55 protein-coding genes and 1 pseudogene (1 of these 56 running past the window's edge) are annotated in these 57,671 nt (G+C 35.9%); 1 reads left to right on the plus strand and 55 read right to left on the minus strand.

From position 1 onward, the window contains the following. From G9F74_RS20230 to nuoA, 49 genes and pseudogenes are all read right to left on the minus strand, one after another. Window positions 1–522: pseudogene (locus tag G9F74_RS20230) on the minus strand (efflux transporter periplasmic adaptor subunit); the annotation flags it as partial. A gap of 239 nt (window positions 523–761) precedes the next feature. Beyond that, a complete protein-coding gene (gene pgtP, locus G9F74_RS20235) occupies window positions 762–2,096 on the minus strand; it encodes an MFS transporter (protein ID WP_000477572.1) in 1,335 nt (444 codons plus the stop codon). 19 nt (window positions 2,097–2,115) lie between these two features. Continuing rightward, the gene (locus G9F74_RS20240; protein WP_001225622.1) at window positions 2,116–3,150 is read right to left on the minus strand and encodes an ABC transporter substrate-binding protein; all 1,035 of its coding nucleotides are present in this window, start codon (window positions 3,148–3,150) and stop codon (window positions 2,116–2,118) included. Further along, on the minus strand, window positions 3,147–3,929 hold the full coding sequence (locus G9F74_RS20245) for a DUF3919 family protein (protein ID WP_000826601.1): 783 nt from the start codon (window positions 3,927–3,929) through the stop codon (window positions 3,147–3,149). The genes G9F74_RS20240 and G9F74_RS20245 overlap by 4 nt, the downstream gene beginning before the upstream one ends. A 66-nt stretch (window positions 3,930–3,995) precedes the next feature. Beyond that, window positions 3,996–5,426, minus strand: a complete 1,431-nt coding sequence (locus G9F74_RS20250; protein WP_033668195.1) for a sensor histidine kinase — start codon at window positions 5,424–5,426, stop codon at window positions 3,996–3,998. Between the two features lie 11 nt (window positions 5,427–5,437). Next, window positions 5,438–6,109, minus strand: a complete 672-nt coding sequence (locus tag G9F74_RS20255; RefSeq protein WP_016107270.1) for a response regulator transcription factor — start codon at window positions 6,107–6,109, stop codon at window positions 5,438–5,440. A gap of 121 nt (window positions 6,110–6,230) precedes the next feature. Further along, window positions 6,231–7,223, minus strand: a complete 993-nt coding sequence (gene galE / locus G9F74_RS20260; protein ID WP_016107271.1) for a UDP-glucose 4-epimerase GalE — start codon at window positions 7,221–7,223, stop codon at window positions 6,231–6,233. Window positions 7,224–7,343: 120 nt separating this feature from the next. Next, window positions 7,344–8,042 carry a sugar phosphate nucleotidyltransferase gene (locus G9F74_RS20265; RefSeq protein WP_016107272.1) on the minus strand — a complete coding sequence of 233 codons (699 nt, stop codon included), beginning with the start codon at window positions 8,040–8,042 and terminating at the stop codon, window positions 7,344–7,346. Then, on the minus strand, window positions 8,039–9,013 hold the full coding sequence (locus G9F74_RS20270) for a DMT family transporter (RefSeq protein ID WP_001080586.1): 975 nt from the start codon (window positions 9,011–9,013) through the stop codon (window positions 8,039–8,041). The genes G9F74_RS20265 and G9F74_RS20270 overlap by 4 nt, the downstream gene beginning before the upstream one ends. Beyond that, on the minus strand, window positions 8,994–10,874 hold the full coding sequence (locus G9F74_RS20275) for a phosphocholine cytidylyltransferase/choline kinase family protein (RefSeq protein ID WP_016107273.1): 1,881 nt from the start codon (window positions 10,872–10,874) through the stop codon (window positions 8,994–8,996). The genes G9F74_RS20270 and G9F74_RS20275 overlap by 20 nt, the downstream gene beginning before the upstream one ends. Before the next feature lie 178 nt (window positions 10,875–11,052). Continuing rightward, entirely contained in the window at window positions 11,053–11,775 is a 723-nt protein-coding gene (locus tag G9F74_RS20280; RefSeq protein WP_016107274.1) for a LicD family protein, read from the minus strand. Between the two features lie 270 nt (window positions 11,776–12,045). Then, window positions 12,046–12,876, minus strand: a complete 831-nt coding sequence (locus tag G9F74_RS20285; protein WP_016107275.1) for an SGNH/GDSL hydrolase family protein — start codon at window positions 12,874–12,876, stop codon at window positions 12,046–12,048. 98 nt (window positions 12,877–12,974) lie between these two features. Continuing rightward, window positions 12,975–13,889 carry a polyisoprenyl-teichoic acid--peptidoglycan teichoic acid transferase TagU gene (gene tagU / locus G9F74_RS20290; protein ID WP_016107276.1) on the minus strand — a complete coding sequence of 305 codons (915 nt, stop codon included), beginning with the start codon at window positions 13,887–13,889 and terminating at the stop codon, window positions 12,975–12,977. A 139-nt stretch (window positions 13,890–14,028) separates the two neighbouring features. Continuing rightward, window positions 14,029–15,312: a nucleotide sugar dehydrogenase gene (locus tag G9F74_RS20295; RefSeq protein ID WP_016107277.1), complete on the minus strand. Its 1,284-nt coding sequence runs from the start codon at window positions 15,310–15,312 to the stop codon at window positions 14,029–14,031. 114 nt (window positions 15,313–15,426) lie between these two features. Beyond that, window positions 15,427–16,548: a glycosyltransferase family 4 protein gene (locus G9F74_RS20300; protein WP_016107278.1), complete on the minus strand. Its 1,122-nt coding sequence runs from the start codon at window positions 16,546–16,548 to the stop codon at window positions 15,427–15,429. 21 nt (window positions 16,549–16,569) lie between these two features. After that, window positions 16,570–17,370, minus strand: a complete 801-nt coding sequence (locus G9F74_RS20305) for a glycosyltransferase (RefSeq protein WP_016107279.1) — start codon at window positions 17,368–17,370, stop codon at window positions 16,570–16,572. 138 nt (window positions 17,371–17,508) lie between these two features. Further along, window positions 17,509–18,861: a glycosyltransferase family 39 protein gene (locus G9F74_RS20310; protein ID WP_016107280.1), complete on the minus strand. Its 1,353-nt coding sequence runs from the start codon at window positions 18,859–18,861 to the stop codon at window positions 17,509–17,511. Window positions 18,862–18,902: 41 nt separating this feature from the next. Continuing rightward, a complete protein-coding gene (locus G9F74_RS20315) occupies window positions 18,903–20,105 on the minus strand; it encodes a glycosyltransferase family protein (RefSeq protein WP_016107281.1) in 1,203 nt (400 codons plus the stop codon). Between the two features lie 101 nt (window positions 20,106–20,206). After that, window positions 20,207–21,400, minus strand: a complete 1,194-nt coding sequence (locus tag G9F74_RS20320) for a glycosyltransferase (protein ID WP_016107282.1) — start codon at window positions 21,398–21,400, stop codon at window positions 20,207–20,209. Between the two features lie 85 nt (window positions 21,401–21,485). Next, window positions 21,486–22,769, minus strand: a complete 1,284-nt coding sequence (locus G9F74_RS20325) for a flippase (protein WP_229181191.1) — start codon at window positions 22,767–22,769, stop codon at window positions 21,486–21,488. 101 nt (window positions 22,770–22,870) lie between these two features. Beyond that, a complete protein-coding gene (locus G9F74_RS20330; protein ID WP_016107284.1) occupies window positions 22,871–23,551 on the minus strand; it encodes a sugar transferase in 681 nt (226 codons plus the stop codon). 18 nt (window positions 23,552–23,569) lie between these two features. Further along, the gene (gene bpsC / locus G9F74_RS20335; RefSeq protein ID WP_016107285.1) at window positions 23,570–24,451 is read right to left on the minus strand and encodes a UTP--glucose-1-phosphate uridylyltransferase BpsC; all 882 of its coding nucleotides are present in this window, start codon (window positions 24,449–24,451) and stop codon (window positions 23,570–23,572) included. Between the two features lie 236 nt (window positions 24,452–24,687). After that, a complete protein-coding gene (locus G9F74_RS20340; protein ID WP_016107286.1) occupies window positions 24,688–25,455 on the minus strand; it encodes a tyrosine-protein phosphatase in 768 nt (255 codons plus the stop codon). Window positions 25,456–25,564: 109 nt separating this feature from the next. Further along, window positions 25,565–26,266 carry a CpsD/CapB family tyrosine-protein kinase gene (locus G9F74_RS20345; RefSeq protein ID WP_016107287.1) on the minus strand — a complete coding sequence of 234 codons (702 nt, stop codon included), beginning with the start codon at window positions 26,264–26,266 and terminating at the stop codon, window positions 25,565–25,567. Next, window positions 26,256–26,999: a YveK family protein gene (locus G9F74_RS20350; RefSeq protein ID WP_016107288.1), complete on the minus strand. Its 744-nt coding sequence runs from the start codon at window positions 26,997–26,999 to the stop codon at window positions 26,256–26,258. The genes G9F74_RS20345 and G9F74_RS20350 overlap by 11 nt, the downstream gene beginning before the upstream one ends. Before the next feature lie 262 nt (window positions 27,000–27,261). After that, the gene (locus G9F74_RS20355) at window positions 27,262–27,939 is read right to left on the minus strand and encodes a CpsD/CapB family tyrosine-protein kinase (RefSeq protein ID WP_016107289.1); all 678 of its coding nucleotides are present in this window, start codon (window positions 27,937–27,939) and stop codon (window positions 27,262–27,264) included. 350 nt (window positions 27,940–28,289) lie between these two features. Continuing rightward, window positions 28,290–28,724 carry a 3-hydroxyacyl-ACP dehydratase FabZ gene (gene fabZ / locus G9F74_RS20360; RefSeq protein WP_000931959.1) on the minus strand — a complete coding sequence of 145 codons (435 nt, stop codon included), beginning with the start codon at window positions 28,722–28,724 and terminating at the stop codon, window positions 28,290–28,292. Window positions 28,725–29,217: 493 nt separating this feature from the next. Next, the gene (mreB, locus tag G9F74_RS20365; RefSeq protein ID WP_000457991.1) at window positions 29,218–30,219 is read right to left on the minus strand and encodes a rod shape-determining protein; all 1,002 of its coding nucleotides are present in this window, start codon (window positions 30,217–30,219) and stop codon (window positions 29,218–29,220) included. Window positions 30,220–30,529: 310 nt separating this feature from the next. Then, on the minus strand, window positions 30,530–30,802 hold the full coding sequence (gene spoIIID, locus G9F74_RS20370; protein ID WP_000544012.1) for a sporulation transcriptional regulator SpoIIID: 273 nt from the start codon (window positions 30,800–30,802) through the stop codon (window positions 30,530–30,532). A 306-nt stretch (window positions 30,803–31,108) separates the two neighbouring features. Further along, entirely contained in the window at window positions 31,109–31,243 is a 135-nt protein-coding gene (locus tag G9F74_RS20375; RefSeq protein ID WP_000008898.1) for a hypothetical protein, read from the minus strand. A 244-nt stretch (window positions 31,244–31,487) separates the two neighbouring features. Further along, a complete protein-coding gene (spoIIQ, locus tag G9F74_RS20380; RefSeq protein WP_016107290.1) occupies window positions 31,488–32,408 on the minus strand; it encodes a stage II sporulation protein SpoIIQ in 921 nt (306 codons plus the stop codon). 161 nt (window positions 32,409–32,569) lie between these two features. Then, window positions 32,570–33,274, minus strand: coding sequence for an ABC transporter permease (locus G9F74_RS20385; protein WP_000144457.1), 705 nt, complete (start codon window positions 33,272–33,274; stop codon window positions 32,570–32,572). Beyond that, complete coding sequence (locus tag G9F74_RS20390; protein ID WP_000170852.1) at window positions 33,274–34,116, minus strand: ABC transporter ATP-binding protein; 843 nt, start codon at window positions 34,114–34,116, stop codon at window positions 33,274–33,276. Before G9F74_RS20390 ends, G9F74_RS20385 begins: the two co-directional genes overlap by 1 nt. A 178-nt stretch (window positions 34,117–34,294) precedes the next feature. Further along, the gene (locus G9F74_RS20395) at window positions 34,295–35,302 is read right to left on the minus strand and encodes a LytTR family transcriptional regulator DNA-binding domain-containing protein (RefSeq protein WP_016107291.1); all 1,008 of its coding nucleotides are present in this window, start codon (window positions 35,300–35,302) and stop codon (window positions 34,295–34,297) included. A gap of 228 nt (window positions 35,303–35,530) precedes the next feature. Beyond that, window positions 35,531–36,550 carry a stage II sporulation protein D gene (gene spoIID / locus G9F74_RS20400; RefSeq protein WP_016107292.1) on the minus strand — a complete coding sequence of 340 codons (1,020 nt, stop codon included), beginning with the start codon at window positions 36,548–36,550 and terminating at the stop codon, window positions 35,531–35,533. A 253-nt stretch (window positions 36,551–36,803) separates the two neighbouring features. Beyond that, complete coding sequence (gene murA, locus G9F74_RS20405) at window positions 36,804–38,108, minus strand: UDP-N-acetylglucosamine 1-carboxyvinyltransferase (RefSeq protein WP_000411271.1); 1,305 nt, start codon at window positions 38,106–38,108, stop codon at window positions 36,804–36,806. A 39-nt stretch (window positions 38,109–38,147) separates the two neighbouring features. After that, on the minus strand, window positions 38,148–38,852 hold the full coding sequence (locus G9F74_RS20410; RefSeq protein WP_016107293.1) for a YwmB family TATA-box binding protein: 705 nt from the start codon (window positions 38,850–38,852) through the stop codon (window positions 38,148–38,150). Window positions 38,853–38,903: 51 nt separating this feature from the next. Beyond that, window positions 38,904–39,140 carry a DUF1146 family protein gene (locus G9F74_RS20415; protein WP_016107294.1) on the minus strand — a complete coding sequence of 79 codons (237 nt, stop codon included), beginning with the start codon at window positions 39,138–39,140 and terminating at the stop codon, window positions 38,904–38,906. A 213-nt stretch (window positions 39,141–39,353) separates the two neighbouring features. Continuing rightward, the gene (gene nuoN / locus G9F74_RS20420) at window positions 39,354–40,868 is read right to left on the minus strand and encodes an NADH-quinone oxidoreductase subunit NuoN (protein WP_016107295.1); all 1,515 of its coding nucleotides are present in this window, start codon (window positions 40,866–40,868) and stop codon (window positions 39,354–39,356) included. A 7-nt stretch (window positions 40,869–40,875) separates the two neighbouring features. Next, window positions 40,876–42,378, minus strand: a complete 1,503-nt coding sequence (locus G9F74_RS20425; protein ID WP_016107296.1) for an NADH-quinone oxidoreductase subunit M — start codon at window positions 42,376–42,378, stop codon at window positions 40,876–40,878. Then, window positions 42,375–44,237 (minus strand): NADH-quinone oxidoreductase subunit L, encoded by a 1,863-nt coding sequence (gene nuoL, locus G9F74_RS20430; RefSeq protein WP_016107297.1) that lies wholly within the window; start codon window positions 44,235–44,237, stop codon window positions 42,375–42,377. Before nuoL ends, G9F74_RS20425 begins: the two co-directional genes overlap by 4 nt. A 29-nt stretch (window positions 44,238–44,266) precedes the next feature. After that, window positions 44,267–44,581, minus strand: coding sequence for an NADH-quinone oxidoreductase subunit NuoK (gene nuoK / locus G9F74_RS20435; protein WP_000100078.1), 315 nt, complete (start codon window positions 44,579–44,581; stop codon window positions 44,267–44,269). Beyond that, the gene (locus tag G9F74_RS20440; protein WP_001012818.1) at window positions 44,574–45,098 is read right to left on the minus strand and encodes an NADH-quinone oxidoreductase subunit J; all 525 of its coding nucleotides are present in this window, start codon (window positions 45,096–45,098) and stop codon (window positions 44,574–44,576) included. The genes nuoK and G9F74_RS20440 overlap by 8 nt, the downstream gene beginning before the upstream one ends. Then, window positions 45,095–45,514 (minus strand): NADH-quinone oxidoreductase subunit NuoI, encoded by a 420-nt coding sequence (gene nuoI, locus G9F74_RS20445; RefSeq protein WP_000677189.1) that lies wholly within the window; start codon window positions 45,512–45,514, stop codon window positions 45,095–45,097. The genes G9F74_RS20440 and nuoI overlap by 4 nt, the downstream gene beginning before the upstream one ends. Window positions 45,515–45,539: 25 nt before the next feature. Further along, window positions 45,540–46,541 carry an NADH-quinone oxidoreductase subunit NuoH gene (gene nuoH, locus G9F74_RS20450; RefSeq protein ID WP_000573426.1) on the minus strand — a complete coding sequence of 334 codons (1,002 nt, stop codon included), beginning with the start codon at window positions 46,539–46,541 and terminating at the stop codon, window positions 45,540–45,542. Further along, window positions 46,541–47,641 carry an NADH-quinone oxidoreductase subunit NuoD gene (gene nuoD / locus G9F74_RS20455; RefSeq protein ID WP_000621442.1) on the minus strand — a complete coding sequence of 367 codons (1,101 nt, stop codon included), beginning with the start codon at window positions 47,639–47,641 and terminating at the stop codon, window positions 46,541–46,543. The genes nuoH and nuoD overlap by 1 nt, the downstream gene beginning before the upstream one ends. Window positions 47,642–47,644: 3 nt before the next feature. Next, window positions 47,645–48,808, minus strand: a complete 1,164-nt coding sequence (locus G9F74_RS20460; RefSeq protein WP_016107298.1) for an NADH-quinone oxidoreductase subunit C — start codon at window positions 48,806–48,808, stop codon at window positions 47,645–47,647. Then, entirely contained in the window at window positions 48,805–49,323 is a 519-nt protein-coding gene (gene nuoB / locus G9F74_RS20465; RefSeq protein WP_000236327.1) for an NADH-quinone oxidoreductase subunit NuoB, read from the minus strand. The genes G9F74_RS20460 and nuoB overlap by 4 nt, the downstream gene beginning before the upstream one ends. Beyond that, the gene (nuoA, locus tag G9F74_RS20470; RefSeq protein WP_000179277.1) at window positions 49,314–49,682 is read right to left on the minus strand and encodes an NADH-quinone oxidoreductase subunit NuoA; all 369 of its coding nucleotides are present in this window, start codon (window positions 49,680–49,682) and stop codon (window positions 49,314–49,316) included. Before nuoA ends, nuoB begins: the two co-directional genes overlap by 10 nt. A 289-nt stretch (window positions 49,683–49,971) precedes the next feature. Between nuoA and G9F74_RS20475 the strand changes: the two genes are divergently transcribed. After that, window positions 49,972–52,701 carry an EAL domain-containing protein gene (locus tag G9F74_RS20475; RefSeq protein ID WP_016107299.1) on the plus strand — a complete coding sequence of 910 codons (2,730 nt, stop codon included), beginning with the start codon at window positions 49,972–49,974 and terminating at the stop codon, window positions 52,699–52,701. Between the two features lie 93 nt (window positions 52,702–52,794). Here the strand turns inward: G9F74_RS20475 and G9F74_RS20480 are convergent, their stop codons facing one another. The 6 genes from G9F74_RS20480 to atpA all read right to left on the minus strand — a co-directional run. Beyond that, window positions 52,795–53,448 (minus strand): DUF975 family protein, encoded by a 654-nt coding sequence (locus tag G9F74_RS20480; RefSeq protein ID WP_000622473.1) that lies wholly within the window; start codon window positions 53,446–53,448, stop codon window positions 52,795–52,797. Between the two features lie 44 nt (window positions 53,449–53,492). Beyond that, window positions 53,493–54,278, minus strand: a complete 786-nt coding sequence (locus tag G9F74_RS20485; protein ID WP_016107300.1) for a DUF975 family protein — start codon at window positions 54,276–54,278, stop codon at window positions 53,493–53,495. Between the two features lie 139 nt (window positions 54,279–54,417). After that, complete coding sequence (gene atpC, locus G9F74_RS20490) at window positions 54,418–54,819, minus strand: F0F1 ATP synthase subunit epsilon (protein WP_000847214.1); 402 nt, start codon at window positions 54,817–54,819, stop codon at window positions 54,418–54,420. A 20-nt stretch (window positions 54,820–54,839) separates the two neighbouring features. After that, the gene (gene atpD / locus G9F74_RS20495; protein WP_001032588.1) at window positions 54,840–56,249 is read right to left on the minus strand and encodes a F0F1 ATP synthase subunit beta; all 1,410 of its coding nucleotides are present in this window, start codon (window positions 56,247–56,249) and stop codon (window positions 54,840–54,842) included. A gap of 241 nt (window positions 56,250–56,490) precedes the next feature. Further along, window positions 56,491–57,351 (minus strand): F0F1 ATP synthase subunit gamma, encoded by an 861-nt coding sequence (gene atpG / locus G9F74_RS20500; protein WP_000157703.1) that lies wholly within the window; start codon window positions 57,349–57,351, stop codon window positions 56,491–56,493. 246 nt (window positions 57,352–57,597) lie between these two features. Beyond that, window positions 57,598–57,671, minus strand: the end of a protein-coding gene (gene atpA / locus G9F74_RS20505; RefSeq protein ID WP_000027515.1) for a F0F1 ATP synthase subunit alpha. Its footprint extends 1,435 nt past the window's final position; 74 of the gene's 1,509 nt are visible here — the last part of the coding sequence; its start codon lies off the right edge, out of view; the stop codon is at window positions 57,598–57,600.

Here is a 57,671-nt window from a genome sequence, read left to right on the forward strand (position 1 = left end):
GTCAGTTGTTTTTTGCGCTATTTCTAACTCACTTACTTGCTCTTCCATCGGATCTGTTACTTCTTTCCCAGCTCCGCTATCTTTCACCTTCTTAATTTCTTTCTTGAGCGAATCAATCTTCTTTTTCCCTTGATCATAACGCATATCTGCCATCTTCTGATCAAGCTCAGCTTGCTTCATTTGAAGATTAATCTCTTCATTATCATAAGAGAATAACTTCGTACCTTTCTCTACCTCTTGTCCCTCTTTTACCTCAATATCTTTCACTTTTCCTTTGGCCGGATCCGCATAGAAACTTTCAATATTCCCAGGCTTCACCTGACCAGAAACTAACTTCGTATTATTCAGCTTACGCTCTGTCACTTTCTCAAAGCTTACAGCATCAGCCGTTGTTGATGCGCCCTTCTTCTTACCTTGCATAATAAAAATATTAACTGCTGCCACAATAACAATTAGTGCAATAACTCCGATAATAATCCATTTTTTCTTCTTATTTGGAGTACGAACCGTATTTGGTAACATATTCTCTCTCCCTTTATAACTTAATAGTTTAATATAAAAAATTGTATAAAACTTTCTGAAAATACATTACATATTATTACATTATTTTTACAAAGTTTTACACATCCATTTATATTGTAACAAAAATTCCAATGATTAGAAATATGACATCTTGTCTTTTAAGATAGATTTAAGGAAATATTATATTATATAGAAAAAGCTATCCAATATAAAAATTGAATAGCTTTTCAAACAAAATATTACGCCGCTTTAGGATCTTTTCTCTCATGTCCACGTTGAACGATGAACAAGAAGACTGTTGATAAAATTGCACCTGTTAATAGTAAGATAAAGCAACCATCCCAGCCAGAACGATCAACAATAACACCAATTGCTGCGTTTGCTACAAGACTTCCGCCCACATAACCGAACAGACCACACATACCAACTGTCGTACCTACCGCAAATTTCGGTACTAATTCCATCGCACTTAAACCGATTAAGAACTGTGGTACGTAAATTAAACATCCGATAATAGAAACTGCAATACTTACAACAAGTACGCTAGTTGCTTGCCAATATACAAACGTACCAATAACAACTCCAACCATACTAATAATACACAATGGCATACGTTTCCCTTTAAATAATTTATCACTTAAAAGACCAACGATTAACGAACTTGGAATTGCCATACCTTCAAAGATTGCGTATGCTGCATGTGCTTCATTTTTTGAAAAACCTTTAACTGTCGTTAAATAAAGTGGAACCCAGTTAATAACACCGAAACGAATTAAATAAACAAATGCATTCGCAATACATAAGAACCATACAAATTTATTTTTTACTACATATTTCATTAAAATTTCTTTTGGTGACATCTTGTTAGCATTATCTGCTTTTTCAAGATTTTCATAGTCATTACGATACTCATCAATTGGAGGAAGACCTTCAGACTCTGGTGTATCCTTCGCATTGATCCAAACAAGAACTGAAATTACCATTGCGATAATCGCTGGGAAAATAAACACGCCGCCTTGCCAATGACTTTCACCGAAAATACCTACACCAATTCCAACAAGTGGTGGCACAAGCATTCCGCCAACGTTATGTGAAATATTCCAAATACCTGTTTTCGTACCACGTTCTTTCTTTGAGAACCATTTCGTCATAACGATACTACAAGGTGGTGCTCCCATACCTTGTACAATACCGTTCAGGACAAGTAATGTAACAATCATTCCAAATGAAGATGCAAACCCGAAACAAATATTTACAAGCCCTGATAAGAATAATCCGACTGCAATAAAGCGCTGGGCAAAAGCTTTATCTGATAAATTCCCCATAAAGAACTTACTAAATCCATAAACAATCGCCATTACTGAACCTAGTAGTCCAATTTCAGCCGTACTAAAACCATATTCTTGTACTAAATACGTACTTGATAACGTAAAATTACTGCGCACTAAATAATAAGCAGCATATCCAACAGAGATTCCGATTAGCACACGAATACGTAGTAACGTATATACTTTCGCGATCATATCCGCTGGTAATCTCTCAATTGCAGGTGCTGGCTTAAGCCATTTAAACATATACTCTCGTCTCCTTTTCTCACTTTTGAGAGAGACGCTGTCTATTCCATATCTCGATTATTCCACTATTTGATATATTTTGGTTCGTCCTTCTAACCGGCTGCCCTTCTATTTCTTTCTCATTCTTCGCAAACATCGTTGGTACGCCAAACGAAACTTTTTCTAAAATGTGACCCGCTTCTTCTGATAAACAATAATCAATAAATAAATCCGCAATAATACCACTCGGTGCACGTTTTAGTTTCGAAATCGCATTGACAGACAAACCTGTTTGCTCAGGTTCGTTACTTAAAATAGGAAAGCCTCGTTTTTGAAGCATTCTCTGATCTCCCATAAAATTGATGCCTATCATATATTCACCACTTGCCACAAGTTCTGCTGGTATGTAACCATTCACCGTTACTTCTCCAACCTGTCCTGCAAGATGCTTCACATACGCCTTCGCTTCCTCTTCACCTAAAGTATCAATAAGTGATTGAAAAAACGTATATGCAGTACCCGAAACATTTGGATCTGGCATAACAATCTTTCCTGTGTACGCAGAGTTTAATAAATCTTGCCACCTGGATGGATACGGTAGGCCAAGCGGTGCTATTTCTTCGTTCCACCGCTCTTTATTAATTGCGATTGCCAATTTCTCTACTTCGTAACCGTACCAATAACCATCTTTATCTTTAACAGTTTTTGAAATACGATTCGCATGCTGGCTCGTCACAGGAATAGACAGATCTTTTTGCTTCATCATTTGATGTGCATCTACTGTACCGCCAATAATAATATCCGCTTTCGGATTTCCAGATTCTTCTTCCACTCTTCGAAGAAGTTCTTCTGTCGAAAGACGAATAAATTCATACGTACATCCACGCGGTTTACAAAATGATGAAAGCAATGCCTCACCAACTTCCTCACGGGCCGCTACATATGCAACAAGATGACGATCATCCAAAATAGGAAGACCACTTTTATTATATTTAATAGAGGTTGTATCTCGAGAGCAACTAGACATCGCTCCTCCAATTACTAGCAAAAAGAAGAAAAAGGCTATCTTTCTCATGACGCATTCTCCTTTACGAATAACTCTGCTAGAGAGCCTTTCATATACATGACATTCCCGTTATTATCACCGAGGTATTGCACAACAAAGTACGATGGATACACAGAAATCGTAAGAATATCTTCACGCTCATTCTTTACATGCTTACCTGATTTATAAGCTGTAATATAAGCAATCGGTTCATTCTGTGATTGTAATAATTTCTGAATTTCTCCGTAATCTGTAATTTGTTTTGCGTACCGAATAGAATCAAGCATGTGCGTAAGATTGATAGTACGTACTACATTCCCTTGACGTACTATGACATCCTTTGCTGAAGCAAAGAAATCACTAATACGCTCTGGCGTGTAATACAGGCTTAACAAATACGTTTGAAATGCCGAGATCATCGGATCAGTGCCCTTCTTCCCGTATACGTTCGCCTCATACTGGAACAAGTCACCTACTGCAAAAGTACGCTTATGTCCATTCAAGTACGTTACTTCTCCAGTAAATACTTGTTCTTGGCTCTCTGCCTCTCTCGGTTCTATTCGAATTCGGTCAAAGAATGAAACAATTGTATGTAAACGAACTTCATCCGTTACAACAATTTCTCCCCACTTTTCATGTCTTACTTTCACTTCAATTGGAAGAGATTCGTTCACTCTTTGTAAAACGGCTTGTTTGTCATTCACAATTGTGATTCGATTATATGTTTGTTTCTCCACAACATAAAACAAAACAAGAGAAACAATGATACAAAAGACAAACATAAGAATTTGAAATGATAGCCTTTTCATTTCTGCCTACCTCCAAGATAAAAAAACGTTGTTTCGAAAATACCGCATAATTGTTTCATAAATGTATCATTTAACCGCTTTCAAGTTTTTTATGTCTTCCATTCGTCTTGGAAGCAAAAATGTAATAAATATCGTAGTACCAACCTCTTCACTGCTCTCAATTCGCATACTTCCGCCTTGCTTATTCATAATCTCCTGACAAATATACAAACCATAGCCGTTCCCATAACTAGAAGGAAGCATTTTCCCTCCTGGAGACCCATTCCACTCGGCAAGTACATCCTCATCTATACCGATACCATCATCATGAACAAAAACCTTCGCCTCACGCTCACTTACAATTACATTCATGCGAATGTGCGTAGCATCACTATACTTAATCGCATTATCAAGTACATTTAAAAAGATTTGCTTCGTCTTATCAAAATCCGCAACGACATGTACATCCGTTAACTCATTTATCACTTCAATCTCAAATTGCTGCAGACGAGGTTTCACAATTGAAACTGCTTCTTCTGCTAATTCTTTTATATTCACAACTGTAGGTGACACTTCAAACGTACTCGTCCCGTACTTTGAAGACTTAAGTAATTCCTCTACAAGTGATAATAGACGCTCACTTTCTACAGCTACATACCGGAGACTCTCTTGCACATCTTCCTTCGAGTGTAACTTCGGAATTAAATCAACATAACCGATAATTGCCGTAAGTGGTGTCTTCAACTCATGCGTAATACGGTCCAAGAAATCTTTCTGTTTCTCTTTTTCTTCCTTCAATTGCTTAATATGCAGTTCAATTCCATCAGCCATCGCATTAAAGGATGCTGAAAGCTGTGCAATTTCCACATACTCATTTAGCTCAATCTTACTTTCATAATCGCCATTCGCAAGCCGCTTTGCCATTTGTCTCAACTGATCAATTGGCCTATGAAGAGACCTAGCTAAACGAACCGCAAAGAAAATACCTGCAGCCACTAAACAAAGAGATGTCATTAAAAAAGTCCAGCTCACATTTGTTAAAACTTCCTTCTCACCCGTTAACTCATCTATAAAACGAATGCTCCCAATGACATCGTTTCCATAATAAACCGGGCTTGAAAACAAAAGAATGGGTGCTGGCTCTCCTTCCGCAAAAACATAAGCTTTCTTACCCTTCAAAGAACTCTCAATATCAATATTCCGATGAAGTAACGCTCCTTTTTGTGTATCTGCAACAACATCTCCATTCTTTCCTATCATCTGTACACGGACATCCATCCGCTTCGCTAAGTACGAAGCAATTAAAAGCGAATTCGGACCTAACGTCTCGATTTCTGCTTCTTTCTCTAAATAATTCATCGTATAAATTTGTGCCTCTACACTTAACTTCTCAAGAGAATCAGCTGCATTATGATACATATTCTTCTCTAGTGAAATATAAACAACCGTATACAAAAGAAAAAGAATTGGAATCAACAATCCAACTATTCCAAATACCATATTCCGTTTTAACGACATATTATCACCACTTAACAATCCAGCTTATAGCCAACGCCATAAATTGTTTTAATATATTCTCCGCTCGTACCAAGCTTCTTACGTAATCTTTGCACCATAATATCAACCGCTCTCGTATTTCCGATATACTCAAAGCCCCACACTTTCTCGAGTAACTCATCTCTCATAAATACACGCTGTGGATTTGAAACAAACAGCTGACATAAATTAAATTCTCGGTACGTTAACTGAATCTCTTGTCCACTAACATGTAATTTTCTTTCCTTAGGACAAATTATTAACTCTCCAGCTCGAATTACTTCGTGGCTTGTAGTGACCCCCTCCTTCTTCACACGCCGACTCATATTCTTCACACGAAGAATGAGCTCCGCATAATTGAAAGGCTTCGTTACATAATCATCCGCACCGAGCTGCAAGCCGAGCAATTTATCATTCATCTGACTCTTTGCAGTTAACATGAGTACTGGAATATCCCTATCCTTCTCACGGAACAAGCGAAGTAACTCATACCCATCTGTATCCGGAAGCATAACATCCAAAATCAATACATCCGGCCCTTCCTTCCACTTCTCTAGCGCTTCTCTACCATCAGCCGCTACTAATACTTCATATCCTTCCATCTCTAACTGCATTCGAATCAAATTACGAATACTCGATTCATCATCAACTACAAGTATTTTCATCCTTATCCTCCTTCCATCCTGTATTATAGTACAGTTTAGTATAGCAAAAATCATACAAAAAAAGAGAGGATATTGTCGAACATATGTTGAACGACAATACCCTCTCTTTCACTTATTATATTTACTTAGCATATCCATTCGGTTGTTTTTGATGCCAATTCCAAGCATGCTCAATGATTGTTTTCACATTTACATACTTAGGATCCCATCCTAACTTCTCTTTCGCCTTCTGAGAAGAAGCAACTAAACGTGCTGGATCTCCCGCACGACGCGGTGCTACCTCAGCAGGAATTTCATGATTTGTAACTTCACGAACTGCATCAACGATTTCTTTTACACTGAAACCATTACCGTTTCCTAAGTTATAGAAATCACTTTCTCCGCCGTTTTGTAGGTCTTTAAGTCCTAAGAAATGAGCTGCTACTAAATCTTCAACATGAATATAATCACGAATACAAGTACCATCTGGTGTATTATAATCTTCACCAAACATCATAATTTTCTCACGTTGACCTAACGCTACTTGCAATACAAGAGGAATTAAATGCGTCTCTGGACGATGATCTTCCCCAATAATACCATTTGGAGTTGCACCAGCCACGTTAAAGTATCTGAAGACCTTATATTTTAAGTTAGACGCTTGGCTATACCAATGAAGCATTTTTTCAATTGCTAATTTTGTCTCGCCATACGTATTCGTTGGATTTGTTACAGTTTCCTCAGTAATAAGATCCACATCTACTTCGCCGTAAGTTGCCGCAGTAGATGAGAAAATGAACTTATCTACTTTAAACTCGTCCATTACTTCTAATAAGCAAAGTGCGCCATACACGTTGTTGTTATAATATTGAAGAGGTTTCTCCATACTAACACCAACTAAAGAATCAGCCGCGAAATGCATAACCGCGTCAATATTTTCTTTTGTAAAGACGTCTCTTAAGAAACTTTTATCACGAAGGTCTCCGTTATAAAACTTTGCGCCTTCTGTAATGGCATCTTCATGACCTGTTTGTAAGTTATCCACTACTACTACAGATAAACCTTCATCTACTAATTTTTTCACAGCGTGTGAACCGATGTAGCCAGCTCCGCCACAAACCAAAATTGAACTCATGTTATTCCTCCTACTATACTCAATACAACAAATATATAGTTTCTCTCATACATTTTATGCTTACCTATATTTTACCATAAACATTCATTTAAAATAATATAATGTGAACCGTAACGACAACTAACTTCTTAAAGTGACAAGCTTCTCTTCAACCTTCTCTAAATCCTCGACAGAATCTATTTCAAAGCTGGCATTGCTATCAATTTCATATAAATGAACATTCAGATGACCAATATTATCTTTCACAATATTATCCCAATACAGCTCACTAAAGTCTTCTTGTTCCACTGCTTTTTCTAACTCTTTTACGATATAATCCGCATCGTCCTTACACCAATAGGAAAGGCCACATAAAATGTAATCATCATGACCGTCACCAATTTCAATATCGTACACTTTCTTGCTCCCATCGTGCTTAATAATCCATTCATTGCGGAAGTCTTCTTTCCTTGCACTAAAGTATAAAGATGACTCTGGTTTTTCAATAAATATATTACGATGTAAATACACATCAGCATCTACCACATACGCATCTGCCAAATATTCACGCACTACATACATCGTATAAATATTGTTGTACATATTATATTTATCGTTATATACAAGACGTATATTTTCATATTTATCAACAAGATAATTGAATTTTTCCGATAAATATCCAGTAACAACAATAATTTCATCTATACCAATCTCTTGTAAATATTCAATTTGTCGTTCTAGCATCGGTTTCCCGTTTACCTCTACTAATGACTTTGGTTTCGTTAATGTTAATGGGCGCAAGCGTGTCCCCATACCAGCTGCTAATAAAATCGCTCTCATGCTACCTCTCCTCTATATTTCTTTCTCTTAATAAATTCATTTGCATCCGCGACTGTTAAAACAGCCCCTACAATAATGAATAAACAACAAATAATTAATTTCCAAGAAAATGGTGTTCCCATTACTAATATAGAAATCCAAATCGCCCAAGCTGAATATGTAATATTCAGCCCCATAGCTTTCGTTGGGCCCAGTTCATGGATTGCTTTATAGTAAAAAATGTACGAAGCTGTCCCAATTAACGCCACAAATATAATTAAGATAAATTCACTACTTACCATAACTTCTTTCGTTAAAAAATGCCCGCCTAATGTCGGTAAAATGATTAGTCCATATGTTACAGACGAAACAAGTTGGCGAATTTGCAACGCCTCTTCTGGTGAAACTTCCCCATCCTTCATACCATAGGCACAAATAACACATTCTAATCCCCAACCTATAATACAAATCAAAACAAAAATAAAACCTAACATATAGTTTTGTGTTGCAAATCCATCACCGGTAAAGCCAAGAATAATAATACTACTAATGCTTATTACAAGTCCTAACCAATTCCAAGAGCGTAAACGTTCTTTTAAAAACATAAATGCAAAAAATGCTCCAACGGCTGGATATATGGCTGAAATTGCTGCCGTATACGAAGCCCCTATATACTTTACGGCTAATACATAAAAAGTCATCCCTAAAGGTCCGCCCATTAAAGCGCCTAACATTACGAAACGACCACTTCTTGTTTTTAATTTAGAAAGTGCTGTTCGTAATTGACCTTTAAGTCCCATATAGACCATCATCCACAATGTCGACATAAAATCATGTAAAAATGTGCTAACAAGCGGCGCAAGGAATATAACTTGCTCCGTTTCCAACATAACTGTCGAGGATAATATAATCCCAATTAAAACCGTATCTATAGCCCAAGCAAATCCGGAGAACACACCATAAAAAATCCCTCTACTTTGCTTTCGATTCATACTGGTATCCTCCATAGTACTCTAAAAATAACTGTAAATTTTCTTTTGCCCGCGTATAACGATCCATTCCATATGTTCCGAAATCACTACCCGCTGCTTCTTTAATCTTTGTCCAAATACTCCATAAAAAGTCTTGGAAAATTTTATTTAATAAGATTCTTTGTCGATGCATTTCTTCTACTTTTCCATTAAAATAGTAATCTAAAAATAACTCTTCATCTTCAGCTGAGAATTCACACTCTAAACTATGTGCTGCAATATCCCACATCGGATCATTCAAGCCGCCATACTCCCAGTCGATTAAATACATCTTGTTTTCTCCGTTTTTCACAAAGTTTTCAGCAACAGTATCATTATGGCAAGGTGTTAACTGAACATCCATTTTCTCATACATTGCTTTTAATCGCATAACTTGCTTCTTTACCTTTTTATAATCAGCAAAGTTTGAACCATTTGATTTACTTAATAAACCTTCATAATGCTCAATTTTCTCAAATACATTAAACGTATTACTCATCGCTGCACTTGATTCATGTAATTCCTTCAAAATAGCTGCCGTTAACTGCATGTTATCACTACGTCGCGCCGTTTTCGGATTCAATGTTTCTGCATTTGAAATAAGCTCTGCTAACTTAACACCTGTTTCTTCATTAAAGTATAGAAGCTCAGCGTCAATTCCTAGCTCACTTGCCAAATTAGAATTCACCATTTCATCATGACGACTAATCATTTCTTCCGTACCGCTTCCTGGAATACGAAGTACATATTCTGAATCCCCAACACTTACCTTGAAATTCGTATTTGTCATACCACCAAATGGTTGAATATTTGTAATAGCATCTTCTGGAATATTTAAAGCCTCCATAACGTGGCCTTTAATTTGTTTTTCTTTAAACTCTGCTTCTTTTCTCAATAAACGAGGGTAAATTTTATTCCTCACAACTTCATATTGCTGTTTTGTATCAATTTCTGCCCATACAATATTTTGTAATTTGATATGCCCAATATCATATGTTCTTGCAACATCAAGAAGTAAATATTCATAATTCACATACGGATTTTGATTATGATTAAACAACTCCAACATATTAAGAAAAACATCATAAGAAAGTTTTGAAATTCCAATCATCTCGCCATCAATACGATTTAATTGATGAACATCTTTCGAGATTTTATACAAGTTCCCGTTTTGAATCTCTACAAATGCCTCATCACCAGAACCACTTTCATTCGTAATCAATACACAGTCCCGTTCCGGATATTGTAGCAATTGAGAAATCGCATCTTCTTCTATTAAAATATCATCTTCAATTAATAGAAAATCATCTGTAATTAAACTTTGAACACTTGAAATTGAAGCCATAGAGCCTGTCCATTTATATTTCGGATTTTCTACAAAGTATACTCCTTGCTCTTTATTCCAAGAAGCAAATTTTTCTTTTTTATATCCAGAAACAATAACAACTTTTTCAATCCCGTTATTGTGTAATATCTCTAAATTTCGATTTAAAAGTATTTTATCACCAATGGATAATAACCCAGATGGTTTACCTAATTCCTTACGATTTCCTGCCGCAAGAATAACTGCTTGCTTCACTTTTTTATACTCTCGCTGATGAATACGAATCTTTTTTTGCTGCAGTGTAGCTAACTCGCTCTGCAAAAATTTAAGACCCTGTTCTTTCACATAATAGCTTATATGTTTTCCATTTTTTTCACTAACAACATAATTTTTTTTCGTCAAATCATTTATAATATAATTCACTTTTCCGGTAGATATCCCACTACGTTCTGCAATTTTCTTCTGACTTAAATGTGGTTCTTTATTAATAATTTCTAATATATCAAGCACATGTTGCATATGTGGTCCCCCATAACATCGATAATACATTCAAAATTTGAACGCAACATTAATATTATCACTAATAAGGTGGAATGTAAATTTGTTGTAAAATTTCAGTAAATACATTTTTACATTTCTCCTATCATCTAAAATAAAAAGAAGTGCCCCTGCTTATTTTGCACAGGGGCACTTCTTTTTATTTATAAATAGCCTCAACGTTATTGGCTGACACAACTTTAATATTACTAGCAGAATTTGCAAAATCCCAATTCTCATCCTTAATCATATAATTAGGACCATAGTTTTCAGTAAGGTACTCTTCAACATTTGAAGGAACAGGGAATTCTTCGCCCTTGAATGGCATTAATTTCGTTCCTAACAATGTAGAACTTGCTGTTTTCGTTTTCCATCCTGTAAGGATCTTTTCAGTTCCTCTTTCCTGCGTCGACATCTCATCAGTTCCTTCAAAGAAGTAACACCATACTTTATTAGGATCTTCCGAAAAATAATAGAACAGATCGATATGAGTTCCTTTATAAGTGAAAGTTTGCTCTACAACATGACCATCAACTGTGAACTCCCTAAACGTCTTAACACCTTTATCATTTAACGTTTTCTCTAGTGCTCTTTTCTTCTCTTCACTTATATTAAAAGTACCAATATCCATATCTAAATCATGGCTTATGAAATCTTTTTCTCGCACAGCTCCAAGTAACGTGCCATAATCTAACCAAAATTCTTGATCATGCTCTTTAAAAGCTTCTTGCACTAATAGTAAACACTCTACTCCATATTGTTTAATATTGTTTCGTACTAATTGCAATTGCTTATTCGCACGATATTCTAAAGGCTTTTTTAACAATGTACGAACTAGCTTATTTCCTTCAATAAATTTTCTAATTTCTTGTTTAAATCCCATATAAAAATCCTCGCAATAACATCTATTTAAAGTAATATAACGGAATAAAATCACTCACATATCTCCGTTATTTTCTCCGTTTCCTACACCATCATACTATTTGACACCACATTTTTCAAAGGGAAAGTCAGATTTTTGGATTGGTCGTGTTGTATAAATGAAAACAAATTACTTATGCTATAACAAATAACCCTTACGCTTAGACAGTAACCCCGTACTTACATAAATAAAAGGCATACGATTTCTCGTATACCTTTTGTGTATCTTTCATTACTTAGCCACGAAATAATCCGTTACATATTGTGCCCAAACTTCATGTCCTTTAGCACTTGGGAAACCAAACTCTTCTTGTAAGTACGGTAAAATAGCCTTTGTTGCTGCATCAGGCCATGCTCCCCAGTGATCAACATATGTATAACCATTTTGCGTCGCAAATTGCTTTAATGCCTCAATTGCTTTCGGATAATTCTTCGCACCATACACTGGGTTTGATGGTTGAATCATAATTGTAGCACCTTTTGCACTAGTAGAAAGTGCTTGAACAAACTTCTGTGTACTCGCAACAGAGTTCCCATTACCAGTTTTACCGTTATCAGTAATAAATGGTGGCTCAAATAAAATCACATCTGGCTTGTCTTTCGCAATCTCTTTATCACGCTTATTCGCGATTAACTCGTCTGTACTTTCACCCTTATATTCCTTTACTGTCACATTCCATAAACCTTTACCGTAAGCAGTTTCTAAATTAGCTGTTAACTTAGCTGCCCAAGCATCTTTTTCAGATGAAGAAGCTTCATCACCAACAATAACAAGATTTACTGCCTTTTTCTCTTTAGCAGCTTTCTTCAACTTCTCTTTCACTTCATCTGGTAAATTCTTCGCATATGCTTCATTAAAAGATGACTTCGCATCTTGCTTTTTCTCTGCTTTTTTCTCTTCTTTCTTCGCTCCGCTATCCTTCACTTCAGCCTTTGTCTTCGTTACTTCACTCGTCTGTCCCGTTGCATTTGCAACTTTCTTATTCCAGTACAATTTACCGCTCACAATCGAAGCAACAAACAATACAAAAACAACAAGAACAAGTACCGCTTTCTTATTCATCGATTCACCTCATCTATTAATCTCACAACATATAATATTAATATAAATCCATGCAAAAATAAACCCAACTCCTTCCAAAGGAGTTGGGTTATTACATATTATTTAGTCACTTCAAGATGTGCTCTTAACTTATTCGTTATATCTTGTTTCGCTGCATCTGGAACATAGTAATACCAAATGCCATCAGCGGCTTTGTGGCCGTCGCCTGGGATTTGAATCTCTTCACTGTTCTCCATGCAATCTTTATAATTCTTTTGAATCTCAAACATTTGCTCCTGAGTTAAACTTGTTTTTACGTTTTTCTCAATAGCTTTTAATACGTCACCGTAACTTGCTAGAGAAGATACACTTGCACCTTGTTTAATTACTCCCTGAATAACTTGACGTTGGCGCATTTGGCGACCGAAGTCACCTCGTGGGTCAAGTTTTCTCATCCTAGAATAATGTAATGCCTTAGTACCATCTAAATGAATATTTCCTTTTTCAAAATGTATTCCCTCATAATTAAAATCTAAATCATTATTAACATCTACACCACCAACAGCATCTACAATATCTTTAAATCCATCCATATTTACTTCGATATAATGATCCACTGGTACATTAAGAAAATTCTCTACTGTTTTTACAGCCATATCAATCCCGCCAAATGCGTAAGCATGGTTAATTTTGTCCTTTTTACCCTTCCCAACGATTTCTGTATAAGAATCACGCGGAATACTAATAATTTTCATAGATTTTGTCTTGGGATTTAATGTAAATAGCATTAACGAATCTGATCTTCCTTGATCTTCACCACGTTGGTCTACACCCATCATTAAAATAGATATTGGCTTTTTATCCGAAATATCTACCTTCTGTTCTCGTTTTTCAGATTTCTCGCGATCTAATGGTTTATGGACAGCATCTAATGTATTAGACACATTAGAATAAACAGTATATGCATATACTCCACCACCAACAATAAGAATTCCAATAATTCCTAGAATCCAAAATAAAATTTTCTTTTTCATCTGTTTAACCTTCTTTCGAAAATCAAAATCTTTTCTCAAAAAACATAGTTATAATTATAACTTAAATACATATTAAATATCTAATCTAACTTTTCATTTAATAAAACATATTCTTGATCAGCCATTTACAATTAGTTCATTATACTTGTACGTTTTCTAAACTTCTTAGTTCATATAGATTATTAAAATTGTAATAAGAAATTTGTTTACTGCTTATGTTCATACAATTACGTGTATCAAATATAATAGCCTTTCTTGCATTATCAATAATTATTTTTTCATCTATTTGTTTAAATTCATTATGGTCTGTTAGTACCAAAATACATTCTGCATTTTTCACAGCATTCTCTAGACTATATAAATTAAAGTGCACCTGATTTTCATGAACATGGGGATCATGTACAGCAACCTGGTAACCCTGGTCTTTAAGTAAATCTACAATTGTCATAGCTGGGCTTTCTCTGACATCATCAATATTACCCTTGTATGTAATTCCTAAAACTGCAACTTTTGCATTCTTATCTGGAATAATCTTTGCTAATTGTTCTACAACAAATACAGGCATAGAATTATTTATAAAGCGTGCATTAGAAATTAATTGAGACTCTTCAGGTGCCTTTTCGATAATAAAATACGGGTCTACTGCTAAACAATGCCCTCCAACACCTGGTCCCGGAAGATGTAAGTTTACTCGAGGATGGTGATTAGCTAGTTTAATAACCTCTAAAGCATTTACGCCAAGTTTTTCAGAGATTTTTGCCAATTCATTTGCTAATGCAATATTTACATCACGGAATGTATTTTCCATAAGCTTAGACATTTCTGCTGTTACAGCAGTAGTTTCAAGGATTTCTCCTTTTACAAAACTACCGTAAACTTCGGCTGCTTTTTGCGTAGATTTTTTATTAATCCCACCAACTATTCTTGTATTCTCTACTAATTCAATTAAAATACGTCCAGGCAACACACGTTCCGGACAATGCGCAAGGTAAATTTCTTCTCCTACTTCCCATCCCTGTTCCTCAATAATTGGAGCCACTGTATCATCAATAGTTCTTGGCGGAATCGTAGATTCTACAATTACAATACTTTCCTTCTGTAAGAATGGTAAAATAGACTTAGTAGCTTCTACGACATAGTCTAAATTTGCAGTATGATCAGCATTGTGTGGTGTAGGAACAGCAATAATAAAAACATCCGCCTTGGTTGGTTCTACACTGGCGATCAATTTCCCCTTTTCTACTACATCTTTAACTAATTCTCCTAATCCAACCTCTTCAATATGAACTTTACCTTGGTTAATCATTTCAATTGCAACCGGGTTTACATCTACCCCTATAACATCATATCCTGCTTTTGCAAATATAGCTGAAGTTGGTAAACCAATATAACCTAAACCTACTACACAAACTTTCTTATTCATTTTCACCAATCCTTATCTTTTTTATTATTCTTTCAGTTAATTAAATTCTATTATTACGTATTAATGATCCTCAACTCTTTAATTATAAAGCCTCTTTACACTACCTATAATCTTTCATTTGGAATATATCCCTTCTATTAACGATAGCATTTTTTCAATTGTAAAGGTTTCTTCAAATGTCCTAAAACTATTTTTAGAGAGCTTGTTATATAGAATAGGGTCTTTTATAATTTCTAATATTTTTTGTGTTCCCTCTTCAGCATTATCCTTATCAAAAAGATAACCATTATAATCATCAACCACTATTTCATTATTACCTACAACATCCGTCGCAATAATAGGTTTTTTATATGATAACGCCTCTATTAATGAGTAAGGCATACCTTCGTATAAGGAGGTAGATAGGAATATATCAAAGCGATTTAATTCTATATCTGGATTCGAATGAAATCCTTTTAATTTAATAAATTTATTTAAATTATTTTTTTCGACATAATCGAAAACTTCTTTAAAATACTCTCCGTCACCAATGTACACAAACTCAACGTTTTGATTTTCCTTAATTACTTGTTCAGCTATACGAATAAATAACCATGGGTTTTTTTGATAATCCATTCTCGCAATCGTTCCTACTACCAATTTCTCTTTAAAATCTTTTAAAGAAAATTTGCTATCTGCAGAGGGAAATGAAATACCATTATATACTACCATTGACTTATTTAATGAAATGACTTTATGCTCCAAAGCAAATGTTTCTTCACCTTTGGAAACATGAAGAGCCTTTGTTGTTAAAAAACCTAATAATTTTTCAATATTTTTATATACGAATTTTTTCTTTGAAGATAAATTCGGGTTTTGAAATACATATGCATGTGGTGTATAGTATATCTTTTTCACCCCACATATTTTTGCCGCTATCCTACCTATTGCACCTGCTTTAGAGCTATGGCAATGGACAATTTGCGGCTTGATTTCTCTTAGTATTTTTATAATTGATTTTGTAGCCCTTATGTCATTCTTAGCTGATAATTCCCTCACCATTTCTGGGACTTCATAAAAATAAAGCCCTTTTTTCATAAACTTATTTTTTGCCAATAGGAATACATCATCTACCCGCTTAGTACCATGTACAACATGTACCTCATATTTATCTAGATCTAAATTGGAGAGTACGTCTACTAAATGTCTCCTAACTCCTCCACCTAACGCCTCACATATAAAAACAACCTTTTTCATTACTCATGACCCCTTTTATCATTAGTTAGAAGATCTACTTAGTAAAGACTTAATACCAATAATTAGTTTATTAGGAGCTATTAGCAAGATAAAAGACTTTACTATTCCCACATAACTTTCTAAAACTAGGGGGTTAAAATATTTTCTTTGAATTTTTATTCTGCTATACAACTGTCTCTTTCGTTTACTTAATGAGATACTATTAGGATTAATTTCTTTACAAATAAGAACTTCATCTAAATTTGCAACCTCATATTTATTCATTATTCTAAAGAAAAACTCATAATCTTCTGCTGCTGGAAAATCAGTGTGGTATACACCAATCTGTTCAATAATTATTGTTCTAAACATAACGGATGGATGTGGGAAACAACTATTAATATGCATCTTCTTTTTTATCTCATCTGTTGAAAGCGGTACACGCTCTATAAACACTTCTTTACCATCCATATCTGTATGCCTTACATTCGATCCTATCAACATATAATTTGGATTATCTAACATATATTGTTTCTGTTTATAAAATCGATTAGGTTCAATTGTATCTCCTGCATCTATCCTGGCAACAAATGTATAGCCATTATCACAAATATACTTTAATCCTAGATTTAAGACATGCTCAATTCCTTTATTGACTTCGGATTTTATAAAAATAATATGGTGAATTCCCATAGTCTCAGGAACATGGATCGGTTCCTTACTACCGTCATCAACAACTACTACATCTATCTTCTCTTTTGTTTCCTTCAATAAGGATTCTAAGGTTTGATTTAAACCAACTTGATCGTTATATACAGGAATTAATAATGCTATTTCTGGCATAAAACCTCTCCCGGTCATCGTTCATATGATAATAAAAAACGTAGATAAAGATTAAATATATTTTATTTAATCCTTATCTACAAATAAACATTTTAAATTTACTAACAGTAAAAATTCTTCTTGAAACTAATGCATAAATTATTTCATTAAAAATCCAAATAAAATAACAATAAAACCAGAACTTATTAGTCCTAAAAATAATAACTTTTCCTTGACCTTATTTATTACGATACCTATTAATATACAATTTAACCATATCCACATATTATATAACCTAGGGATTGGTAATCCATACACACTCGTGATTAAAATAATGAATAGCATAGGCATTATACAACATAATAGCCATATTTGATTGTCTATCTTCCTCTTTTTCACAAACAAAAGAAGGGCAACCCCTAGAAAACTAAACATCAAAATAAAGTTCTGATAATAGAAAGAAAATACATTTAAACTCTCAGAAAAAACGGATAAATCATAATTTTCCATAATTGTAGTTTGTCCAAAAAAGGCATAAAACGCACTGTATATAAGTAAATTCCATCCTTTTGAACGCTCTGTTATCCATGACTGAGTTCCATCATTTAAAGTAAGTTTACCTTGCACATTTTCAAATCCATAAATATAGCAACCTATAAACGCTATAATTATTAAACCAATTCCTAGAAAATACTTTTTCACAGACTGCTTTTCCGATAGAAAATAGGTGAAAAATAAGGATAAAATAGTAATAGGAGCTGCATATGATCTAAACAAAAATAATAATATTGATGTAATTAAAATTTTAGTAATATACTTTACTTTATAGTTAAATTTATCCTCAGCAAACAATATACAATAATAGCATAATAATATTACCAAAAAAGAATTTATATTATCTCTAGAAAGAGTGGATACTACAAGTATGTTAGCTGGATATAAATTATATAGCATTGTCGAAAAAATTGCCCATTTACTATTTAAATATCTATTTGCTATTTTATACAATAGATAATAACTTAATATACTAAATTTCAATTTTAATAATATTAAAGTTAATAGATTTGAGCCGAATATACTAATTAAAATCGCGTTAAGAATATTATAAGCATTATACGGGCCAAAAAATCCAAAATGCGGAAATTCACCAGATAACCAATATCCAAAGCTTCCTCCAGAAAAAACTTCCATTAGTTGTTGTGATTCATCGTAATAATTTTTGGTATCCGCATAGAAATTCCCACCAATTTTACCAAATAAGTTCCCATCATGAAAACCTAAATTAATAGCATTATAATATTGAATATAAACTGTAATTACAAATAAAATCGTCAGCAATATGCCTAATAGGCAAATGATTGGTTTATCTACTTTAAGATGCCTATATAACAGTACATTTAAAATTAGTAAACTGAAAATTATAGATATATTCTGTATCTCATTAGTTACAAAAACCGAAAATACTAAAATTACTATATAAAACAGTGAAAAATTGTTAATTTTTTTATTCATATTTTCTTGAACACCCTATATAAAGTTAGTAAAATCCTTAATTAAGAATTCTCTGTTTGCACAAGATTATTGTACCGATTTGAATTGACATTATAACTATAGAATCTTTTCAATTCAGAATAATCAAACCCAGAGGGAGAGACACTAATCTCTATTAATTTATCTGCAATTTTCCCCTTTCGATTATCCACGTTATCAAATAACTCTGTTAAAGTTGATCCCACATTCAAAATACGCTTATCTGCATACAAATAATCAATAATTTTACTAGGTATTTGACTTGTGCTTTTATTGTTTAAGTTAATTAATAAATCCATCCTCTTCATAATACTAATAATTTCATTTCTATCTTTAAAAGTATTAACTGTAATTGGGAGCATATTTATATCTAATCCTTCAAGCCTTAAGAACTCCTCTAATGCATTGGTATTTCCAAAATAATGAAACTGTATTTTAGGGTTCTTTTCACTAGCTAATATTAGACCATGAATAAATTCAACTGGACTTCTAATTCCCTTATAAAAAGATCCTGCATACATTATATTAAATTTATCTTTATCTACCTCATAATTACTTTCCCCTTGCGCCTCCTCAAAGAGTTGGGGAATAACATGAATTTGCGATTTATTTACTCCTAAACTAGTATAGCAATCTATCGCACTTTCCGTTGGAATTACAATAGAATCTACATTATTAAGTATCCTTGATTCCAAAAATCTATCGTATTTTCTTATTTCTCGATCTGGGTTATAAGAGAATGGATCACCATAATCAGCTATCCATTTTAAATGAGGGGCATCTTTTTTTAATAAATGTCCTGTAATATGGGTAGACACTGGTAATCCCACAGTCACCATGGCTATACCATTACTATGCAACTTATTTTTTTTCACATAACGATAAGCATTTATTGCCCATTCAATCGTTCTATCTGGCCAAATAAGTACATCGTATAATTTTTTAAACCCTCTAGTAAGAAGGTTACTATGAGAACTGTTTAATATATTTCTGTTAACATCCCATCTATTTTTTTCTTTATGAAGTAAAATACCTGGTTTGACTTGATGCAAGGTAATATTATCCAAGTTTTTATTACCTATTTCTTGGTACATAGCATTTTTAGGGAGTACTAAATCCACATGATATCCATCCTTTATCAAGGAGGAAACTATCCCTTTCACATGAAAGGCCCGAGCTACATTTTCTGGATAATACCAGTAACTGATTACTACTACCCTTTTCATTTTCTATACAGCCACCTTCGCAGTTTATATATAATTACAACTCTTTTTTATGTACTACTCGTTAAAAACTTATAGATTTTCCTCATCAAATAGAGTACATCTTATTTTTCACTTATAATATTCTTGTATAAATTTAATTCTTTTTCACCATTTCTATCCCAATCAAAATTATTTAACCACTCACTAGAGAGGTTTACACTGTATTTATTTTTAAGGATAAATACAATTTTTTCCGCCAATTTTTCTTCGAAATATTGGTCATCTTTTATAATACAAGTTTTATCAATAATTACTTCCGGAATTCCACCATTACTACTTCCAATTACAGGTATACCGCACGCTTGTGCTTCTAATAGAACTGACCCCAATCCTTCCTGACGACTAGGTAAAATTAATACATCCATTACACTAAGATAGTCGACTACCTCTTGAGGCGCTACCTTTCCAGTAAACAAAAATTTAGCATCAATTTTATTGAATTTTTGTTCCATCTCTTGCTTTAAATCTCCGTCGCCTATAATGAGAAAAGTAAATTCGTCTTCAGTAATTTTATTCAGTTCTTTATATATTTGAGGGATTTTATCGACTCTTTTCACTTCAACTAAGTTACCAATATACCCCACCAAATACCCTTGAAGACCATACTTAGTTCTTAATTCACTCTTCTTTTTTAAACACACTGGATAAAATTTTTCTCTATCGATCCCATTATATATAATCGAAAAATTATTCCCACAATATCCAAGATCTCTAGCTTCTTTTTTTAAATATTCACTCACAAAAATAGTTTTATCCGCATGTTCTAGATTTCGAACAATTACTTTTTTTAAATTCATACTTTGTTTAGGCATAGTATGAATATCACTACCATGCAATGTCAATGCATATGGAATCCCCAAAAAGCGCTTAATATAGTAAGCTAAACTTCCTTGAGTATGCCCCCAATGAGCACTTACCATATCAAACTCTTGTATTTCCATCTTATTTTTTAAAATAACCTCTAAATAGACTAAAAAGTCTATTCCTAACTTTTCTAAAACCTTTTTCGTAATCGTATTCTTCAAATAGAGTTTTCTATATTTGATATCTTCATATATAAAAAACTCCCCCTCTTTTTGATAAATTTTTTTCTTTAATAATTTCTTCAATAATTTCAATATTATTCCATCGTAAAAATTTATACAATATTTTTCACTATCAACCTTATTATTATTTAACTTAATCCTCTTGTGAGTTGCATTGAATAATCCGGTTTTATTTTGAGGATCCATATTGACTAGATATAAAATCTTCATAGGTTTCTCCCTTTTAATTTTAATTCTATATACATAATGTGCCGAAAGAAAAAATAGAATGAGGAATTTTCTCCTCATTCTATTTCTATACTTTTTTAAAATAAATTCTATTGATGAAGATAGTTATAAAATATGTAGCTGTTGTAGCTATAGCTGCGCCTAATGCTCCAAATTTATAAATTAATATGAAATTAAGAATTATATTAAAGCCAAAAGAAATGCAACTCACTTTAAAATTCAAATCTACTCGCCCTATACTAAGTAATGTGATTCCTTTAGGTGAATAAATACTCCAAAAGAACAATCCTATTACAAGGACTTGAAAATAAGGTACTGAATTCACATACTCTTTTCCAAATATCAGTGGCATCATTAACGGTATTATGAAAAATGTTGATGTACATAATAGCGCCGTTATCATCAACATTCTACTTTCAAATTTTTTCAGCATCTTTTTTATTTGAACCCTATTATCTGTTTGTTCAGATATGTACGGTATCATTAATTGATTTAGCGTGTTAGGGATAATCATCATAGAAGTGATTATAAGCTGCGCTATACCATAATAACCTACTTCTTTCGGATCGACATTCATGTAATTTAAAATAAGGATATTAAATGTAAGTATTAATTGACCTAATAAATTTGTAATAAACGAATAGCTACCTAATTTCAATGGCTTTGCGATCAATCCTTTGTCTATTCGTTTATATTTTATGGATTGTAACTCAGATTTAATAAAAGGTACAAATAGTAATGTTGTTAATGATAATGCAACTACTAAAGTAATTATGTAGCCTGTCATTCCATAAATATATGCTCCTAAAATACTTATTATTACTACAGCAATTTTAGAAATACTTTGTACATTAGACATTAAATGAATTTTTTTCTGAGATTGTAAGTAAGCGACAAAATACGCACTTATGGAAAGGAACGGTAATTGGAAAGCATAAATTTTCATTAGATTATTTATTTTGATGTCCGATGAAAAACCTCCGAATCCCGCTATAATGAAAGTTAACAAAGTAATAAATACCGAGAAAAATACTGTTATCTTGAAACCATCTTCAAATAATCTCTGCTTTTGCTGTATACTAATTTTTTCAGAACACATTTTTAATATGGCAACATTCAATCCTAATCCAGCTATAATTGTTAAATTACTTAAAAAAGATTGCAATACCTTTAATCTTCCAATGTCTTCAACAGATAGAATTCTTGTTAAAAATATCTGCCCACCGAATCCCGCTATTTGTAGCAAAAAGTTTGCACTAAGGAGATGTACGAAGCCTTTCTCCATAGCTTTCTTCATTACTAATTTAATTTTTCCAAATAGATTTTTGCTCCGCAATGCTATCGATTTCATTCTTCATTTCACCATCATTTACTTTCCAAGCTAAATTTAATAATTTGATTTTTTCAACAGTTAACAAAATCTTGTTCAACCTTAAATTGTATATAAAATTATTAATAAGCACCCTTACGTAATACGACCAATAAAACCGTTTTAAATAAGATAATAATATCTAATTTTAAAGATTGATTGTATACATAATATAATTCTATATCCACCCTTTCTGGGTATCCTACATCACTTCTACCACTTACTTGCCAATAGCCTGTTAAACCAGGGCTCACAGATAAAAAGTCTGAAGTTTTAGAGCCGTATTCTTTTAATTCTTCCTGAATTACTGGTCTCGGACCAACTAAACTCATATCACCTTTAAGGACATTAATAAACTGTGGTAATTCATCCAAACTTGTTCTTCTTAAAAAGCGCCCTATGTTTGTAATACGTGGATCTTCCTCTGGCTCAAGTTTATAGTTATTATCTATATATTTCTTATATAAAACTTCATTTTTCTCTAATTTCTCTTCGGCATTAACTACCATAGAACGGAATTTATAAATACCAAATAATTTACCATCTTTACCAATTCTGGATTGTTTAAAGAAAACTGGTCCTTTTGCATCCCCACGCATGTAAAGGATAGGAATTATAATAAAAAATGGAGAAAATACTATTAAACCAATAATAGCACCTATAATATCAAGTGTCCTTTTTAAAAATGCATGGAAAATTGATGTTTTTTTCACTACGCCTATTTCTTTCTCCACAGATTCATGTATCAATCCTCTTTCTTCCAACTTTTCTCCACCTCACCTTTACACATGTATATTTTCTATTTTTATAAGTTCAGTCATATACTCCATTAATTCGTCCTTTAATTCTTTATGTTGTAACGCCATTTCAATTGTCGTTTTAATAAACCCAAACTTCTCACCAACATCATAACGAGTTCCTTCAAAATCATAGGCAAATACACGCTGAATTTCATTTAATCGTTGAATCGCATCTGTCAGTTGAATTTCCCCACCAGCACCTGTCTGTTGGTTCTCTAAAAACATAAAAATTTCTGGTGTTAATACGTAACGACCCATAATCGCTAAATTTGATGGTGCTGTTCCTTGGGCTGGTTTTTCAACAAATTGACGTACTTGATAACGACGCTCGTTTTGTTCAACTGGATCGATAATACCGTAACGATGTGTTTCATTTTCAGGTACTGTTTGTACACCAATAACTGACGACTGTGTACCCTCATATTGATCCATTAATTGACGTAAACATGGCGTTTCTGCTTGTACAATATCATCACCAAGTAATACCGCAAATGGTTCATTTCCAATAAACTTACGTGCACACCATACTGCATGACCAAGTCCTTTCGGTTCCTTTTGTCTTATGTAGTGAATGTTAATTCTTGAAGAAGCTTGTACCTTTTCCAGCATTTCATACTTTCCTTTTTCTAAAAGGTTTTGTTCTAGTTCAAATGAATGATCAAAATGATCTTCAATCGCGCGCTTTCCTTTTCCAGTAACAATAATAATATCTTCAATTCCTGATTCAATCGCTTCTTCTATTATGTATTGAATTGTCGGCTTATCAACGATTGGCAACATTTCTTTCGGCATTGCTTTCGTGGCTGGTAAAAATCTTGTCCCAAGACCAGCTGCTGGGATAATCGCTTTTTTTACTTTTTTCAATTTCAGTCCCCCATATTTATTTATATGTAACAATAACAAAAACCCTACCTATAAAGTCATATTTATAACTCCATAGGTAGAGTTTCTATTATAAATAAAATATGGGCATCTAACCCACCCTCACGTCATACTCCCGACGACAAGCGTCTAAGGTAGGTTCGAAAATAAATTTTCTACCCACAGCACGACCGAGTGCCTCCATTGATAACGGTTAGGAGACATCACCTATTCCTTATTTAAAAAATACCGAACAATTTCTTACGACGAATTTGTTCTGGGTCTTCTTTATAAATTGCTTTTCCGCTAATCAATAAGTATGGATTTTCTTTCAAATCACTCATAACACTCATTCCAAATTCTTTCTCAATTAATTCATAGCTTTCCGCTAAATGAAATCCTCTTGATGTTGTGTTATGTGCATCTGAAGCAACCATATGTGTCAAATTATGCTCCACAAGTTGTAGTGAAAACTTTTTAATTTTCTTTCCGAATTTACCTAATAAACTACCTGCGGTCACTTGCGTTAATGCCCCTTTGCTTACAAGGTTATATAACTTATCTGGCCGCTCGATTAACTCGGCGTTACGTTCTGGGTGAACGATAATTGGAATCATTCCCTTTACACGTAATTCGTACAATAATTGTTCGGCATAACGCGGTACGTGATTCGATGGGAATTCAATGAATATGTATTTGTTTGTTTCATTTAAGGTAACAATTTTACCAGCTTCATAGTCTTCTAATAAATCACCATATAACCTGACCTCTTGCCCTGGTAAAATTTTTAGTGGAATTTCATGTTGTTGTAGTTCATCATTTAGTTGTTTTACTTTATGAATAATGGAGGTACGTTCATTTATATATTTCCCATTTTGATGGTGCGGCGTTGCGACAATTGTATGTATTCCTTCTGCTACAGCCTTTTGTGCCATCGCTAAGCTATCTGTTACGGTTTGTGCACCATCATCGATGCCATGTAAAATATGACAATGTAAATCAATCATTTATTTTATCCTCCCTCTCCCTAGTAATCTTTTTTCCCTTGAATATGAGATATATCTTATATTCAAGGGAAAAAAGGAGATATGTTTCAACCATATCTCACTCTTTTAATTAGTTTGCACCGTAATAGTAATATAAGCCTTGCTCACGTTCACGATCGTTCAGAACAACGCCTAACAATTTACCTTTAGCCGATTCTAACAATCCTTTTGCTTTTACTGCTGTTTCCTTCTCAGTCGATTCACTACGAACGACAAGAATAGAAGCATCACATACATTTGCCATAATTTGTGCGTCGGTAACAGCTAAAATTGGCGGCATATCAAAAATCACTAAATCGTACATGCTGTATGCTTGTCCAAGAAGTTCTTTCATTGATTTCGAACCTAACAATTCTGCTGGATTTGGTGGGATTGGACCACATGCTAAAAAGCTTAGATTGTCTACAGATGTCGTTTGTACACATTTCTCTAAACGTTCACTATGTGTTAATACGTTCGTCAGTCCGAAAATATTATCTACTTGAAACATTTGGTGCATTGCTGGTTTACGCATATCTGCATCAATTAATAATACTTTCTTTCCTTGTTGAGCAAACACAACTGCCATATTAGCTGTCGTTGTCGTTTTCCCTTCACTTGGATTCGCCGATGTTACCATTAAAGAATGTAAATTCGTATCAATAGCTGCAAATTCGATATTCGTTCGAATATTACGATATTGCTCTGAAATTGGTGATTTCGGTTGTTGATGAGCAATTAATTGACGACGTTGACGATGATTTTTTTTCTTTTTAAATAAATTAAGAGCCAATTGTTTGTCCCCTCACTTTTCTTGATGATGGAGCGTGTGATTTCACGTTCAATGTTTCTTCATCCATACGAGCGACAATACCTAACACTGGTAAGCCAAGTAAGCTTTCTACATCTTCTTCTTTTTTCACTGTGTTATCTAAGTATTCTAGTAAGAATGCAAGACCAACTGAAGCCATTAAACCAACAACGAAAGCGATTGCTACATTTAACATTGGGCTTGGTTTAATTGGAGATTGATTTTCCGCAACTTCTGCCTTTGATAATACCGTTACGTTATCGACATTCATAATCTTCGCAACTTCACCTTTAAATACATCTGCTGTTGCATTAGCAATATCACGAGCCGCTTTCGGATCTTTGTCCTCAGCTGTTACAGAAATGACCTGTGAATCTTTTTCATTCGCAACATTAATCTTCTTTGTTAAAGCTTGTGCTGTCATATTTAAATTTAATTTTTCATTTACTTGATCTAAGATTACTGGACTTTTAATAATAACCTTATATGTATTTGTTAATTGAATATTCGTTTGAACTTCACCGGCTTGAATCATTGCACCCTCTTGTTTCTTCTGATTAACAAGAATTTGCGTCGAAGATTGATAGATTGGTGTCATAAAGAAGAAGCTAATGATAGCACTTACAATGGCTGCACCAAATGCGATTACGAGGATCATTGCTAAACGTTTTTTTAAGATATGAAATAACTCTTTTAGACTAATTGTTTCTTCCATAAGTCCCTCCAACTTTCTAAAATTTACACATAGGAAAAATTATAACATATAAATCTTGCATTTTTTATTTTTAATAATTCAGTTCTACATTTGTTCACAAGAAACAAGTTTAATCTTACAAAATAATCTTAAATATGACAACACATTCCAATGATTTCCCCAAAGTTTTATCATATCATGTTTTTTATAGTGTAAAACTTGATAAATAATTTTCAGAAAACAATAAAAAGCCAACAAAAAATTTTGTTGGCTTTTTCATATTTTAGTAATAACCATATTGCTCTTTTTCTTCTCTTTTATCGTTTAAAACAACACCTAGTAATTTTCCTGACGCTTTATCTAATATTTGTTTCGCTTTTACGATTTGATCTTTTTCTGTCTTTTCACTGCGTACAACGAGCACAATTCCATCACATTTATTCGCTAGTATTTGTGCATCCGTAACCGCAAGGACAGGTGGTGTGTCAATTAAAATAATATCAAACATGTTATATGCTTCTAGCAACGCTTCGTCCATTGCCCGGCTCCCTAATAATTCTGCTGGGTTTGGCGGGATTGGACCTGCTGCCATTAAATATACGTTCTCTATATCTGTTTTTTGAATGCATTGCATAAGATTTGCTTGTCCTGATAATAAGTTCGTTAACCCATTTGAACTATGAATAGCAAATAAGTTTTGTATCGTCGGCTTACGCAAGTCAGCTCCAATTAATAAAACTTTCTTTCCTTGTTGGCCGAAAACAACTGCTAAGTTTGCGATTGTCGTTGTCTTCCCATCACCTGGATCTGCCGAGGTAACGATAATAGAACGAACATGACTATCCACAGATGTAAATTCAATATTTGTACGAATGTTACGATATTGTTCTGTAATACGCGATTTAGGCTCTTTATGTGTAATTAATTGTCGTAATGATTTTCTTTTCTTTCTCCCGAACATATTCATAATCTCCTTTTGTGAAATGCGACATTTCCCTTTTCTCTCTCTTATGCTCGATTTCATACGTCTAATTAATATTTTGTATTGCTGATTTCCCCACATCTCATCATAATCAATAACATTCTACTTTGTCTTATATAAGTGCCTTAACAATATGACAATGTCCTTACTTCTTCAGTACCTTTATCGCTTATCCTATTTTCTAAATAAATGATAAAGTAATTATATGGTAATTTCCATCTATTGACAAGTAATTTTCTGATTAGTTTGTATATTATCGTTCCATCGCTATATAGCAGAAATAAAAAATCTCCTTGTACGTTCACAAGGAGATTTTTTTATTTTTTTCTCTATTCTTTTTTATCACCAATTGCAAATGTGATTTCAGCTTCACATGCAACTTCACCATCTACTGTCGCAATGGCTTTTCCTTTTCCGATCGGGCCACGTACACGTGTCATTTCAACTTCTAGGCGAAGTTGATCACCAGGGCGTACTTGTTTTTTGAAACGACAATTGTCGATACCTGCGAAGAAAGCAAGTCTTCCACGGTTTTCTTCTTTCTTTAATACAGCAACCGCTCCGACTTGCGCTAACGCTTCTACAATAAGTACGCCAGGCATAACTGCATAGTCAGGGAAGTGTCCATTAAAGAATTCTTCGTTTGCAGATACATTTTTAATTCCAACTGCTCTTTTTCCTTCATCTACTTCTAATATTTTATCAACAAGTAAAAATGGATAGCGGTGAGGAATGATTTCTTTAATTTGTTCTATATTTAGCATGTAATGATCGCCCCTTTTGTAATATTGGTCTTACCACTTGGACATATTGTTATTATCCCATTTTGTTTATCGTTTGTCATTACAAAGTGAATTTTTATATTTAGTATACTTACTTCTCCATATAAAAAAATGCACACACTCTATTCCCTTAAAATAGTTGCACATTCCTGCAACTGACACGGAGGTAGAAAAGAGTGTATGCCCAGATTAGGGAAAGGCAATATGTATTAAAACATTATTTGCCTTAATGTCGTATTCGACTCATTATATTATAAACGTTTTCAAATAAGGAAATATTAAATTTAACCATATATATGAATATTTCACCTGTTTCCTTCGTTTTTCTTTATTTTCCTCTCATTTTCGCAAAAAATCGAAATAAAAAAATAGAAAAATAAAAAAGAACTAAGGTTTACACCTTAGTTCTTTCTACTTTATCCAACCATTTGTGTGCTAATAATCAGTTGGGTGCCCCACTGATGAAAGTTTCACTTTATTTCAAAGCACGACGTGGTAATTTGTCGATATTCTCTAACATAATACCTGTACCAACCGCAACACATTGCATTGGGTTTTCAGCAATTAATACTGGTACCTTTAATTCTTCTGCAAGAAGCATGTCGATACCGTGTAGTAAAGCTCCACCGCCTGTTAAAATAACACCACGGTCGATAATGTCCGCAGATAGTTCTGGTGGTGTGCGCTCTAGTACGCCTTTTGCAGCTTGTACAATGATAGCCGCGTCTTCTTTTAGTGCTTCTGTAATTTCTTCAGAGCATACTGTAATTGTACGTGGTAAACCTGTTACCATGTCACGTCCACGAATTTCAAGCTCTTCACTACGTGCACCTGGGAATACTGTACCGACTTTAATTTTAATATTTTCTGAAGTACGTTCTCCAATTAATAGCTTATACTTACGTTTAACGTAGTTTAAGATCTCCATATCAAACTTATCGCCAGCCATTTTGATAGAAGAAGAGGTAACAATATCACCCATAGATAGTACAGCGATATCTGTTGTACCTCCACCAATATCAACAACCATGTTACCGCTTGGTTGGAAGATTTCCATACCAGCACCAACTGCGGCTACTTTTGGTTCTTCTTCTAAAAATACTGTTTTACCACCTGAACGTTCAGCAGCTTCACGAATTGCTTTTTGTTCTACTGATGTGATATTTGTTGGACAACAAATTAAAATGCGGGGTTTTGAAAAGAAGCTCTTTACGTCCAACTTGTTAATGAAATACTTTAACATCGCTTCTGTAATTTCGAAATCTGCGATTACACCATCTTTAAGTGGACGAATTGCTACAATATTACCAGGCGTACGTCCCACCATACTTCTTGCTTCTTCACCTACTGCTAATACTTTACCTGTATTACGATCAATTGCCACAACAGATGGCTCATTTAATACAATACCCTTACCTTTAACATGAATTAATACATTAGCCGTACCTAGGTCAATTCCGATATCTCGCGCAAACATTCCCGTCTTTTCCTCCTCGATATTCAAAATCAGGTTACACCCGAATTCTTTTACACCTAATTTCTGATTTTATCATAAATTTAACAGAAACGTAATATTCGCAAAAAGAATTCTTCTGAAAAATATTACCGAATGCACGCGGAATGTTTGCTAACGTATATTTATCTTATATTAACAGACGGTAAGACTCTCATCTCAAAATCAATCCGACGAGTTTAGAAGAGTTGAACGAAAGACAAAAATCCTGCAAACGCCCGATTGCTGAAGACTAATAATCAGTGAGGCATGCCCCACTGATTAAAGTTTCACTTTATTGACGTACAGGCTTTTCTACATCTTCTTTTCTATATTTTTGCTTTGTTGCTTCTCCCCCTCTTAAATGACGAATAGACTTATGATAATCAAGAATTTCTTTCACTTCATTTGCGAGCTCTGGGTTAATTTCTGGTAGACGTTCTGTTAAATCTTTATGGACTGTACTCTTTGATACCCCAAATTCCTTTGCAATTACACGCACTGTCTTTCTTGTCTCCACGATATACTTACCAATCTTGATAGTTCTCTCTTTGATGTAATCGTGCACACCACTCGCCTCCCTAAATTGGATGTGAGAAGTGTGAAATGAGCTTCGCTGCATACGACTAAGAAGTAAGTGTGAGTGCTGTTTGTAAGCGTTAAACATTCTTGGATTTATAATGAAATGATTCACGATTTCTCACCTCAAACACTCTCTTTGCTTTGGTTTATACCATTGTATTGCCCGCACTACTGATATATGCTACATGTTCACTATTTTTGCGGACTAAGTTAAGAAAAATTACGTTTTTTTGTGAGAAATACGTTAACAATGACTATTTTGGCAAAAAAATGACACCTCGTTTAAAAGGTGTCATTCTTCTCGATCATATTCTTCTTCTAACAATTGATGGTGGGGAACTTCCTTCTTACCGGCAATATAATAATACAAAGTAAATAAAACAAACAATAATATAATAGCAATCGACAGAACAAACAAAAACGACACAGTATCCCCTCCCTTTTGTAATATATATTCGAGAATCTCGTCATTTTTCCTTGTTATTGCAACTTTTTTCTCGAAATTGATTATTTTTATATAAAGTTCAACTAATAATCGGGCTTTTACGGGCAGTTAATCCCCCTAACCTTTGCTTTCGCTAAATTTTGAGATAGGGGTCTTACCGGCCGCAAATAGCAGGATAAAAATAAAAAAATCAGTTCTCCTAATGAGAACTGATTTTTTCACTTTCTTATTCTTGTGAAGAAGAATCGTTAGATGATTCTGTAGAACCATTTGTTGATTTTTCTTCTTTCTTCGTTTCTTCTTGTTTGCCGCTTGTCTCTTTATCACTAGTCGAACCACTTGTTGATTTCTCTTCTTTTTGAGACTTATCTTCTGTTTTACTTTCTGGTTTCGTGCTCGTTGACTTCTCTTCTTTTTGAGATTTGTCATCAGCTTTTTTACCAGAAGCATTCGTTGCCTTTGTAGCACCTGCATCAGCTTTAATTTCTGCTACTGATTTATTTAAGTAGCGCTCAGGGTTCACAGCCACATTGTCTTTACGTACTTCAAAGTGAACATGAGAACCTGCTTCTTTATTCATTGCACTTAGACCGGATTTTCCTAATACTTCACCTTGTGCAACTCTTGCACCTTTTTCTACTTTCACACTGCCTAAGCTTTGATAAGAAACTGCTACACCATTTCCACTATCAACTGTTACAACATAACCAAGAAGTGAATCTTTTTCAGCTTTCGTTACTGTACCACTTAAAGCAGCAGCAACATTGAACTCTTTTCCATTTTTCGCAGCAATGTCAATTCCTTTATTCGGGGAATATGTGTTGTTATAAAAAACAAGTGCTTTTTCTTGTTCCGCCTCAGTTGCTGCATCTTCATAGAATTTCTTCTGCACGACTACTTCCGCACTCGCGGCTGCTGGCATTTTTACTACTTCTGATGATTTCGTTACTGGTACTGCTGGATCTTCCGATTGTGTATACGGTGTTGCTTGATCTTGGTTCGGAGTCTTCTTCGGATTAGCTCCTTGGAACCATAGCGCAACCACTAGGATTACCGCTGCACAAGCAATGTATAGTGCCGGAAACACCCATCTTTTTTGAAATAAATGTACTACCTTTTGCGACTTTTTATTATTTCTTCCTCGCATTCCATCATCACCTCAGCAATCATTTTGAACAATATTCATGTATCCTATACAACGTATAACTAATTACTTTTCGACAAATTATGTAAAAATATGTATAGAAATTGTAAAATTTCCGAGGAAATGATGAAAAAAGAAAAAACTGAGCATTTTCAGCTCAGTTTTTAGTCCATCTGCTTCTTTTTATATACGATTAAACATGCAATAAGGGAAAGAATAAGCCACACTCCAACATTCAAGACATGTCCGCTAATGCTACTAAATCCCGCTCCCTCTACTAAGCTGTTAATCGCTTTGGCAATATGAGATGTTGGAAGATACTCGATCATCGTCTTAATTACTTTATTTTCAACCATCGGCTCAAATTGTACAGCTAAATACATCGTCATTAATATCGGCATTCCAATGAGTGATGTTTGCGGTACAGACTCAGCTAACAATCCAATCATTGTTCCAATCACAATAAATAGAATTGTTCCACATAAGAAAATAAATCCTAGTAATAAAAGATTTCCACCGAATTGATCCAAAATGAATAAGTTCACAATACAAATGCCCAACGTCAAACATGCTGTTAATATACTTTTCCCAAGAAGAACTTCAACAGAAGAAGCTGGTGATAGCATTAGCACACGTAACGTATGTTTTTCTTTTTCTTCTGCAATTACCATTGATTGAACAAACCCTGCAACAAATAGAAAGGCCATTAAAGTAATAATGCCAACCCCCATGCGCCCTTCTCCAAATCTGCTAAATATAAATGCAAATATAATTGGTAAAGATGCCATTAATAACACTTGTGAATTTGTCTTAAAATCTTGTACTTCTTTTCTAAAAATAGCTGATACACGTCGCATTGAAAATGTCATTATAATCCCCTCCCAGTAACTTCAATAAAGATATCGCCTAATGTTGGCTCATGTGAATGAATAGATAGTAATTCACCTTTTTTCATCCATTCTGAAATACGTTTTGCACCTAATTCATCTTTTTGCACGACTTCTTTTTGCTTATCTTTTAATACGACTTGTATTTGATCTTTCGCGTATTGTAAGCGAAGGTTTTCTGGTGTATCAAGTGCTACAATTTCTCCGCCGCACAGAAAGGCGATACGGTTACAAAGCGTTTCTGCTTCTTCCATATTGTGCGTCGTTAAGAAAATCGTCGTTCCTTCTTTATTTAAGTCTTTTAAGATTTTATGAATGTTTTGTACGTTAACTGGATCGAGTGCGGATGTTGGTTCGTCTAAGAAGAGGATATCTGGTTTATGAAGGATCGCTCTCGCTAGTGTGACACGCTGTTTCATTCCCTTTGATAGTTTCTTTACTAATGTTTTTTTATCATCTAATAAATTCACTTGTGCTAGCACTTCATCGATTCGTTCTTTTTTACAATCGTATAAGTCGCAAAATAATAGTAAGTTATCATAAATGCTAAGTCTTTCATATAAACCACTGTTGTCTGTTAAAATACCAATTCGTTTATAATCGATGCTACTTGGTCCTGTGATGTCTTTTCCTAGTACTCTTACTGTTCCAACACTATGAAGTAATTGAGAAGTTAATATTTTTACTGTTGTTGTTTTACCAGATCCACTCGGTCCGAGGAATCCGAAAATTTCTCCTTGCTTCACCTCAATATTTACATTTCGAAGTGCCGTTTTTTCGTTGAAACTTTTCATTACATCTTTCATTTCAATTGCCAATGTCATTTCGTCATCCCCTTTGTTTTTCTTTTATAGATGAAAGTCGCTTTAGCGCTTTTCGTTTGTATGTTTCGCTTTTCTTGACTCAATCATATGAAAAACAAAGGGTAGGCGCAGTAAAATACCGGTAAAAGGAGTATTTTTACCGGTGAATGAATCCTATTTCGATCCTATTGGAGCACTTTTATAGCCCAATTACACCTTTTAATTCATCCATTCGTCCTTTTGAAAGCGGAATTGAACTTTTCCTTTCGTCATCCAAAATTAAACTAAAACTGTTCCGTGTCCAAGTAATAACTTCTCGTACTCGTTGTAAATTAACGAGGTACGAACGATGACATCTAAAGAAACCGAATCCTGTTAATCTCGTTTCTAGTTCACTTAATGTTAATGCACATACGAAATCACCTTCACGCACATGAATATGTGTCACTCCATTTTGTGTTTCAATGAAATGAATTTCCATCGGATCAAGTAAAATGATTTTATCGTTCACTTTCGCTGGTATTCTTTCTAATTTCATCTGCGGAATCATTTGAACGACTTTTTCTTCATCGACTTCTCCCGCCTCTTCTTGCTCGATTTCGACCTTTTTCACACCATCGTTGTTTAATATGTATACATCTTCTGTTAATGAAAGAGCGTCTGATAGGAAAGAGGACGTAATAAAAATCGCCTTTCCTTTCTCTTTCATTTTCATAATTGCTTTTCGAATGATAATTGTACTTTCTGTATCTACATTTTGCTCCGGCTCTTCCAAAATAACTAAATCCGGATTATGAATCATTACTCGTCCAATATGAAGGCGACGTTTCTCTGAAAATGACAATTTTTCTACTTTCACGTTTAACTTATCTAGGAGACCAACACATTGTACAACTTCTTCTATACTTATCTTTGATTCATAAAGCCCTAACAAAAATTTAAAGTATTCCTTCACCTTCAAACGATCATATGCCTCATCTTTCAAAAAACAAAAACCGATGCGGGAATAATTTTTCTTTCCAATCGCTTCGCCTCCAAATAGCACATTGCCAGTTGAAGCTTCTTCTTCACCAATAATGATGCGATGCAACACTTTAGCTGTATGGTTATTACATTGCAAAACAACACATTGTCCTTTCTCAACCTCTAGCTCAATTACTGGTAACTGGTTCGTCTTCCCTAATTGTTTCAACTCCAGTAGCGCCATTTCGTCTCCCCCAAATGCTTTTTATCCTATTATACCAAACAATTAATGGAAAATTTTGATATTTTTATGAAACACTATAAAAAGAAGGCTATCCAAATGAACGGATAGCCTTATTCTCTATTTTTGTTCTACCATATAAGTTTTGAGTGAATCACGACGTGCTCTTTTTAAAAACTTATCTACAAATAATGAAAAAAGGAGCTAATCTTAATCAGCTCCTTTCACGTTCTACTTCTTCACCATCAGTTTTCCCTCATAATCATTCATCGTTTTTATTTCAACGCCTTTATAATAATGAGCGACGATATCTGTATATTTCTTACCTTCCGCTGCCATACCATTCGCACCGTATTGACTCATACCAACACCATGACCGAAGCCTTTCGTCGTGACAATGATTTTATTACCCTCTTGTTTCCAGGTAAAATCAGAAGAGCGCAAATCTAACTTTTCACGAACTTGTTTTCCTGTTAATGTTTTCCCTTGAAACGCTACATCCTTTACTCTTTTACCCTCCGTAAGATCTTTAATGTTTCCAACCTTTCCATCCGCCAGCACTTTCACACCGAGACGTTTTTGAAAATCAGCTACTGTGAACGTTTGCTCGCTTGTAAACTTTGGAGAGGCTTGATCCCACGGGCTATCTACACTTTTCAAATACGGATAATCATTTCCCCAATAATCAGCTGCATTCTCTGTTCGACCGTTACTCGTTGAGAAGAAAGACGCTGAAATCGGTTTGCCCTCATACGTTAAAACTTGTCCTGCGGTTTTAAAAACGGCTTCCTCGATTTTCTTTAAATTGTTTTCGTAGTTATTGCCCCATTGTTTTTTCAATTCCTCTTTGCTTTTGTACACTTGATCTTTCACCGTATCTACCACATCTGCATTGTTTTTCTTTTCTCCACTTAGCATACGCTGCACCACGAATGTTCTTGCTGCTAATGCCTGTGCCTTTAGCGCCTCTATTTCAAAACTGGCATTCATCTCAGAAGCTACTACACCGGTCACATATTCCTCCACAGGTAATGTTTCTACCTTCTTCTGTTGGTCGCGATATACAGCAACTTGAACTGCTGTATCCACTTTCCCTGGAGCTGGTATACTTTCTATCGCTGGAGGAGTTTTAGAAGCTGCTTCTTCTCCTATTTTTGCTTTCGCAAACGGAATTACAAGAGCAGCGGGTACAATGATAACGAGCGCTATTAAAAGCACTACTATAATGAAAAATGGCTTTGAAAATTTCATCCTATTCCCCCAATATAAAGTTGGCTTCCTTTCATTCTTATGGAACTACGGAATTTTTTAGAACATACTTGGGGGTATCGGTATAGACTGAAGTTTTAATGCGTTGGAGTCTTACTGCCCGTTAATGCGAGATAAAACGAAAATTTTCTAAATATTTTTACTGGTACGTGCATAAGTATAGAGTTTATTGACTATAACAGTAATAACCCAAAAAAAATAGCCTCTATATCAAAAGACATAGAGACTACTTCAATTAAGCGTGAAGATCAGAAACTTCTTGTTCTTTCACTTCTTCTACTTTTTCGTTTACACGTTCAATAGTTGCACCTAATGCAGCTAATTTCTTATGGAAGTCTACATAACCACGGTCAAGATGCTTTAATTCAGTTACACGAGTGTAACCTTCTGATACTAAACCAGCTAAGATTAATGCTGCAGCTGCACGTAAATCAGTTGCACCTACTTCAGCACCTTGTAAGCTGTTTGGACCGTTCATAATAACAGAACGACCTTCGATTTTAATATCAGCATTCATACGACGGAATTCTTCAACGTGCATAAAGCGGTTTTCGAATACCGTTTCTGTAATCATACTTGTTCCATCAGCTTGTAGTAATAATGCCATCATTTGTGATTGCATGTCTGTTGGGAAACCTGGGTGAGGCATAGTTTTAATATCAACCGCTTTTAACTTATCTGGGCCGATAACACGTACACCTTCATTTTCCTCAATAATTTTAACACCCATTTCTTCCATCTTCGCTGTAATTGAGCGTAAATGTTCTGGAACAGCATTTTCAATTAAGATGTCTCCACCAGTAATTGCTGCTGCAACCATGAATGTTCCCGCTTCAATACGGTCAGGAATAATAGAGTGGTTTCCACCATATAATTTCTCAACGCCTTCGATACGAATTGTTCCAGTTCCAGCTCCGCGTACTTTCGCTCCCATCGCATTTAAGAAGTTAGCTAAGTCAACGATTTCTGGTTCTTTCGCTGCGTTTTCAAGGATTGTTGTCCCTTTTGCTAATGTAGCTGCAGACATAATGTTTTCTGTCGCGCCCACGCTTGGGAAGTCTAAATAAATTTTAGCTCCTTTTAGTTCTCCCTCAACGTATGCCTCAACAAAACCGTTACCAACCTGTACTTTTGCTCCCATTGCTTCGAAGCCTTTTAAATGTTGGTCAATTGGACGTGAACCAATTGCACATCCACCTGGAAGTGCAATACGAGCACGACCGTTACGTGCTAATAATGGTCCCATTACTTGAACAGATGCACGCATTTTACGTACATATTCAAATGGTGCTTCAATGTTTAGCTCTTTAGAAGCATCGATTGTTACTTGGTTATTTTCAAATACGACTTCAGCATTTAAATGACGTAATACCTCATTAATTGTGTATACATCAGACAAAACTGGTACTTCAGATAGTACATTCTTTCCATCACTCGCTAATAGGGCTGCAGCGATTATAGGTAATACAGCATTTTTTGCGCCCTCAACACGCACTGTGCCGTTTAACCGCTTTCCGCCACGGACGATGATCTTTTCCAAATTATTCCCCTCCGTGTCCTTTTTTCAGTATCTATTCACTCAATACTCAGAAGTTATGATCGGTGTGCCAACCACAATTGTATCTTTGTTGTTTGTAGAACGTATTGCTATTTGCACATTTATTTTCTCTCTATTTGTTGAAAGAGCGTCATCCCACTTTTTATTGTATGCGGAGACTGACACAAATGCTCTTTCTTCTACTTGTTCGATCGCTCTTGCTGAAAGATCTTTCAAAACCTGATTGGTTTTATTTTGCAAAACACCTTCAATCTTATCATTCAGTACACCTTGAACACAAGTGTAAATTATAGGTTTTTCATTAAAAATTTTATTCATTTTCTGAACATACCTCGGGTCCCATTTCGCCCCACTTACTTCGAAAATAATGAAAGTGTTTTCTTTAGTATTTTCCTTACTCCAAGTTACTACTACTCGTTCTTCATATGAAGCAAACTTTTTATAGGATGTAGCTTTATATCCATCTGGAGATTGCTCTAATTCCCATTTTTGAATATTTGCCCTCTCCTTCACATCGTTTAACAATTTTTGAAACGTATGTATGTTAGAAATTGTTTTTGTTTCTCGCGCTAACCATGACCATTTTTCCACTTTAGCATCATTTTTCTCTAAAGCCTTAATCATGTTCTCCGTTTTCTGTTCATCGCTTATTGGTTTCATCTCTCTATATCCAACCAAAAAGAAAACAACACTCAACGCAACGATAAGAATGGCTTTAAGCTTCAATTTCATCCCCTCCTATCCCCATTGTTAACGGAGATATGAGGTTCTATACACTTACTTTACTAAATACGTTAAACTCTTTGAATAGCCTAAATAATCAAGGAAAAAGTTACTTACAGATGTCCCAATTGCAATTGTAATTAGGATGAGCAATACGCGCGTCTGCATCACTTTTCCAGCTTTCATTAAACGCTCAATGTGAATACCTTGTAAGGCCCACCACGTAATGGTAATAAACAATAAATGCGAAACGATGGCAATCAGTGCTTGTTGCCCTAAAAGTTGTGCCAAAAAATCGACCCCTTTTTACTTGGCTACTACTTACGAAAGAAAATAAAAACGATACCATAATAAGTAGGAGCCACACTTTTTCAAATGCAAATAAGCATTTTACATTTTACATCGTAAACTTCTCTCGAAAAAACGTATACCTATATGCATTTTCATTTGTGGCTAACACAAAATAAAAAGCGTAGAGTACCGACTCCACACCTTTTATTTTCACTATTGTACCACGTTCCCCAAGAAGAAGAAATCTTTCATTAATGGAAAATATTCATAAAAGAAATTGTATCCAATCATCGGCATAATCCCTAGTATTACAATCGAAATTGCACAAAGACTCATAACAACCTTTATATTTAATGGCAACCGAATTTTCTCTTCTACTTCTCCCGTCCGGAAAAACATTTGCTGTAAAATACGGAAATAATATACGAATGAAATGACTGTCGTACCCATCATAATAGAAGCTAGTACGTAATGAGCTGGCTCTACATGAAGTGCACCTAAAAAGATGTTAATCTTTCCGATGAAACCAGCTGTTCCTGGTATCCCAGCCAACGATAAAATAAAAATCGTCATCACAATCGCTGTAAATGGCGACCTTTTATATAGTCCGGTGAAAATAGTGATGTTTTCTTTGTCGCTTTGTAAGATTAAACCATGGATAATTGCAAATGTGCCTATATTCATAAGCATATACGCAAGCATGTAAAACCACATACTATCCATCGTAAATGGTGATAATGCCACAAGTGGAACGAGTAAATACCCCGCATGCGCTATGCCTGAATAGGCAAATAAACGTTTTACGTTGTATTGTTTTAATGCGACTACGTTCCCAATAATCATCGTAATACTTGCTAGAACCGCAATATATATACTCATACGCCCGTATAAAGATTCCATGTCTCCTTGCACCGATACACTTGCAAAAATCATAAGGAACAGACGAATAATGAGTAGGAACCCAGCAATTTTAGAAATCGTTCCAAGGAAAGCAGTAACAGGTGTAGCCGCCCCTTCATACACATCGGGTGCCCACATATGAAACGGTACTGTTGCAATTTTAAACGAGAGCCCAATGAGCAATAGTAGAAATGCGAGAGCTAGCAATAACTGAATACCACTAGTTAGCTCCCCGGTAAATACTTTTTGCATATCCACAATATTGGTTGAGCCTGTAATACCGTATAAATAACTCATTCCAAAGAGCGTAATCGCCGTTCCAATTCCTCCATTTATGACATATTTCATTGCCGCTTCATTTGATGCACGGTTCCTTTTTCGTATGCCTACTAAAACATAGGAAGAAAGTGATAGTAACTCTAAACCGACGAAAAGTGTAATAAAATCAACACTAGAAGCCATGAATATCGCCCCAAGAAGGGCCATTAAAAATAAGTAATAATATTCTCCCTTATCTTCAATTGGATTTTTCTTGTCATCGCTCATTGCAGTGCATAAGATGAGGGCCGCTCCGCCTAATAACAACGTTTTAAACCCTTTCGAAAATCCATCTAACACAAACGATCCATTTAAAATATCGCCTGCTGGTTCGCCGTATAGCGTAATTAATGACACAATTGCTAATACGACAGCGGCGATTGCACTAAGCGCTACATACCTATGGTTCAGCTTAAAAAACAAATCACATATGGAAAGAAGGATGGCAAACCCGAGAATAATGAATTCTGGCACCATGAGATGCCATGATAAGCTCAGCAACGTATCCATATCCATCCTACTTCACCCCCAATGTTTTCAATGTATTTTGAAGCGGATCCCCTAGTATTTCTGGCATTACTCCAATGGCAATAATACAGAAGATAAGCAATAGGACCGGGACGTACTCCCATCCGTGTATATCAGTTTTCGCTTCCCACTCTTTCTTACCAAATGTTACTTGAAGTGTCGCTCTTAATACGTACACAGCGGTTAAAATAATCCCAAGTACACCGACTGCAGCAATGACTGGCTCCCCTTGGAATAAGCCGAGAAAGGCAAGAAACTCACTCACAAATCCAGACATCCCCGGCAGTCCAAGCGATGCCATTCCTCCTGCCAGGAAGAAGCCGCTAAGTATTGGGACACTTTTTGCGAGTCCACCAAGCGCTGTAATATCCGACGTGCCAAAGCGCTGTTCTATAACACCAAGCAAGAAGAAGAGCAAGGCTGCAATTAAACCGTGCGAAACAACTTGGAATAGCGCCCCTTGTGTACCTGGCGCATTAAGTGCCGCAAGCCCCATCAAAACAATTCCCATATGCGAAATACTAGAGTAGGCGAGTACCTTCCTAAAATCCGTTTGGATGAGTGCTAAAAAGGCGCCGTACAATAAGTTGATTACTCCTAAAACCGCAATTAGCGTGGCAAACTCGCGAAAGTATTCCGGGAATAACCCCTTCCCGAAGCGAATCATCCCGTACACTCCAATCTTTAGCAAAACGCCCGCATGAAGCATAACTACAGCAGGGTGCGCTTCAATATGCACATTGACCATCCAGCGATGCAACGGGAAAATAGGTAGTTTAATTGCAAAGGCAATCATTATAGCAATAAACACACCAAGCTGTAAGCTACTCGGGACGACCTGTCCTCCCCCAGCACTTACACCTGTTAATATCTCTTTCAATTCCGCAATATTTGTCGTACCTGTTTTCGCGAACAAAATCGAAAAAACGATGAGCAAAATAGCTGATCCAATGCCGTTATATATTAAATAACTATATGCAGCCTTTTCACTCGACAATTTCCCCCACTTGCCAATTAATAAAAACATTGGTGGCAGTGTAATTTCAAAGAAAATAAAGAACAACATTAAATTTTTAGCAGCGAAGACGCCGAGCATCCCTATTTCTAGCATGAGCAATAGCATATAAAATGCTTTTAAATTTCTTTTAATGGAAAACGCTGCAATTGCTGCAAGCATCGCTAGAAGGGCTGTCAGCACCGTCATTACAAGTGACAAACCATCAATTCCAAGCTCGTAATAAATAGAAAACCATCTTTTATCCACCGCTGCAAAATCACCAAATTTAATCCATTTCACTTTTTCATCAAATAGCGATAGACTCTTTCCAGAAGCATATGTACAAGCGAGGACGGTAGCTATCCCAAATGGAAGCGCCGTCCCAAATAAACCGAGCGCTCGTACTGTACGCGATTCTTTTTTCGGTGTTAATACAAGTAATAGAATCCCTAAAAGTGGGGAGAAAATGAAGAACGTCAACAACATATCATTCATCGTAAATCCCCTCCCGTATATAGCAAAATAATGACGAGGACCGCGAGCGAAACTGCTGTTACAGTGCCGTACACTTGTACATTCCCGTTTTGAAGCCTCGACAAGGTGCCACTTACCCCTTTAACCAAACTTGCGATTAAAACAGCAATCCCTTCCACAACATATACTTCAAATAAACGAAGCACATGAGCGATTCCCTTCGTAATAGGAATCACTGTCATATTGTATAGTTCATCCACATAATATTTTTCTTTCAAGAGTTTATGAAGAAATGACCTTTCTCCTCCAGCCCAATTTTTTGAGATAGTTTTCTTTCCATATATGAAATACGCAAGGGCAATCCCCCCAAATGAAACGAGCGTCGCAACAATCATAATCCAAACTGGTCCATGTGCTTCTTCCACTTTAAATTCTATATCCTTCGTTAGCCAATCTCCGAGAAACGTTCCAAACCACGGTGTATTTATATATCCTGCTACTACCGCGAGAACCCCGAGAACAATCATCGGATACGTCATAATGCGCGGCGAGTCATGCACGTCTTCCTTCGTCTTCGCTTCCCCAGTAAAGACAAGAAAGTATAGGCGGAACATGTAGAATGCTGTTAGGAATGCGGCAAAGACTGCTAGAACAAATAAAAAGTAATTGCCACTCATCCAAGTTGCTGCCAAAATTTCATCTTTACTAAAAAAACCCGATAGAAGCGGAACTCCACTAATTGCAAGTGTACCTATTAAAAATAACGTACCCGTTACTTTCATCTTCTTCTGTAAACCGCCCATTTTGTTAATGTTTTGCGTATGCACAGCATGAATTACACTTCCCGCTGCCAAGAATAGTAACGCTTTAAAAAGGGCATGTGTCGTTAGATGGAATATACCCGCTACATAACCAGCAGAACCTAAGGCGAGCATCATATACCCAAGCTGGCTAACTGTAGAATAAGCAAGTACCCTCTTTATATCCGTCTGTACAAGACCGATAGAGGCCGCAAATATTGCGGTGAAAGCACCAACAATTGCCACCGTCTGCATTGCCACCGCACTTGCCGAAAATAGCGGGAACATCGTTGCTACTAAATATACACCGGCTGCGACCATCGTCGCCGCATGAATAAGTGCCGAAACAGGCGTTGGCCCCTCCATCGCATCAGGCAACCACGTATGAAGCGGAAATTGACCTGATTTCCCCATCGCCCCGATAAAAATTAATATCGCCGTTATCGTTATCATAGTCGGGGACAGATCGCCTGTATGAATCGCTCTAAAAATTGCGTCATACTCAAAACTACCTGCATGCCAAAAGATTAAAATCATCCCAATAAATAAACCAACATCCCCAATACGAGTCATAATAAAAGCCTTTTTCGCAGCAGCCTTCGCTTCTTCCTTAAAGAAATAAAAACCGATGAGTAAAAATGAACCAAGGCCCACTAACTCCCAAAATATATAAAGCTGTAACAAATTCGTCGATATAACAAGCCCGAGCATCGCAAATGTAAAGAGTCCTAAATATGCATAAAAAGTTGGTAATCTTGCGTCACCTTTCATATAACCTTTTGAATACACATGTACAAGTAAGCTCACAAGTGTAACGATAAATAACATTAAAGCCCCTAATGCAGTCACTTCAAAGCCAAATGATATATCAATATCTCCAGTTCTAAGCCATACCCATTTATGCTTCACTGTGACCTTCGAAAATCTTTCTATTAATACAAGTACCGCGAGTATAAAGGAGAGAGAGACGAAGAAAATACTAAGTACGCTGCTTCCTTCTCTAATTTTCTTCCCGAACATAATAAGTAAAAAAAACGAAACAAGCGGGAAAAGCGGTATGAGCCATGCATAATCGATCATTGTTTCCTTCCCCCTTTTCGGTCACAATGCTATCCTTTAAGCGTATCCATTTCATCTACATGAACTGTCGTGCGATTACGATACAAAGCAATTAAAATGGCGAGCCCTACCGCCGCCTCCGCTGCCGCTACAGCCATCGTAAACAGCGAGAAGATTTGCCCTGTTAAATTCGGGAACAAACCTAATTTACTAAACGCCACTAAATTTAAATTGGCAGCATTTAGCATTAATTCGATACAAACTAATACGATTACTGTGTTTCGCTTCGTTAAAGCTCCAAATAAACCGATGCAAAACAAAATAATCGCAAGTGTTAAATACGCAGAAGCTGGAACGCTACTCATTGGAATCCTCCTCTTTCTCATCCTTCTTCGCAAGTATAATCGCGCCAACAAGTGCTACAAGTAAAATAACCGAGGTTAACTCAAATGGAATAATGTATTTCGAATAGAGAAGTGTACCGATTTGAAGTGTGTTTTTTTCATGGAGAGGTAAACTTCCTTGTGTGCTTTCATTTGAAAAATCGATACTATTAACAGCGAAATACATAACTGCCCCAAATGCTACAACTGCAAAGAAGATAATCCATTTTCGAAGAGTAAGACGTGATTCATTTTCCGCATTATGTTTCGTTAACATAATGCCAAAAATCATAATAATTGTGATTGCACCAGAGTAAAGTAAAATTTGTGCAACTCCGATAAACTCGGCCGATAAAAGAAAGTACAAACCTGCAATGCTGAGAAATGTCAGAACGAGAGCTAGCATCATATGCATTACTTTCGTTAAGTTCAACATGAGAACACCACCGATAATTGCAGACAAGGATAGTATAAAGAATGCTACAAACTCGCCATTCATGCTTTATTCTCCTTCCTGACGTTTTCATCGTTTTCGTCGAGCCACTGCAAATTTTTAAATAAATCATCACGTGAATATGCTGCGAGTTCAAAGTTATTTGTCATAACAATTGCCTCTGTCGGGCAAACTTCTGTACATAAATCGCAAAGTATACAAATTTCAAAATTAATATCATACGTATCAATAATTTTCCCTTTTTTCGTAGGGTCAGGATGTTTCTTTCCCGTCAATTGAATGCAATCTGTCGGACAAATGTTAGAACACTGATTACAAACAATACATTTCTCAGGATAAAACTTTTGAATCCCTCTAAAGCGATCTGGCAATGGCAACGGCTGATTTGGATAATCATACGTCACCTTTTTCTTACTCAAATTACTCAGCGTATATTTTAAACCTTTAAATAACCCTTTCATCTCTTACTGGCACCCCCTTCATAGATTAGAAGAATAGCTCCTTAATCAATGCCGTTAAGAAAATATTTGCAAGTGCGATTGGTAATAATACTTTCCAGCCAAACTCCATTAACTGGTCACCCCTTATACGCGGGAACGTAACGCGGAACCAAATTAATAGAAAGACTACACTGCTAAATTTCAAAGCAAACCATACAGCACCTGGAATAAATCCAAGAAACATAACTGGGTTCCAGCCGCCTAAAAAAAGTACTGTAATTAAAGATGCCATTCCGAAGAAATATACATACTCTGAAAGCATGAAAAACGCCCAGCGAAAACCTGAGTATTCCGTATGATATCCAGAAACAAGTTCTGACTCCGCTTCTGGTAAATCAAACGGTGTCCTATTTAACTCTGCTACTGCTGCGATTAAGAAAACGACGAATCCAATTGGCTGTACGAAAATGTACCAAACTTTCTCCTGCGCCGCTACAATCTCATTTAGATTCAAGCTACCAGCTAGCAAAACGATACCAATTACGCTCATTACGAGCGGAATTTCATAAGAAATCATTTGCGCCGCCGCGCGCATCCCTCCTAAAAGGGAATATTTATTATTTGATGCCCACCCCCCAGTTACGACACCAATTGTCGTAATCCCAGAAACAGCAATGTAATACAGCAATCCGACACCAATATCCGCGAACTGAAATTTATCGGTAAACGGGATAACCGCAAGTACCATAAATGCTGGCGCAAATGCAATGACAGGTGCTAATATGAACAACGGTTTATCTGCAGCTTTCGGAATACTATCTTCTTTCAATAATAGTTTCAAAACATCAGCTACCGTTTGCAGTAAACCGAACCGCCCTCCAACTTGATTTGGCCCAATCCGGCCTTGCATAAATCCCATCACTTTCCGTTCTGCCAAAATACCATATGTAACGAAGCCAAGGACTGCAAATAGTAGAAGCACTGCTAATCCGAAAAAAATGAAGAAATTCGTCCAGCTTGAAGGTGATTGTAAGAGCGTCTCAATCATTAGCCATCGACCTCCCCAAGTACAATATCGACTCCACCTAAAATCGTAATTAAATTGGCGATGTTTTCACCCTTCAATAACTTCGGTAAAATTTGCAAGTTATAAAAAGAAGGTCTGCGGAATTTCAGACGATATGGCTCTTTCTTTCCGTCACTAGCGATATAGCAACCAATCTCCCCGCGTGGTGATTCTATACGGACAAACGCTTCCCCCTTAGGCGCCTTAATAATTTTCGGCACTTTCGCCAGTACGGCTCCGTCCTTCGGAAACTGCTGGACTGCTTGCTCTACAATTTTTAACGACTCTTCAATTTCCTCCATTCGGCAAACGTAGCGATCCCAAGCATCTCCCACGCTCCCAACAGGAATATCAAAATTAAAACGATCATAAATCGAATACGGCTCATCTTTGCGAAGATCCCAGTTTACTCCGGTGCACCGCAAATTCGCTCCGCTTAAAGAATACGAAATTGCTTCTTCCGCGCTATATATGCCAACGCCCTTCACGCGATTCAAGAAAATCTCATTACCACTAACAAGGTCGTGATAACCTGCCAATTGCTCTCTCATGTATGGAACAAACTCTTCCACTTTTTCAATCCAACCATCCGGCGCATCCCACTTCACACCGCCAACTCTCATATAGTTAAAAGTAAGCCGTGCCCCGCATAATTCATTTAATAAATTTATAATCATCTCTCGTTCACGAAATGCGTACAAAAACGGGCTGACCGCTCCTATATCAAGAAGATTTGTACCCCACCAAACGAGATGGCTCGCAATTCTTCCCAGCTCCATCGCAAGTACTCGCAAGTATTCGGCACGCTCCGGAATTTCAAGTCCCATCATCGTCTCTACAGCATGGCAAATGACGTAATTATTCGTCATTGCTGATAAATAGTCCATTCGATCTGTGTAAGGGATAATTTGCGTATACTGTAAGCTCTCAGCGATCTTTTCAGTCCCGCGATGCAAATACCCAATAACCGGTGTAGCTTCTTTAATAATTTCACCGTCAATCTTAATAACAAGCCTGAAAACACCGTGTGTACTCGGATGCTGAGGTCCTACATTCAAAAGCATTTCTTCCGTACGAATCATAAGTTACACCTCCACATCATACGGTTCATAATCTTTCCTAAGCGGATACCCTACCCAATCATCAGGCATTAAAATACGCGATAAATTCGGATGTCCCTTAAATGCAATGCCTAGCAGATCATACGCTTCTCGCTCCGGCCAGTCAGCCCCTTTCCACAGCTCTGTTACCGATTCAACTTGCGGCACTTCTCTATCCAGCTTTACCTTCACCGCTACAGACTGTTTCTTTCCATATGAAAATAAATGAACATACACTTCCATATGAGTCACAAAATCTGTCGCATGTAGCTCTGACATATAATCAAAAGCAAGTCCCTCATGGAATCGTAGTAACTCCATCACCTCATAATATTTTGAAGGATCCACCACAAGAGTTGGTACATCTTTTGAAAGTTTATTAATATAGGAATCTACTAATGTGCTACCTCCTAATTTACCCCTAATAACCTCAACATACTGATTGAGATACGGCTGATTAACGGACGGTTCTTCTTGCTTCGGTACATCTTCCTTTTCACTTTCAGCACCCTTCGTCTTCGCCCTTGCCGCCGCAGCCGCTTTCGCCTTCGCTGCTGCAATTGCCTTCGCCTTTTCATCTCCCAAATTTCCATCACCTTGCGAAGCTTTCTGTTTCGCTAGCGCCGCTGCTTTTGCTTTCGCAGCTGCCACGGCCTTCGCCTTCGCTTTAGCCTTTTCTTCTTCCGTTACCTCTTCTGTTCCTTCTCTTTTTTGCTTCGCTAGCGCCGCCGCTTTTGCTTTCGCAGCTGCGGCTGCCTTCGCCTTCGCTTTGGCCTTTTCTTCTTCCGTTACTTCTTCTGTTCCTTCTCTTTTTTGCTTCGCTAATGCTGCCGCTTTTGCTTTCGCAGCTGCGGCTGCCTTCGCCTTCGCTTTGACCTTTTCTTCTTCCGTTACTTCTTCTGTTCCTTCTCTTTTTTGCTTCGCGAGCGCCGCTGCTTTTGCTTTCGCTGCTGCGGCTGCACGTTGTTTTGCTTCTTCTACAGTCATTCCATCATTTTTTGGTAGCGCTTTCTCTTTTTCTTGATTTTCTCCCTCAAGTCCACTTATTTCCGCATCATGTTTCGCAACAAGACGTTTTCTTGCTTCTTCTTTTGCGCGCCTAGCAGCTTCTCTTTTCAGATCCTCTAAATCTTTATTTGGATTACTCATTTATTCGTCACCTGCTTCCCTGTCTTTGCCTCGTAACGAATTTTCTCTTTCAACTTATTAATTCCATAAATTAAAGCTGCAGGGTTTGGTGGGCATCCAGGAATATACACATCAACTGGTACAATTTGATCTACACCTTTCACAACAGCGTACGAATTCACATACGGACCACCAGCAGTCGCACAAGATCCCATCGCAATAACCCATTTCGGTTCAGGCATTTGATCATATAAACGCCTAACAATAGGAGCCATCTTCTTCGTTACCGTTCCCGACACAATCATGACATCTGATTGCCTTGGTGAAGTCCGAAAAAATGACCCAAATCGATCTAAATCGTAATGTGATGAACCTACTCCCATCATTTCAATCGCACAGCATGCCAGTCCGAATGTCATCGGCCATAAAGAATTACTCCTCGCCCACCCTTTTAACTGCTCCAATGTAGAAAAAAAGATATTTCTCTCTAATTCCGCTCGCTCATTTGGATGTAGTGCCTCAAAATTTATAACCATTGTAACACCTTCTTTTTCCAAGCATAAGCTAATCCAACTAGCAACATTACAACAAAGATGAGCATTTCAATTAATGCAAATAAACCTAGCTTGTCATATGCAACAGCCCATGGATATAGAAATAAAGTTTCTACATCAAAGATGACAAACAATAAAGCGAAAATATAGTAACGAGCATGAAACCGAATATTTGCATCATGAAAAGGCTCAATTCCACTCTCATACGTCGTCGCTTTTGCTGCACTTGGTTTGTTTGGGCGCAGCATCCTTCCTAATGTAAGAGCCACTACCGGCAGTAATATGCCTACTAGCAAGAAAATCAAAACGATCATATAACTATTTTCATATACACTTGCCATTGTGAAACCCTCCCCCCTAAATTAAGAACAAGTTCACTTAGTAAACAATATGTCCCAGTTGCGACAAATATTATTTTTAAATTTTTCTAAATAATTAAACTATTTTATTTATTATAGCAAACTTCAAATTCCTATGTCGATATGTTGAGGACAGAAACAAGAATTATTAAAATCTATTTTTATAACTCGCTATACCTGTGCACAATAAGTATAGAATTTATATATATTTTTTAGGCAATCGCAAAAAATAAAAAAGGAAGTTTATATGTATATACCGTAGGTGATATAAATGAAAAAACAAACACATGTAAGTATTCTTATAAGCATTTTATTATTTTCTATCGCAATTCATTACGTAGCCATGCTCTTTCTATATGAATACTCATTTCCCTTTCAAATATTAATCGGAATGAGTACCTTATTAATTGATATTATCGCTTGTAGTTATATATTTTATTTTACAAATACGAAACAAGGGTTATCCCGTTTATTTTGGATCATATTATCTGTTGGGGCTCTCTCTTATTTCATTGGTGATATAGTTGTTTCCTATCAACGTTTAATTTTAAAGGACTACTATACGTTTGTTGATCCGTCTGACTTTTTTTACCTACTTTTTTTAATTAGCTTTGCACTTGCCTTTCTATACGAGATCATTTATAACCGGGACTTATTAGAAAAGCTTTTTATGATATGTGATATTTGTATTATCGTTACAGCCCAATTTACTTTAAGTTACTACTTACTTATTGAGCAAACCATTCACGTTTTCACAACATCCTATATCGATATATTTGTTCAACTTACCTATCCAATGGCTGATTTACTCTTTCTTTTAATTGGAATCAACCTTTTATTCAGACCATTATCCTTATTACCAAAACAAGTTGGTGCACTTCTTGGTAGTGCTTTAATTTTGTATGCTACTACAGATGCTATTTATGCTTATATAAAACATTTCACACCAGCGTATTCTATGTTTACAGTTACTCCGTTCTATCAAGTGGTTTTAGTGCTAGCAGCAATCGCCTGTATTCTTCATACGAAAGAGCCTGAAAAACAAGAGCAGGTACTATTAACGCCTAAATTTGGTGAATCAATCCGATTATCATTACCTTATATTTCTGTAGTAATGCTTATTATTTTTATATTGGCCGAATATGTTTTTGCCCCCATTGTAGTAATCGGGCTTATAATAACTTTCACTTTCGTTCTCATACGCCATAGTTTAGTTCGAAAACAAAATAAAATATTATTACTAGCCCAAATGCAATTCAACTTGGAACTCGAGAAACAAATTGAACTACGTACAGAAGATTTAGTAGAACAAAAAAATGAGCTCTATCATAACCAACAAATGTTTAAATCTTTATACGAGCACCATCCAGATCCAATCTTCACATTAGATTTGTACGGCAATTTTCTTAAAGTTAATAACGCTGGTACTACTTTACTAGGGTATCAAACGAATGAATTATTAAATCAACCTTACTACTCACTCATATACGAAGAAGATTTAGAAGAAATTATTAACGCCTTTCATCGCGTAAAAAAGGGGAATTCTATCTCTTTAGAAATACGAGCGTATCACAAAAACAGAGATATTTACTACTTGCATGTTACAGCTGTTCCCATCTTTTTAAAGGATCATATTTCAGGGGTCTACTTAATGATTAAAGATATTACGGAAAGCAAACAACAACAAGAACAAATTAATTTCCTAGCATATCATGATACTTTAACTGAACTTGCAAATCGCCGTGCATTTCATCAATATTTAGAAAAGGCGATTGCACGAGCAAAAATATCGAAAAGCTCCTTTGCTGTTATGTTTCTCGATTTAGACCGCTTTAAGGTTATTAATGATACTCTCGGGCATCGGGTGGGAGACCTCCTATTAATTGCAGTAGCCAAAAGGCTCGAACGATTATCAACACAGCATATGAAACTTGCTCGACTAGCTGGGGATGAGTTCACAATCCTCATCGAAAATTATAAAAAAAGGACAGATGTAAAAAAAATAGCTGATATGATTGTAGTGGCCATGAACAAACCATTCGAAATCGAAAATCAGCATTTACGAATCTCACCGAGTATCGGGATTGCAATATACCCTGAAGCAGGCGAAGACCCACTTTCTATTTTACAACATGCCGATATGGCCATGTACGAAGCAAAAAATAAAGGAAAAAATCGTAGCTCTCTTTATACGAAAGAACTATATAAGAAAATAGAACGAAAAGCTCGAATCGAAAAGGATTTGCCACTCGCTTTAGTAAACAAGGAATTTTATCTCGTCTATCAGCCACAAATTGATACGACAACAAATAAAATTATCGGCGCTGAAGCATTAATACGTTGGAAACATCCACTATTAGGTGACATTTCACCATGTGAGTTCATTCCAATTGTAGAAGAAACGCCACAAGTCGTTCCACTTGGACATTGGGTATTAAAAGAAGCCTGTCTCCAATTAAAAATATGGCATACCTTTGGCTATCAAAATTTAAAAATAAGCGTTAATTTATCAGCAAAAGAGTTCCAACAAAATCAATTAATCGAAAACATTTCACAAATATTAAACGACGTGCAGGTCGATCCAAAACATGTCACACTTGAGTTAACAGAACGAATTGCGATGATTAATGAAAAAGAAACACTATCGAGACTGAAGCAATTAAAAGAATATGGCATTCGAACGGCCATTGATGACTTCGGTACTGGCTATTCTTCTCTCGCTTATTTATCAATTTTCCCTATCGATACATTAAAGGTACCAAGAGAATTTACACAACTAGCCGATCATCGCCCTGAAGAAAGAGCCATCTTTTCCACTATCCTTTCTCTTGCAAATACTTTAAATCTCTCTGTCATTGCTGAAGGAATTGAAACAGAAAAACAACTTAAGTTTCTACAAAAAAACAACTGTAAATATATGCAAGGTTACTATTTCAGTAAACCTCTAACAAGTAAACAGTTTATAAAATTTCTACAAAAAACACCCAGTATGAACAATTAGTTCACACTGGGTGTTTTTATCCCGCTATTTGCGAGAGTGAAGGTTCGTTATCATTTTGGGATGATTAAAGCCCCTAATGATCACAGTTTCACTTTATATTGTTGGGATTTTTTTCTCGTAATATTCTTCTGCAATCTCTTCGTAAAAAGCTGAAGCTGTCGTATAGAAATATGGAATTAACCAGAGGAATCCAATCCCTAATGTAATACAACTTAATATAAACCAACCAATAAAACTTAAACATAAAATGAAATACTCCATTTTATGCCCATCCATCATACGACGGCTTTCTGTAATGGCTTGATTCAATGAATACTCGGGATGATCGTTTATAATAAAATACGTCATCGCATAAGAAAATGATTTAATAATGCCTGGAATAATGAAAAGTAAAGTCCATAAAAGAAGATAAAGATTCACTAATAAATATACTAAAAATGATTTTAAAAATCTTTTCCCCTCTGTAAACCAAACAAATACATTGCCGATACTAGCTTGTTTTTCACGAATGATATTTAAAGCCAGATAATACCCCCCTAAAGTTAACGGTCCGGTAACAAAAAGTGTAAGAATATCTATCGAAAATGAACCAGTTGTATCTTGCCAACCGAAAGTTGAAGAAAATCCCCACTTAACACTAAAACTAAACATCGTGATAAGAATTGAAATTAATAATGTTGCCCCAACAGCTAAGCCCCATTTTCCTTCTAGAGAGTCTAACGCTTCTCCTTTTAAATCACTAATCATAATTAGCCTCCTATACGTAACAATTCTATTAGTATAGCATGTTCTTACCGCAATTCATCTTTTGAAATATAGCGATAAAAATGAGATGTCGTTGTACCCATATACGGACTAAGCCAAAGAAAACCTATTCCAAATGTCAAAGTCGCTAAAATAACCCACCCTATAAAACTAAGCCATAAAAGAAACAAATCTAACTTATGTCCCTTCATAAGACTCTTACTTTCTTTCATTGCTTGTGACACACTATATTCTGGATTTCCAATCATTACATAGTACGTCATTGCATAAGAAAAATACATCACAATCATGCCAACGATTGAAATAGCTAATAGTACGAAGAAAGCAATTGCAAATGACGTATTCCCTTCTTCACCTAACAATGCAAATAAGCCTATTAACAACATCGGAATCCATGTACCTGTATATAACAAAATCGCAAGCATTGCCCACATTGTTTTCATCATTCTTTTAAAACCACGAAATCCTTCGAATAAGTAATCTACTTTAGCACCTTCTCGTTTACTAATCTGTAGACATACATTCGTATAACCGTATGATGTAATACCATATGATGCGTTACTCAAAATTATCATGATACAATAAAATACCCCAAATGTAATAGCTGCTCCAATTGATATTGTTTCCCCTTCAATTGAACCAGCGAAGCTAACAATTAAAAAAAATAGAATAAGTCCTGGAATTAAAAGTATAAGCATTGCAGCCATTGAAACAACATAACTTAAAATAAAATATAAAATCGTTGATCCAACACCTAGTCCCCAATTCCCCTTTAAAGAGTGCAACGCTTCTCGTTTCATTTCACCGATCATTGATTCATCCCCTTTATGAAATATAAATTGTTGTACATTCTCTACTTATACAACCATCAATGCAATTATACCATTTTTGTAAAATTATCCATAAAATACAATAAAAAAATCCGTAAAGGTTTTACCTTTACGGATTTTTTTATTTCATATCGGAAACGTTTAAACGGTTCACAGCACGTTGTAATGCCATTTCTGCACGTTTAAAGTCAACATGTGCTTGTTTGTCTTGCATACGTTGCTCAGCGCGACGCTTCGCTTCATTTGCACGATGGATATCGATATGGTTTGCTTCTTCAGCAGATGATGATAATACAGTTACTTTATCTGGACGAACTTCGATAAAGCCACCGCTAACTGCTACATAATCAGTGTGTCCACCATTTTTCAGACGAACTGCACTAATTTTTAATGGTGCAACAGTTGGAATGTGACCTGGTAAGATCCCCATTTCCCCACTCTCTGCTTTTACACTTACCATCTCTACTTCTTTTTCGTAAACCGGTCCATCAGGAGTTACAATACTGACTGGAAATGTCTTCATACTTCGTCCCTCCTAAGGCCTTACGCCATCATTTTCTTCGCGTTTTCAATAACTTCTTCAATGCCACCAACAAGGCGGAATGCATCTTCTGGAAGGTCATCATATTTTCCTTCTAGAATTTCTTTGAAACCACTAACTGTATTTTTTACAGGTACATAAGAACCTTTTTGACCTGTAAACTGCTCAGCTACGTGGAAGTTTTGAGATAAGAAGAATTGAATACGACGAGCACGATGTACAACTAACTTATCTTCTTCAGATAACTCATCCATACCTAAGATAGCGATGATGTCTTGAAGCTCTTTATAACGTTGTAAAGTTTGCTGTACTTGACGAGCTACTTCATAATGCTCTTCTCCTACGATTTCTGGAGAAAGTGCACGAGATGTAGATGCTAATGGATCTACGGCTGGGTAAATACCCATTTGCGTTAAACGACGCTCTAAGTTTGTTGTTGCATCTAAGTGAGCGAACGTTGTAGCTGGTGCTGGGTCAGTATAGTCATCGGCTGGTACATATACCGCTTGGATAGACGTGATAGACCCTTTATTTGTAGATGTAATACGCTCTTGTAATTGACCCATTTCTGTTGCAAGTGTTGGTTGGTAACCTACCGCAGATGGCATACGACCAAGAAGGGCAGATACTTCAGAACCCGCTTGCGTGAAACGGAAGATGTTATCGATGAACAATAGTACGTCTTGTCCTTGCTCATCACGGAAATGCTCAGCCATTGTTAAACCTGTTAATGCAACACGTTGACGTGCTCCAGGTGGCTCGTTCATTTGTCCGAATACCATCGCAGTTTTCTTGATTACGCCAGAATCGCTCATTTCGTGGTATAAGTCATTACCCTCACGAGTACGCTCACCTACACCAGCGAATACAGAGATACCACCGTGCTCTTGTGCGATGTTGTTAATTAATTCCTGAATTAATACTGTTTTACCTACGCCGGCACCACCGAATAGACCGATTTTACCACCCTTAATGTAAGGAGCAAGTAAGTCTACTACTTTAATACCAGTTTCAAGAATTTCTACTTTAGTAGATAACTCTTCGAATGCAGGTGCTTGACGGTGAATTGGATCACGGTGTACATCCGCAGGAAGTTCACCATCTAAGTCAATTGCATCACCTAATACGTTAAATACACGACCAAGTGTTGCATCACCAACTGGTACAGAGATTGCTTTACCAGTATCTTCTACTTCTGTGCCACGAACAAGTCCATCTGTGGAAGACATTGCAACTGTACGAACTGTGTCATCACCTAAATGAAGTGCAACTTCAAATGTTAAGTTAATGTTTGCTCCGTTTTCGTTGCTTTGTTTTACCGTAAGGGCGTTGTAGATTTCTGGTAGCTTTCCGCCATCAAACTTAACGTCTACAACCGGACCCATGATTTGCGTAACGCGCCCTTTATTCATCGGGTTCCCTCCTAGCTTTCTTTTAATTAGCCAGCTTTCTAAGAGAAGTCGGCTTTTAATTTTTTATTAGTTTATAGCTTATGCGACTCTTTTGACAGAGCCGCTTCCACTTTTTATTGAATCTAGTTCCGGCGGTTAGAATGTTCGGTGGCTTCGCTTTTTCCTGCGAGGCACAAATCGCCTCTACGTCAAAAGCTCCATCCTCCTCTCATTCTGAACGAACCGCCTACGCTTTTTAATACTATTCTAACGCTGCTGCTCCACCAACGATTTCCGTAATTTCTTGCGTAATCGCTGCTTGACGTGCACGGTTGAATGAAAGTGTAAGTGAATCGATAACTTCCATTGCGTTGTCTGTAGCACTCTTCATTGCTGTCATACGCGCCGCGTGCTCACTTGCTTTACCGTCTAGTAATGCACCGTACACTAAGCTTTCTGCGTATTGTGGCAATAATACTTTTAAAATTTCTTCTTCAGAAGGTTCGAATTCATAAGCTGTCGTCGGTTTGTCAGACGCCACATCAGTAAGCGGTAAAATTTTATTTTCCGTTACTTCTTGTGAAATTTTACTTACGTAATGGTTGTAGTAAATATACAGCTCATCATAAGCACCATCTGCGAACATCGCAATTGCTCGAGAAGCAAGATCTTTAATATCAGTAAATGATGGGTGGTCAGATAATCCAACTACTTCATCAATGATGTTAAATCCGCGACGTTTTAAATAATCACGTCCTAGTCGGCCAAGCACAATAATTGAATATTGGTTTGAATCCATATTATGACGTTCACGAATCACGTTACTAACTGTACGTAATACGTTACTGTTATAACCACCTGCTAGTCCGCGATCAGATGTAATAACGATGTATCCTGTACGCTTTACAGGACGCGCATTTAGCATTGGATGATTAATTCCTTTACTTCCTTGCGCAATGCTCGCTACTACTTCTTGAATCTTTTCCATATACGGAACGAAAGATTTAGCATTTTGCTCTGCACGGTTTAACTTAGATGCAGATACCATCTCCATCGCTTTCGTAATTTGACTCGTTTTCTTTGTCGAGGTAATCTTCGCTTTTATATCGCGTAAAGATGCCACAGGTTTTCACCACCTTTTTTCCGGAAGTTGGCACGATTAGTAAGAATCCTCTTCCTAATCTACGTTGCAAGATATTCTTGCTCATGATTGAAGGAAAAGAATAGGTGCACCTACTCTTTTCCTCTACATAACCGTCAGCAATCTCAGAACCTGAGATGCCTTTTATATATACTATCTAGCTCCAGCGGCTTGAATGCTCGGTGGCTTCACTTCACATTCAAATCGAGCCGCTTCCACTTTTATTAATTACTCAGAAGCTACGAATACTTTTTTAAATCCGTTAATTGCTGCTGCAAATTTGTCGTCATCCGCAAGTTTCT

The sequence above is a fragment of the Bacillus sp. EKM202B genome (assembly GCF_011066025.1).
GTDB lineage: Bacteria > Bacillota > Bacilli > Bacillales > Bacillaceae_G > Bacillus_A > Bacillus_A toyonensis.

Coding starts and splice junctions, on each gene's coding strand:
- G9F74_RS20315 (WP_016107281.1), bottom strand. CDS start 20,105: ATGAAAAGGGTAGTAGTAATCAGTTACTGGTATTATCCAGAAAATGTA.
- G9F74_RS20240 (WP_001225622.1), bottom strand. CDS start 3,150: ATGAGAAAGATAGCCTTTTTCTTCTTTTTGCTAGTAATTGGAGGAGCG.
- G9F74_RS20280 (WP_016107274.1), bottom strand. CDS start 11,775: ATGGGATTTAAACAAGAAATTAGAAAATTTATTGAAGGAAATAAGCTA.
- tagU (WP_016107276.1), bottom strand. CDS start 13,889: ATGAAAAAGAAAATTTTATTTTGGATTCTAGGAATTATTGGAATTCTT.
- nuoK (WP_000100078.1), bottom strand. CDS start 44,581: ATGAGTAGCGTTCCAGCTTCTGCGTATTTAACACTTGCGATTATTTTG.
- G9F74_RS20390 (WP_000170852.1), bottom strand. CDS start 34,116: ATGACATTGGCAATTGAAATGAAAGATGTAATGAAAAGTTTCAACGAA.
- nuoI (WP_000677189.1), bottom strand. CDS start 45,514: ATGAAAGGGTTATTTAAAGGTTTAAAATATACGCTGAGTAATTTGAGT.
- G9F74_RS20395 (WP_016107291.1), bottom strand. CDS start 35,302: ATGGCGCTACTGGAGTTGAAACAATTAGGGAAGACGAACCAGTTACCA.
- G9F74_RS20270 (WP_001080586.1), bottom strand. CDS start 9,013: ATGAATCGAAAGCAAAGTAGAGGGATTTTTTATGGTGTGTTCTCCGGA.
- pgtP (WP_000477572.1), bottom strand. CDS start 2,096: ATGTTTAAATGGCTTAAGCCAGCACCTGCAATTGAGAGATTACCAGCG.
- nuoD (WP_000621442.1), bottom strand. CDS start 47,641: ATGATTCGTACGGAAGAAATGCTTTTGAATGTAGGACCTCAGCATCCG.
- G9F74_RS20255 (WP_016107270.1), bottom strand. CDS start 6,109: ATGAAAATACTTGTAGTTGATGATGAATCGAGTATTCGTAATTTGATT.
- G9F74_RS20275 (WP_016107273.1), bottom strand. CDS start 10,874: ATGCAACATGTGCTTGATATATTAGAAATTATTAATAAAGAACCACAT.
- G9F74_RS20245 (WP_000826601.1), bottom strand. CDS start 3,929: ATGAAAAGGCTATCATTTCAAATTCTTATGTTTGTCTTTTGTATCATT.
- G9F74_RS20480 (WP_000622473.1), bottom strand. CDS start 53,448: ATGATTAGTGATTTAAAAGGAGAAGCGTTAGACTCTCTAGAAGGAAAA.
- galE (WP_016107271.1), bottom strand. CDS start 7,223: ATGAGTTCAATTTTGGTTTGTGGCGGAGCTGGCTACATCGGTTCACAC.
- G9F74_RS20265 (WP_016107272.1), bottom strand. CDS start 8,042: ATGAGAGCGATTTTATTAGCAGCTGGTATGGGGACACGCTTGCGCCCA.
- atpD (WP_001032588.1), bottom strand. CDS start 56,249: ATGAATAAAGGGCGCGTTACGCAAATCATGGGTCCGGTTGTAGACGTT.
- nuoN (WP_016107295.1), bottom strand. CDS start 40,868: ATGGATACGTTGCTGAGCTTATCATGGCATCTCATGGTGCCAGAATTC.
- nuoH (WP_000573426.1), bottom strand. CDS start 46,541: ATGATTGAGACGCTCTTACAATCACCTTCAAGCTGGACGAATTTCTTC.
- G9F74_RS20475 (WP_016107299.1), top strand. CDS start 49,972: ATGAAAAAACAAACACATGTAAGTATTCTTATAAGCATTTTATTATTT.
- atpC (WP_000847214.1), bottom strand. CDS start 54,819: ATGAAGACATTTCCAGTCAGTATTGTAACTCCTGATGGACCGGTTTAC.
- G9F74_RS20340 (WP_016107286.1), bottom strand. CDS start 25,455: ATGATTGATTTACATTGTCATATTTTACATGGCATCGATGATGGTGCA.
- spoIID (WP_016107292.1), bottom strand. CDS start 36,550: ATGAAATTTTCAAAGCCATTTTTCATTATAGTAGTGCTTTTAATAGCG.
- G9F74_RS20285 (WP_016107275.1), bottom strand. CDS start 12,876: ATGAATAAGAAAGCGGTACTTGTTCTTGTTGTTTTTGTATTGTTTGTT.
- G9F74_RS20460 (WP_016107298.1), bottom strand. CDS start 48,808: ATGAGTAATCCAAATAAAGATTTAGAGGATCTGAAAAGAGAAGCTGCT.
- nuoL (WP_016107297.1), bottom strand. CDS start 44,237: ATGATCGATTATGCATGGCTCATACCGCTTTTCCCGCTTGTTTCGTTT.
- mreB (WP_000457991.1), bottom strand. CDS start 30,219: ATGTTTGCGCGAGATATCGGAATTGACCTAGGTACGGCTAATGTATTA.
- nuoA (WP_000179277.1), bottom strand. CDS start 49,682: ATGGCAAGTGTATATGAAAATAGTTATATGATCGTTTTGATTTTCTTG.
- G9F74_RS20440 (WP_001012818.1), bottom strand. CDS start 45,098: ATGAATGGCGAGTTTGTAGCATTCTTTATACTATCCTTGTCTGCAATT.
- G9F74_RS20305 (WP_016107279.1), bottom strand. CDS start 17,370: ATGCCAGAAATAGCATTATTAATTCCTGTATATAACGATCAAGTTGGT.
- G9F74_RS20325 (WP_229181191.1), bottom strand. CDS start 22,769: ATGAAATCGATAGCATTGCGGAGCAAAAATCTATTTGGAAAAATTAAA.
- G9F74_RS20425 (WP_016107296.1), bottom strand. CDS start 42,378: ATGAATGATATGTTGTTGACGTTCTTCATTTTCTCCCCACTTTTAGGG.
- G9F74_RS20300 (WP_016107278.1), bottom strand. CDS start 16,548: ATGAAAAAGGTTGTTTTTATATGTGAGGCGTTAGGTGGAGGAGTTAGG.
- G9F74_RS20310 (WP_016107280.1), bottom strand. CDS start 18,861: ATGAATAAAAAAATTAACAATTTTTCACTGTTTTATATAGTAATTTTA.
- G9F74_RS20385 (WP_000144457.1), bottom strand. CDS start 33,274: ATGACATTTTCAATGCGACGTGTATCAGCTATTTTTAGAAAAGAAGTA.
- nuoB (WP_000236327.1), bottom strand. CDS start 49,323: ATGGTTATAAATTTTGAGGCACTACATCCAAATGAGCGAGCGGAATTA.
- spoIIQ (WP_016107290.1), bottom strand. CDS start 32,408: ATGCGAGGAAGAAATAATAAAAAGTCGCAAAAGGTAGTACATTTATTT.
- G9F74_RS20320 (WP_016107282.1), bottom strand. CDS start 21,400: ATGAAGATTTTATATCTAGTCAATATGGATCCTCAAAATAAAACCGGA.
- G9F74_RS20355 (WP_016107289.1), bottom strand. CDS start 27,939: ATGTTCGGGAGAAAGAAAAGAAAATCATTACGACAATTAATTACACAT.
- G9F74_RS20485 (WP_016107300.1), bottom strand. CDS start 54,278: ATGATCGGTGAAATGAAACGAGAAGCGTTGCACTCTTTAAAGGGGAAT.
- G9F74_RS20295 (WP_016107277.1), bottom strand. CDS start 15,312: ATGAATAAGAAAGTTTGTGTAGTAGGTTTAGGTTATATTGGTTTACCA.
- G9F74_RS20350 (WP_016107288.1), bottom strand. CDS start 26,999: ATGGAAGAAACAATTAGTCTAAAAGAGTTATTTCATATCTTAAAAAAA.
- fabZ (WP_000931959.1), bottom strand. CDS start 28,724: ATGCTAAATATAGAACAAATTAAAGAAATCATTCCTCACCGCTATCCA.
- G9F74_RS20250 (WP_033668195.1), bottom strand. CDS start 5,426: ATGTCGTTAAAACGGAATATGGTATTTGGAATAGTTGGATTGTTGATT.